This is a genomic window from Vibrio profundi (assembly GCF_043642225.1).
Lineage (GTDB): Bacteria > Pseudomonadota > Gammaproteobacteria > Enterobacterales > Vibrionaceae > Vibrio > Vibrio profundi_A.
This window is the reverse complement of record NZ_JBHZSF010000006.1, coordinates 187,401-242,520: the sequence shown is the minus strand read 5'-3', so window position 1 is coordinate 242,520 and position 55,120 is coordinate 187,401. Positions and strand designations below refer to the sequence as shown.

Below are 55,120 nucleotides of genomic sequence, written 5' to 3'. Positions count from 1 at the left end.
ACTGTGCCAAGACCGAAGTCTTGATTGGTCACTCAGTTCATTGAAACCAAAGTGATTCCTAAGAATCAATTTTGATAGTCATCAACGAGTGCCCACACAGATTGATAGGTTTAAATTGTTAAAGAGCTTTTCTTCATTAGGTCGCTTAGGACTCTTGAAGTGGACGTGCATTCTAGCGAGATAAGCTTCAGTGTCAAACACTTTTTAAAAGTTTATTTCGTTTATCGCTTCGTCTTACTAATCACTGCCGAAGCCTTATTGGCTCTGCCGTGTCAGTGGATGCGCATTATAGGTAGTTCGATTTTTTAGGCAAGCATTAAAACGCATTTTTCTAAAAAAAAACGGCCGAATGAACACTAATCATTCGACCTTATATTTATACGCTTTTAGCCTCAAGTTTCTGACACTTTATTCACAAAACCTTGTGGATAAGTTAGTCATCACTATCGAAGAAGTAAGAGATTCTTGATCTCGGGTTTAGATACTCTCTCACTTTCTCGGGTAACTTCCCTGGATGTATCGCGTTAACAATCTTTATTTCTTTATCACCTAAATCAATAATAGGTGCTTGAGTACGAGGAACGTTTGGATCGTAAATCAGTACGTTTGGGTAAAGAATGTTTTTTGAGTTAACGGATATCACTAGACCTATCGTTTCATTAGATAACTGTACTACTGTCCCGGGAGGAAACACTCCCATAAATTTGATTAAGATGTTTAAGTTATCATTACTATATAGATGCTTGCAGTTCTTATAGAGGTGAGACAGAGCCACGTAAGGGATTTTTTGTTCGGACGGTATATTATGATGACATAAGTTATCAAAGGCATTTGCTACCGCTATGACCTGAGCTAATTCGTCAATTTCTGCCTCTTTTAATCCTTCAGGGTAACCTGAACCATCATTTAACTCATGATGTTGAGCAATCACCCTCTTCGCACTGTCGGGAAAGTCTTGTATTGCATTAGCAAGGTCCAACCCATATTTAGTATGCAGTTTTAGATAATTCATTTCCGGCCCAGTAAGGGGCGTTTGCTTTCTCAAAATTGCGGAAGGAATTTTGATTTTTCCTATGTCGTGAAATAGCGCTGCAAATGACAACTCTTTCAACCGCGCAGCATCATAGCCTTTTGCCTTGCCAACCATCATTGCAATCACAGAAACATTAAGCGCATGGAAGTAGATGTCTTCGAATTCACTTTTGCCATTCATGAGATGTAAGGTGACATTGTCATCACTTAAAAGTTTATCCACTATATCGTCTATTAGTAATGCGGCTTCTTCAACAGCGTCAGCTGGTCGATTACGAATTTTAAGCATGACCGAACGCATTCGAGCAAGTGAGCGCTCAAATTCTTTTTCACAGTTGATAACCCTTCTTCTATATGAGCTGAGCTTCTCTATTCTTTTTTGCTTTTCCTGCCACATACGCTGAGCTTCAAGATCGATCTCACCATCTTCATCTTTATTATCTTTGACTTCTTGATTAGCAGGTAAAGGCTGGGTGTCGCTTTGATTCAAGTTAATGTAGACGTATTTGATCCCAAGATGACGGATCATCTGGATCTGTTCTTCGTTTTTAACTTTAAAGCTATTAAATAGAAAAGGGTGCTCGTTCCACTTCACCGGAAGTCGAATATGTAATCCAGGTTGAATACGATCCACTGTAATTTTAATACTGGCCACGTTTTATATACAAAATAATTAATAAAAGCTGATTTATAATGTTAATAGATCTCAACAACGAAATCATTATGCACTTAAGCACCCAACTAATATTAAAGTATGTCACTATGTAACATCCAACGTATACCGAACTGGTCTTCAACCTTACCGAATCTTGCCCCCCAAAAGGTATCAGCAAGTGGCATCATGACACGTCCGCTGGTTGCCAAGGTATCAAATAGACGACTTTGAATATTGGTATCGTCTAGTACTAAAGAGAGCGCCATATTATTCCCAGACAGCTCTTTTGCATTCATACCATCAGACATCATTAACTTCATGCCAAATGCTTCAAACTCTGCATGCATAATCCAATCAGGATCCACACCCTCAACCGTTTGTGGTGCATCCCTAAAGTATTGCTTGCTAACCACAACACCACCAAAGCATTTCTGGTAGTAATCTAGAGCTTCTTCGCAACGTCCGCCAAAAAATAAGTATGGGGTAAGTTTGAACATAGATTCCTCCTCTTCTATTTATTTAACCATAGTAAAGAGAAGTGAAATTGAAAGGTAAGGCTGTGACTTTATTGAATTTTAATGACCAAATGCACATTCGCCTTTCAGTAAGATGCATCATGACAACTCACAGAAATACTACTCCGTCTCTTTTTGAAATGACGCAAACCGAATTGCTCTAAGAGAAAGGGAAAACTTGCACGACTATTACGTATTGAAAAGGGGACGATTTTGATACTTAATTTCACTATCGATTTACTCATTAATGCCGCTAAACAAATAAACTTGGTGCAAGCAAACTTTCATCTTTTCTATACAACAAAGCCTCGGCATAATTCGAGGCTTTGTTGTTTGAATTGGGTATCGCTAAGTGGTTAGGTTGGGCTTGCATCTAAGGCGACAAGCTGAGTTTCAAATTCACGAACGCCCAAAACGACGAAAGGTCGCTATAAAAGCGACCTTTCTATATATGGTACCGATTAGGCGGACTGATTGGACAGGCATTCCTACCACCACCCCGAAGGCAACACTTTCCACACTCCAGATACAACAAAGCCCCAACTTTCGTTGAGGCTCTGTCTTAAAATATGGTACCGGTAGGCGGACTTGAACCGCCACGCCCGAAGGCAACGGATTTTGAATCCGTCGTGTATACCAATTTCACCATACCGGCATCTTAGGGCTGAACCCTTTTGATGTTTGGCATTATACGTATGCCGAACATCGGTGCAAGTATAAAAGCTTGAAAAGCCAATTGTTTGCCGATAATTTCGCCATTAAGTAGTAAGCTGTGCGTTATGTCTCTTTTCAGATAGCCTTCAAGGCTATATTCTGACGCCAAATTTTAAGAGTAAGCTCAAGTTATGACATCATCACACACACTTCCACCAGCCGGTATGATGCGCCGATTTGGTGCGCTTTTTTATGACGCATTAATCGTACTCGCTATTGAAATGATGGCTGCGGGGGTCATCATTGCCATATTAGAAGCACTAGTCGCTGCCGGGCTTATGACTTACGGTCCATATATTGACGTGAGTGACATGCTCTCTAAGCATCCAATTTGGAGTTACGTTTACACCTTTTATCTTGTTGCTGTATGGGTTTACTTCTTTATATTTTTCTGGACTCGAGCAGGACAGACTCTTGGTATGAGAGCTTGGAAACTGCGTTTACAAAATACTAACGGCACCGCTATTACTGTAACTCAAGCTTTGATTCGTTTAGGGACATCAGGGTTTGGCTTGGCAAACCTAACGGTTCCATTTGACCCGAAAAAGCGTGGCTTCCATGATATGTGGGCAAAAACGGAAGTCGTCGTTTTACCCAAAGCGAATTAGCGTTCAGTAAGGATAAGATACAAAAAAGGAAGGCAAGCGCCTTCCTTTTTCTCTTTATAGTTTTCGCCTTAACAACAACACAGCTATTGCTAAGAACACCACACTGGGCGCAATGGCGCCAAAGGCTGGAGGGACTTGATACACCAAACTCAAAGGGCCAAAAAACTCACTGGATATATAGAAAGTAAAGCCAGCGATTACACCCGAAAGAATTCTCGCTCCCATCGTCACGCTTCTTAGTGGTCCAAAGATAAACGACAACGCCATCAACATCATAACCGCAATGGAAATCGGTTGAGTTATCTTACGCCAGAAAGCGAGTTCATAACGGGACGAGTCTTGTTCAGACTCTTCCAAATAGGACACATAGTCATACAACCCACTCAAAGATAGCTCTTCAGGCTTCACCGTTACTACAGCTAACTTATCTGGGGCAAGAGAAGTCTCCCAGCGATATTCAGGCAGGGATTGTTTAGAAATTTCAACTTCGTTTTCTAGTGTAGTGAACTCAACATCAGACATCATCCAGGTGTTATCACTGATGTAATTCACTTCTTCCGCGAAGATAACATTCTGGAGTTGCTTCTCTTTATCGAATCGCCATATGTTCATGCCATGCAACTGTTCGCCATCTACCTTACCTATAAAGATAAAGTCGTTGGCATCACGAGCCCAAACACCGCTTCTTGTTGAAATGATACTACCGCCAGATATCGACATCGCTCTTAGATCACGAGCCATTTTCTGAGCTTGAGGCGCGCCCCACTGACCCAGCAATGTCACAATGATCATAAGTGGTACTGCTGTTTTAAGAACGGACAACCCGATATCTAATTTAGAAAATCCGGCCGCTTGCATCACGACGAGTTCTGAACTGGCAGCCAACATCCCTAAGCCGATCAAAGCACCTAGCAATGCAGCCATTGGAAAGAACATTTCAATATCACGAGGGATACTCAATATCACAAAGTAAAGTGCTTGAAGTAAGTCGTAAGTACCGCGCCCCACTTTTCTCAGCTGTTCTACGTACTTGATGATCCCAGAAAGACCGACAAACGTCACTAACACAAGCGATGTTGTCGCTATGATGGTTCTGCCTATATAAAGATCGAGAATTTTAAACACGGCTTATGCGAACCTCTTCTTTCTGAATTTTTCTTTAAATCGTCTAACGGGAACACTGTCCATGAAGTTTGCAGCAATTGCGACAACAAGCAGCAGAGCATTAATTGGCCACATCCCCACAACCGCAGGAATACTGCCGTCTTCTATTGCTGACTTTGTCGCACTAATTGCCAAAAAGTAAGTCAAATAAATGAGAATAGCTGGGCCCATTTTAGCAAAGCGACCTTGTCTCGGGTTCACCGCCGATAACGGCACCACCAGCATCGTTAGTAATGGAATACATAGCACCAATGAGATTCGCCACTGAAGTTCAGCTTTCGCGCTCGAATCAGGGTGGTTAATAAGGTCAAGAGTTGGTATCGCCTCCCAATCTCTGTCTTTTCTCTTTACATCACGCTGACCAATCAAGCCTTCATATTCTTCGAAATGAGTCACCATATAATCAACACGAGTTGGGACACCTTCGTAGCGAGTCCCCTCATACATAGTGATCACTTGGCGACCGTCACTTAATTCACTGACATCGCCCGATTTAGAAAACATTACACTTGGTAAAATAGAATCTCGTGGGCGAATTTGAGCAATGAACACATTATTCAACTTGCTGTCTTTAATCGAATCAATAAAGACCACAGATGAGCGGTCTGGTGTCGGCTCAAAGCTCCCAGCCTTTAGTAAATCAACACTGTTTTCCGCCGCTAATTGTTCAATGAGCTGAGCTTCTTTATCTTGTGCCCAAGGCGATAGCCATAATGAGTTAACACCCGCAACGGTGGCGGTGATAATCGCGAGGTACAAAGCGGCTTGAATAAGAAACTTGTTGCCAATCCCTGTCGCATTCATCACTACGATTTCACTTTCAGCGTATAGGCGACCGAAAGTCAGCAAAATACCAATATAGATACTGAGCGGTAGCATCAGTAACCCCATTGCTGGCATGTTTAAACCAACAATTGATAAAATTAAACTCGCCGGGATTTCACCATCGGAAGCTTCAGCCAAAACGCTGATGAACTTTTGACTAAGAAACACAAGAAACAACACGAAAAAGATCGCAAATTGGCTCATGAGTGTCTCGCGGATCAAATATCTAACAATAATCACGCTGAAATTACCTATACAAAACTTGTTTTTTTAATTGAATCACTATAATTTCCCGTTGAACCTTTTATTTTTAAATTTTTGGCTAAATGTTAACACGCTTATTTAAAGGTTAGTTCCATTGTAGGATCCAACAAGCAAGCGTGCATTATCTAACATTTAGTTCTATTTGTCTTCAGGATGTAGGAGTACGCATGGAGTTCAGTGTAAAAAGTGGCAGTCCAGAGAAACAACGTAGCGCATGTATCGTTGTTGGGGTGTTCGAACCACGTCGCCTTTCTCCAGTAGCCGAGCAGCTAGATAAAATCAGCGATGGCTACATTAGTTCACTACTTCGCCGTGGTGACCTAGAAGGAAAACCTGGCCAGATGCTACTACTGCATCAAGTACCTGGTGTTTTATCAGAGCGTGTATTATTGGTTGGTTGCGGTAAAGAGCGTGAGCTTGGCGAGCGTCAATACAAAGAAATCATTCAAAAAACCATCAGTACTCTAAACGAAACAGGTTCTATGGAAGCGGTATGTTTCCTTACAGAACTACACGTTAAAGGCCGTGATACTTACTGGAAAGTTCGTCAAGCAGTTGAAGCAACGAAAGACGGTCTTTACACGTTCGATCAGTTCAAAAGCAATAAACCAGAAACTCGTCGCCCACTTCGTAAATTGGTCTTCAACGTACCAACTCGTCGCGAATTAAACTTAGGTGAAAAAGCGATTGCACACGGCCTTGCTGTTGCATCTGGTGTTAAAGCGTCGAAAGATCTTGGCAACATGCCGCCAAACATTGCAAACCCTGCATACCTTGCTTCTCAAGCTCGTCGTCTGGCTGACGATTACGAAACCGTCACGACTAAAATCATTGGCGAAGAAGAGATGGAAAAGCTGGGCATGACTTCATACCTAGCGGTAGGTCGTGGCTCTAAGAACGAATCTATGATGTCTATCATGGAGTACAAAGGTGCACCAGACGCTGATACAAAACCAATTGTATTAGTCGGTAAAGGCCTAACGTTCGATTCAGGCGGTATTTCACTTAAGCCAGGCGAAGGCATGGATGAGATGAAGTACGACATGTGTGGTGCAGCATCTGTATTCGGTACGATGAAAGCATTGGCTAAGTTGAACCTACCAATCAACGTTGTGGGTATTCTAGCGGGCTGTGAAAACATGCCAGGTAGCAATGCTTACCGTCCAGGTGACATCCTAACAACAATGTCGGGCCAGACTGTTGAAGTATTAAATACTGATGCTGAAGGTCGTCTGGTTCTTTGTGATGCTCTAACTTACGTTGAGCGCTTCGAACCTGATTGTGTTATCGATGTTGCGACACTAACAGGCGCGTGTGTTATCGCTTTAGGTCACCACATCAGTGGCGTTCTATCTAACCACAACCCTCTATCTCATGAGCTAGTGAACGCTTCTGATCAAGCGAGCGACCGTGCCTGGCGTCTACCTATGGCAGATGAATACCACGAGCAAATCGCAAGCCCGTTCGCCGACATGGCAAACATTGGCGGTCGCCCTGGCGGCACTATCACAGCTGGTTGTTTCCTATCGAAGTTCACAAAGAAATACAACTGGGCGCACATTGATAGCGCAGGTACAGCATGGAAATCTGGTAAAGCAAAAGGTTCGACAGGTCGTCCTGTCTCTATGCTTGTCCAATTCTTACTGAACCGCAGCGGCCAAGAGACTGAGGAAAAATCCTCATAATTCAAAAAAGGGCCTACGGGCCCTTTTTTAGTATTACGGTTTGAGATTCTTGCATGCAAACAGCCACCTTCTACATTGTTAATGATGATAGCCCTCAAGCAACAGTCGATGGGTTTAATCGCTACGTGCTATTTCTGGCCAGTCACTTTGCCAAGCAAGGGGCTAAGGTCTACCTAAATTGCAACGATAAACAACACGCTGAAATGCTAGCTGAATATTTTTGGCAGGCTGACGCCGACCAGTTTATCGCGCACAATTTAGTGGGAGAAGGTCCGAAATACGCGACTAATATTGAAATAGGCTATCAAGACGTCAAGCCAAACTGGAACCGCCAATTAGTAATAAATGTGGCGGATAATAATACAACCTTTGCGAACGCCTTTGCTCAAGTGGTAGACTTCGTCCCTTGCGAAGAAAAAGCTAAGCAACTCGCTCGAGAAAGGTATAAAATTTACCGTCAGGCTGGATATCAGCTTCAAACTATCGAGATTCAACATCCATAGTCAAACCTCATAGTTAAAGCTCTCTTTGAGTGCATACTCAAGAAGCTTCACTTATGAAGTTTGACCACGATTAACTATTCACAGTATCCGTTTAAGAGCACTATGGAAAAAACATACAACCCAACATCAATCGAACAAGATCTGTATCAGACTTGGGAAGAGAAAGGCTACTTCAAGCCACACGGTGACACATCAAAAGAAGCGTACAGCATCATGATTCCGCCACCGAACGTCACTGGTAGCCTACACATGGGTCACGCGTTCCAAGACACAATCATGGATACTCTTATCCGTGCAGAGCGTATGAAAGGTAAAAATACGCTTTGGCAAGTGGGTACTGACCACGCTGGTATCGCAACTCAAATGGTTGTTGAGCGTAAGATTGCTGCAGAAGAAGGCAAAACTAAACACGACTACGGCCGTGACGCTTTCATCGACAAAATCTGGGAATGGAAAAACGAATCTGGTGGCACAATCACTAAGCAGCTTCGTCGCCTTGGTGCATCGGTAGACTGGGACCGTGAGCGTTTCACTATGGATGATGGCCTATCAAACGCGGTTCAAGAAGTGTTTGTTCGCTTGTACGAAGATGACCTAATCTACCGTGGTAAGCGTCTAGTAAACTGGGATCCTAAACTGCACACTGCAATTTCTGATCTTGAAGTTGAAAACAAAGACAAAAAAGGCCACATGTGGCACTTCCGCTACCCGCTAGCAAACGGCGTGAAGACAGCAGAAGGTAAAGACTACATTGTTGTTGCAACGACTCGTCCAGAAACCATGCTTGGCGATACTGGTGTTGCAGTAAACCCAGAAGATCCTCGCTACAAAGATCTTATCGGTAAAGAGATCCTACTTCCTATCGTTAACCGTCTGATCCCTATCGTAGGCGATGAGCACGCCGATATGGAAAAAGGCACAGGTTGTGTGAAGATCACTCCTGCTCACGACTTTAACGATTACGAAGTTGGTAAGCGCAACAACCTACCAATGATCAACATCCTAACTTTCAATGCTGATATCCGTGATGCAGCTGAAGTATTCACTACTAACGGTGAAGCTAGCGATGTTTACTCAACAGAACTACCTGCTAAGTACCACGGCATGGAGCGTTTTGCTGCTCGTAAAGCGATCGTTGCTGAATTTGAAGAACTTGGTCTTCTTGATGAAATCAAAGATCACGATCTAACAGTCCCTTACGGCGACCGTGGTGGCGTGGTTATCGAACCAATGCTAACTGACCAATGGTACGTACGTGCTGCGCCTCTTGCTGAGCCTGCTGTTAAAGCGGTTGAAGATGGTGACATTCAGTTCGTTCCTAAACAGTACGAAAACATGTACTTCTCTTGGATGCGTGACATTCAAGACTGGTGTATCTCTCGCCAGCTTTGGTGGGGTCACCGTATCCCGGCATGGTACGACAACGACGGCAACGTATATGTAGGCCGTACTGAAGAAGAAGTACGTGCAAACAACAACCTTGCACCTGTAGTTGTTCTTCGCCAAGACGATGACGTACTCGATACATGGTTCTCTTCTGCACTGTGGACATTCGGCACTCAAGGCTGGCCTGAGCAAACTGAAGATCTGAAAACATTCCACCCTTCAGACGTTCTAGTAACTGGCTTCGACATCATCTTCTTCTGGGTTGCGCGTATGATCATGATGACCATGCACTTCAACAAAGATGAAAACGGTAAGTCGCAAGTACCATTCAAGACAGTTTACGTTACTGGCCTAATCCGTGACGAAAACGGCGACAAGATGTCTAAGTCTAAAGGTAACGTACTTGACCCTATCGACATGATCGATGGTATCGACCTTGAGTCTCTAGTAGAGAAGCGTTGTGGCAACATGATGCAACCTCAGCTAGCGAAGAAGATCGAGAAGAACACTCGTAAGACTTTCGAAAACGGTATCGAACCATACGGTACTGACGCGCTACGTTTCACCCTTGCTGCTATGGCTTCTACTGGCCGTGACATCAACTGGGACATGAAGCGTCTTGAAGGTTACCGTAACTTCTGTAACAAGCTATGGAACGCAAGCCGTTACGTACTAATGAACACAGAAGAGCACGATTGTGGCATGTCACTATCTGCAGAAGACCGTGCAAATATGGAATTCTCTCTAGCAGATAAGTGGATTGAATCTCAGTTTGAACTAGCAGCGAAAGAGTTTAATGCTCACCTAGACAACTACCGTCTAGACATGGCAGCAAACACGCTTTACGAATTCATCTGGAACCAATTCTGTGACTGGTACCTAGAGCTAACTAAGCCAGTTCTATGGAAAGGTACAGAAGCTCAGCAACAAGCTACTCGCTACATGCTGATCACTGTTCTAGAGAAGACACTACGTCTTGCTCACCCAGTGCTTCCTTACATCACTGAATCTATCTGGCAAAGCGTTAAGCCGCTAGTAGACGGTGTTGAAGGCGACACTATCATGACTCAAGCGCTTCCTCAGTTTAACGAAGAGAACTTCGACGCTGAGATCGTAGAAGACATCGAGTGGGTTAAGACATTCATCACTGCTATCCGTAACCTACGTGCGGAATACGACATTGCCCCAAGCAAAGGCTTAGAAGTAATGATTAAAGTTGCGGATGAAAAAGATGCGGCTCGTATCGAAGCAAACAAGGTAGTTCTAAACTCTCTTGCTAAACTAGATAGCCTAACAGTGCTAGCACAAGGTGAAGAAACACCAGCTTGTGCAACGAAACTGGTTGGTAAATCTGAGCTGATGATTCCGATGGCCGGCCTTATCGACAAAGATGCTGAACTTGCTCGTCTTGATAAAGAAGTGAAAAAGACACACGGCGAAATCAAGCGTATCGAAGGTAAGCTAGGTAACGAAGGTTTCGTTGCTAAAGCGCCTGAAGCGGTTATCGCGAAAGAGCGTGAAAAACTTGAAGGTTACCAAGAGACTCTTGTGAAGCTAGAAGAGCAAAAAGCAACAATCGCCGCACTATAATAATTGTATAACCTAAATTAGGTATCGATACACTGAAAAGCCGATGTGAAAACATCGGCTTTTTTATTATCTGTATCAACCACTAATCCAATATTTGTAAATCAGAAAGATAATTCCTTTTGACATAGTTGCGATACGCAATTAAATTATAGTTGTACATCGCAACTATATTGAGAGTAATTATGGATTCGAAGCAACTAAGAGAACAATCACGCCAATTGGTTAGACAGCTAGGTATGTTAGATAAAGAGTGTGGAGAGATTGCTCTACCTCCTGTTCAAGCTCATACTTTAATTGAACTAGCTCAGGCTCCGCTAACCGTCAATCAACTCGCTCACACTCTCAATATCGATAAATCCAATGCAAGTAGAGCCATCAATAATCTCCAAAAAAGTGCCTTGATTGAAACGCTCCCACATCCCGACGACAAACGGAGCTTAATTGCGTCTCTCACTCCTGAGGGTAAGAATACGTTAGAGCAATTGAATCGACAGCAAGACCAATTTTACGACTCCGTGATTGAGCGACTCTCAAATGAAGAGGTCGACCAACTATCGAATGGCGTCGCGTTATACCTTAAAGCGCTAAAACAGAAACAAGCTTCACAATCACTTCAAGTCCGTGTATTAACCCCTGAAGACAACCAAGCAGTTGCGAATGTAATCCGCCAAGTCTCTTATGAAAACGGGCTTACAGAAGACAAAGGCTATGGGGTAGCAGACCCAACGCTAGAAGATATGTATCGCGTCTATAACAATGAAAAGTCCAAATACTGGGTGATAGAGTTAAATGGCAAAGTTGTAGGCGGAGGAGGTTTTGCTCCCCTAAAAGGAAAACCCGAAGTGTGTGAGTTACAAAAGATGTATTTCTTACCGGAAACTCGTGGAAAAGGGCTCGCAACAAAGCTGGTCAATATGTCTCTCAAAGAAGCCAAAGCAATGGGCTATCAGTCAATGTATCTCGAAACTACTGAGTGCTTAGGGGCTGCCATCAAGCTTTATGAAAAGCTGGGATTTGAGCATTTGGCTCAGGCTTGGGGTGAGACAGGCCATGATGCCTGTGAAGTCGTCATGGCAAAAACACTTTAAAGTATTGTACTCGCGCCACTATTCTCTTAGGAAGTTCGTCACGCAAGCTGATGGATGCAATGCGATCATCGTATGTTCGTATTGCCCATCTAATTCGACCTCTAACGAATAAAGATCACGCTCATCTGGGCTATCTAAATTCGCACACTTAGGCGCTTCTATTTGAAACAAAGCGCTGGTGTGCTCACTTCGTACATCAATGGGTAGAACATACTTCATCCCATTAAACTTAACCGATGCCGATACTAAACCTGGAGAATAAGTTTGGTAGATCAAGTCCACCTTGAACTCACACCCCCCACCATGGTGCCAAATTTGCTCGGTCATCACTTGTTCAAGCTTTACGTTACGTACAAATTGGAGATAAGGCACCAACCAAATGCCAATACGTTCATCCATAGGTTCTGGAAGTGCACCTTGCAAAGCGCCTAAATCAGGTTGATCTTCTTCTAGCAGTAGCCCTTCCTCTTCTTCAAGAAAAAGCACTTCAAAACGGTTGCGCCCTAGCTGCATGTAAGGGCGAATGTCTTTTCGATAAATAGCCTGAGTGCCATCGCAATCAAATACGGCAACACCATTTAACCTCACCTCTGCGAAAAAATCGACGCCGCCCATGACAAGCTCTACAGCAGGAAACGCCAACATCGCGTCATCAACTTCGATATCATGCATCAAGTGCCACTCTTGCTCCGAGATCTCCTGTTCAGAAAGAGTATCAGGTAACACTAGGCTCAATGGAGCTGGAAATGTAATGTCATCCTGAGGGATAGATAAATCTGTCAATGGAGAGACCTGCCATAGGCCAGCTAGAGATAACTTCATACCAAAAATTGCGCTAGATCAAATTTGGCAGCATTATAATGAATGCATACACATAAAGACATCGATTTTTCTACGGGTAAAAAAATACCAGCTATAAAAGCTGGTATTTAGAAATCATTTGAGAGCGAGCTCACTACTCGTCATCACCTTCATCTTCATCTGGATAGATAGCATCTTCACCTTCGTAGTAAGTGCCCCAACCATCGTAGATGATGTCGAACTTCTCTGCTAAATTTACAAGCTTCTCTACTTGCTCATCAATTGCTTCAGCATTTAGCGCTGACTGCATAGTCGCATCACAACAAAGAAGTTTGTTGCCATCTTCATCTTCAGTTTCTTCAGCTTCTAGCACTTCGAAACCCATTTTGAATGCTTCAACAACCGCTTTCTCAAGCACTTCGAAATCTTCAGCAAATAGGTGATGCTCAATATCGTATAAAGCATCAGGATCGCTACCATCTTCGATCAATGCTTCAATGATGTCGCGAGTCTCTTCCTTTTGAAATTCAATTAATTCCGCTACTGATAGATATTCATCTTCGTGAGACATGTTTCTGCTCCAGAGTGTTGACTATGAAAGGATCAAATTTAATTGCCACGAAATATGGCATGGATCGCCTTGAAATGCCACCTAGATTAAAGGGAGATCACGATCTTTATTGAGGACTTTGATTAGCATGACTCTGTAAAAAAACAAAACAACAATCACAGAAACAACTTTCTAACAAATAATTAACCAGTGACCAATTTAGAATATCCTTTTTATGCTACAAAAAAGATTAGCGACACGATTATTGCCTTTTTATCTGTTTATATTGCATAGAATAATGCTGCCAAGTTTGAATAAAAGTTCACCTTACCTCCATTTTACCCACTTCAATGAATATTAATTCACTATATTGCTTGATGATGGGACTTCTTAATTCGACCTAAGTCGCATAATCACGCAAATATGAATCAATGACACCAACGCCTGCAAGCAACATATTAGCCTTTATATTTTTAATTATTGGTTTTATAAACCACAAAACAAGGCACATCGCAAAATAAACACCACATTTGATAACTTGCATCTTATCGAGAAGCTTGTCATAAATAGATGCTGGATTAAAAGTAAGGATGCAAAATGAGTAAGCTGTACGTTGGCTCTGAAGTTGGTCAGTTAAGACGAGTATTATTAAACCGACCAGAACGAGCACTCACCCACCTCACCCCATCAAACTGTCACGAACTACTTTTCGATGATGTATTAGCGGTAGAAGCTGCCGGTGAGGAGCATGATGCATTCGCCACAACACTTCGTGATCAAGGCGTAGAGGTATTGCTGCTGCACGATTTGTTAGTTGAAACGCTAGCCGTACCAGAAGCACGTGAATGGCTACTGAACACTCAGATTTCAGATTTTCGCTACGGTCCAACATTTGCGCGCGATTTACGTAACTACCTTGCGCAAATGGACAACGAGCACTTAGCAACGATTCTTTTAGGTGGTTTAGCCTATTCAGAATTGCCAATCCAGTCGTCGTCAATGCTACCGAAAATGCACCGACCACTAGACTTCGTTATCGAGCCGCTACCTAATCACCTATTTACGCGTGATACTTCTTGTTGGGTCTATGGCGGCGTATCACTCAACCCAATGATGAAACCGGCTCGTCAACGCGAGACCAACCATCTTCGCGCGATTTACCGTTGGCACCCTGTTTTTGCAGGCCAAGACTTCATTAAATACTTTGGTGACGAAGATCTTCATTACGATAACGCCAATATCGAAGGTGGCGACGTACTCGTCATCGGTAAAGGTGCTGTTCTTATTGGCATGTCTGAGCGTACCAAACCTCAAGGTGTTGAAAACCTAGCAGCTAGCCTATTTAAATCCGGCCAAGCAAAAGAGGTCATCGCAATCGATCTGCCTAAGCACCGTTCATGCATGCACTTAGATACCGTCATGACACACATGGATATCGATACCTTCTCGGTTTACCCAGAGATCGTACGTAAAGATCTTGATACTTGGCGACTAACACCAAAAGAAAACGGCGAAATGCGCGTTGAGAAAGCGGATAACTATTTGTCTGCTATCGAGGGAGCATTAGGGCTCGATCACCTTAAGATCATCACAACAGGTGGCGATAACTACGAAGCCGAACGTGAGCAGTGGAATGACGCAAACAATGTTCTAACGGTGAAGCCGGGCACGGTAATTGGTTATGAACGTAACGTTTATACCAACGAAAAATACGACAAAGCAGGTATTGAGGTACTAACCATCCCAGGTAATGAGCTTGGCCGAGGACGCGGGGGCGCTCGTTGTATGAGTTGCCCGATTGAACGTGATGGCATTTAATCGAATAAGTTCGACCTAAGCGAAACGATAAAAAGGCTGATGTGTTACGCATCAGCCTTTTTTTACAGTTAAATTGAAATAATTATTCACAAAAGTAGCATTTATATGTTTAACTAAACTCTTATTTGATACTCAAAGCTCAAGGAGCGAGATATGGCGTTTAATCTTCGCAACCGTAACTTTCTAAAACTACTAGACTTTACTCCAAAAGAAATACAGTTTTTGCTCGATTTATCTGCAGACTTGAAAAAAGCAAAGTATGCAGGAACAGAACAAAAAAAGCTTACGGGTAAAAATATCGCTCTGATCTTTGAAAAAGCTTCAACTCGAACTCGCTGCGCATTTGAAGTAGCAGCGTTCGATCAAGGTGCACAAGTGTCTTACATTGGCCCTTCAGGCTCACAGATCGGCCAGAAAGAATCCATGAAAGACACCGCTCGTGTGCTTGGCAGAATGTATGACGGCATCGAGTATCGTGGCTTTGGTCAAGACATCGTAGAAGTGCTTGGCGAACACGCTGGTGTACCAGTGTGGAATGGCTTAACCGACGAATTTCACCCTACGCAAATCTTAGCTGATTTCCTCACCATGCTAGAACACGGTCGCGGTAAGCTTTTACACCAAATCTCATTTGCTTACCTTGGTGATGCTCGCAACAACATGGGTAACTCACTGCTCGTTGGCGCGGCAAAGATGGGTATGGACATTCGCCTTGTTGCCCCACAAGAGTTTTGGCCAGAGCAAGAACTAGTCGACCAGTGCCAAGCAATTGCCCAATCAACGGGAGCCAAAATCACTTTAACTGAAAACGTGGAAGAAGGAGTTAACGGCTGTGACTTTTTGTACACCGATGTTTGGGTTTCAATGGGCGAAGCGCCAGAAGCTTGGGATGAACGTGTCGCAAAAATGAAGCCTTACCAAGTCAACATGGATGTCATCCAGAAAACGGGCAACCCACAAGTTAAGTTCATGCACTGTCTTCCTGCCTTCCATAACGATGAAACTGTCATTGGAAAACAAGTTGCAGAGAAATACGGTATGAATGGCCTAGAGGTAACTGACGAAGTCTTTGAGTCAGATTATTCTATTGTATTTGATGAGGCTGAGAACCGTATGCACACCATCAAAGCGGTTATGGTCGCGACGCTCGGTCAGTAAACACAGAATGACGTGAGCAAAAGCTTGATGTAATCGCTTGCGATCACAAATCTTCAGCGTATAATTCTCGGCAATTTGTCTGAGAGTAGTGAAAATGACACCAATCAATGTTGCCAACACATTCAACGTTGCTAGTAAGCCTAAGTGCTTACTTGATGGTCTTTTCCGCTTTTCAGTACGTTTTTAGAGCCTCCCTTATTGGGGGGCTTTTTTATGGCTATTACATAATTGTAGGGAAGAAGATCATGGCAAATTCGCTCTATCAAAAGCACATCATCTCGATTCCAGAGCTTTCACGTGAAGAGCTAGAATTGATTGTTCAAACTGCGGGTCAACTAAAAGCAGAACCGAACCCAGAGCTAATTAAAAACAAAGTGATTGCGAGCTGTTTCTTCGAACCATCTACCCGTACTCGCTTATCTTTTGAAACCGCCATTCAGCGTATTGGCGGTGATGTCATTGGTTTTGACAGCGGCGGCAACACGTCGCTAGCGAAAAAAGGCGAAACACTGGCAGACTCGGTTCAAGTTATCTCTTCATATGTAGATGCTTATGTCATGCGTCACCCTCAAGAAGGTGCTGCTCGTTTAGCCTCTGAGTTTTCAAACGGTGTTCCTGTGATTAACGCTGGTGATGGTGCGAATCAACACCCAACGCAAACCTTACTTGACCTGTTTACTATCGCCGAAACGCAAGGCCGATTAGATAACTTGAATGTCGCGTTTGTCGGCGACTTAAAGTACGGCCGAACGGTACACTCACTAACGCAAGCGCTTGCTAAATTTAGCAATGTTCGCTTCTACTTTGTCGCGCCAGAAGCGCTCGCAATGCCGGATTATATTTGCGAAGAGTTAGACGAGGCAGGCATTGAATACAGCCTTCATACCGACATGGAAAGTGTGATTCCTGAACTCGATATTCTCTATATGACTCGAGTACAAAAAGAACGCTTTGATGAATCAGAATACGCTCACATCAAATCCGCTTATATTTTAACGGCAGCAATGCTATCTGAAGCCCGAGAGAACCTAAAAGTACTGCACCCATTACCACGTGTGGATGAAATCACGACGGACGTTGATAAAACGCCTCACGCCTACTACTTCGAGCAAGCAGAGAATGGCGTCTACGCGCGCGAAGCATTACTTGCACTTGTGCTAAATGAAACCCTGTAATCAAGGAGACAATCATGACTAAAGAAACTCAATTGCAAGTTGAAGCAATTAAAAACGGTACAGTTATCGATCATATCCCTGCGAACATTGGTATCAAAGTGCTTAAGTTGTTTGATATGCACAATTCAAATCAAAGAGTCACTATCGGTTTGAACCTACCTTCTTCAGCACTAGGTGGTAAGGACTTGCTTAAGATTGAAAATGTCTTCGTTACCGAAGAGCAAGCCAATAAACTTGCTTTATATGCACCACACGCAACGGTAAACCAGATTGAAGATTATGAAGTCGTTAAGAAGCTGGCTCTAGAGCTTCCTGAGCAAATTAACGATGTGTTTGAATGCCCTAATACGAACTGCATCACTCATAATGAGCCGGTCGAAAGTAGCTTTAAAATCTTCGAAAAGAACGAAGATGTGCGCTTAAAATGCAAGTACTGTGAAAAAGTGTTCTCTAGAGAGATCGTCACCGAAAGATAAGATCAATCGGTACATTGTCAAAACTATGAAATACCTCGCCTGTGCGGGGTATTTTGCCCTTTACCTCACTTCAATTTCTAGGCACACTGAATTCCGATTTTTATCTCACATATGATGGAATAACCAATGACTAAAGTACTTCACACAGAATCAGCTCCTTCTGCAATCGGCCCATATGTACAAGGTGTTGACCTAGGTAATATGGTTCTGACTTCAGGTCAAATCCCAGTAAACCCGGCAACAGGTGAAGTATCTGCTGATATCGCAGAGCAGGCTCGCCAATCTCTAGAAAACGTTCAAGCCGTTGTTGAAGCATCAGGCCTGACCGTAAAAGATATCGTTAAACTAACGGTATTTGTAAAAGACCTAAACGACTTCGGTACTGTGAACGAAGTGTATGGCAAGTTCTTTGACGAGCACGGTGTCGCTAACTACCCTGCACGCTCTTGTGTTGAAGTTGCACGTCTACCTAAAGATGTTGGTATCGAGATTGAAGCTATCGCTGTTCGTAAATAAGCGAACTCAAGATACAAAAAAGGTTGCCTATAACGGCAACCTTTTTATTTACTAGTAGAAACTCTTTGCAAGCAATGAGCTTAGTTTGACGCGACTTTCTTTTGATTGAGCATTTCAACTTCGCTGTCCAGCGACGCTAACTTCTCTTTCATTTGCTCACGACACGTATTCGCTAACTCTCGAACATTCGATTTATCGTAGCCTTCGATGCTCACCGGAGGAAGCATCTCAACAATCACGTGTCCATTGTTCCAGCGGTTCAATTTAATGCCATCCGTCGAGCTACATACAATTGGGATAATTGGTAGTTCAGCGCCAATTGCCGCATGGAAAGCACCCGTTTTAAATGGAAGTAAACCACGGCCACGCGAACGCGTTCCTTCAGGGAACATCCACACAGAGACATCACTGCCTTTTAAGCTGTTAACAACTTGGTCAATGGTGCCCACTGCTTTTGAACGATTGGCTCGATCAATAAGAATATTACCCGTTAACCAGTAAAGCTGACCAAACAAAGGCATCCAAGCTAAGCTCTTTTTACCGACCGTCACCACTTTTGGCGTTACCGCTGATGACACAGTAAATAAATCCCAGTTGTTTTGGTGGTTGGCAATATACACGTGCTGACCACGAGAGTACGCATCTTCAGGGATACGCAGTTCTAATGTGATACCAAACACTTTAGCCATACGGCCAAAGTAACGACCGAAAGTAAATACGTGCTTTGGGTTACGAGGGCTAAATAAGCAGTAACCACAACCAAATACAAACATCACTACCGCAAATACTGCGAGTGCTAATACACGTAACAGTGCAATCATTTTTGTTCCCCACGAACATGGCTAGGCGTGCTAACCAATTACTACTTATAAAAAAACCGAAACCTAAGTTTCGGTTTTAGTCTTAACTAATATCCAAACTATCCGCCAGTTTAACCTGACTCGCGAAAACGCTCAATGTTTGCACCTAGTGCAGATAGTTTGTCTTCAATTTTGTCGTAACCACGATCAATGTGATAAATACGATCAACGATAGTTTCACCACTTGCAATACAGCCAGCAATCACAAGGCTTGCAGATGCTCGTAAATCCGTTGCCATCACTTGTGCGCCGCTTAGTTGTTCAGTCTCACCACAAATCGCAGTGTTACCTTCAATCTCAGCTTTTGCGCCCATACGTTGTAGCTCTGGAATATGCATGAAACGGTTTTCAAAAATCGTTTCAGTGATCACACCACTGCCTTTTGCCATCATGTTAAGCAAAGTGAATTGCGCTTGCATGTCGGTCGGGAAACCTGGATGTGGGGCTGTAACAATCTTCACCGCCTTCAATTCGCGGTCGGTCATGTCTAAACTGATCCAGTCTTCACCGGTTTCCACTTTCGCACCCGCTTCTTCAAGCTTCGCTAATGCCGCTTCAAGAAGATGAGCACTGGTGTTACGACAAACCACTTTTCCGCCAGATACCGCTGCAGCAACTAAGAAAGTGCCCGTTTCAATACGGTCAGCCACAACAGCATGCTTACCACCACCAAGACGCTCAACGCCCTCAATAGTAATAGTATCTGTACCTGCACCTGTGATTTTAGCGCCTAGCTGATTTAGAAATTCAGCGGTATCGACAATTTCAGGCTCACGAGCTGCATTATCCAAAACCGTTTTGCCTTCAGCGAGCGTTGCTGCACACATAATGGTAATCGTCGCACCCACGCTAACTTTGTCCATTACGATGTGGGCACCTTTCAGGCGGCCATCAACACTGGCTTTCACATATCCATCTTCTAGAACAATTGTCGCTCCCAACTGCTCTAAGCCATGAATATGCAAATCAACTGGGCGAGCACCGATAGCACAGCCACCAGGCAATGACACTTGGCCTTGACCAAAGCGAGCTACTAGTGGACCTAATGCCCAAATCGATGCACGCATGGTTTTCACTAAGTCATACGGAGCGCAGTATTCGTTAATCTCACTACCATCAACATGCACACTGCCATTGCGGCTTACTTTTGCGCCTAAACGCTTGAGTAGCTCCATGGTTGTGTCGATATCTCGTAGATGAGGAACGTTACTTACTTCAACGGGTTCTTCCGCCAAGATTGAAGCAAATAAAATTGGGAGTGCAGCATTCTTTGCACCAGAGATCGTGACTTCACCAGAAAGTGGCGTTGACGATCCTTTTACTCGAAACTTTTCCATTCTAAACCTTACAGAGACATCAGTTTCTTATCGCGTTCCCACTCTTCTGGCGTGAAGGCCTTAATAGAAAGAGCGTGGATATCATTACGTTGGATGTATTCCATCAACGGGCCGTAAATAAGTTGCTGTTTCTTTACACGGTTCATTCCGTCGAAACATGGATCAACTGCGATCACTTCATAATGGCTACCTTCGCCTTTAACAATAAGCTCTTGAAGGTTTAATGCCTCTGCTAATAATTCTTGTACTTTTGTGCTGTCCACAAATTACCCCTGCCTAATCTTTTATGTGTTCTGCCATCAATGGCTGGATATTGCTCAATTGGAACAACGTTCGTAATTGTTCTGGCACGAAACTGAGCATTATATGACAGTTTTGATTTTTTGCATGCTCTATTAAGTGAATTAGCATCACCATTCCTGCAGAATCGATACGTTTGACACTTTTTAATTCAACCTCGACCTGAGATTGATTAATTTTCCAACACGATAGTGTTTTCCAAAGCGCAGGGACGCTATCTCTATCTAGATCGCCAATGAGCGAGAATTCACATTCGCTGAGCTGTTTCCATTGAGATTGGCTCATTATAGCTTGCTCTCAAAACGTATCGGTTGCTGTGCAAGCTTTTCGAGTTCCTCTGCGACAGCCAAAATACCTTGTTGACGTATTTTGCTATTCCACTCAGATTGCTTGCTCGACAGCAAACTAATGCCTTCAGCCACCATATCAAAGGCTTTCCACTCTCCCGTTTTCTTGTCCTTACGCAGCTTAAATTCAAGCTTAATATTAGGGCGAGGAGAATCGATAATGTCCACTTTGACACTTGTAATTCGGCTATTCGCTTTAACCGTAGGTTCCGGCCCAAACTCAATAGTTTGATCGGTATATTGAGTAAGTACTTGAGCATAAGAGGTAACAAGGTAGCCTCTAAATGACTCAATGAATACTCCGACATCTTCTCGTTCAGCCCCTTTCAAGTTCGGGCCTAAGAGTTTCAGGGCAGCGTATTTAGCATTGATGTAAGGCATCAGTTCTTCTTCAACAATCACCTTGAGCAATTCAGGATCTTGTTTAATATTCACTTGTTCGCTTTTTAAACGTTCAAACGATTCTTCTGCCACTTGCTTCATCATCGCGTACGGCTGAGTCCGGTCAATTTCTTGAGCTGAAACGTAAGATGAAAAAAGAAACGTCATTACCAATAAAAATATTTTTTTCATACTTGCCTCTACTCTTCTGTCTCGTCAGAGCCACCAACGCTATACAGTACTTGCCCAATTAAGTCTTCTAATACTAATGCTGACTTCGTGTCCTCAATGAAATCACCGTCAGCCAACATTTCTTCGTCTTCAAATACAAATCCAGGTACAAGACTAATGTATTGTTCGCCTATCAGTCCTGAAGTCAAAATCTGAGCACTGGAAGTATCTGGAAATTGAGAATACTGACCGTCGATCGACAGCGACACTACAGGTAAGTAGCTTTCGGCATCGAGCTCAATACTGTTCACTCTACCGACCACCACACCGCCTACTTTGACTGGCGATCGCACTTTCAAGCTACCAATATTATCGAACGTTGCTTTCAGTATGTAAGTATTGTTCGAACCTAAGCCTTTTACGTCAGCAACTTGAAAAATCATTACCAAGATTGCGCAAATTCCAGCAAGAACAAAGCTGCCGACCCATAATTCTAATTTTCGTGTTTGCTGCATGATTAATTCCCAAACATCAATGCGGTAAGTACAAAGTCTAGCCCTAATACGGCTAGAGAAGAGTGCACAACAGTACGTGTCGTTGCGCGGCTAATACCTTCCGAGGTTGGTATTGCATCGTAACCATTAAATAACGCGATCCAAGTGACAGTAATAGCGAAAGCCATACACTTAATCATGCTATTACCAATATCTCGCCCTAGTTCGACTGAAGACTGCATCGCTGACCAAAAACTACCGTGGTCGATGCCTTTCCAATCCACGCCGACAAGCTGTCCTCCCCAAATACCAACGGCCATGAATATCATCGCCAGCAGCGGCATTGAGATTAATCCCGCCCATAACCGCGGGGCAATCACTCGCTTTAACGGATCAACGGCCATCATTTCTAAACTGGATAACTGTTCAGTAGCCTTCATCAAACCGATTTCTGCGGTCAACGCCGACCCCGCTCGACCAGCAAAAAGTAATGCAGTAACAACCGGGCCAAGCTCTCGCAATAGTGAAAGAGCTACCATTTGGCCTAAGCTACCCTCGGCGCCATAATCAATTAAGATCACGTAGCCTTGCAGGCTCAATACCATACCAATAAACAGACCCGAAACGATAATGATCGCGAGTGACTGAACGCCAACGCTATACAACTGTTTTACGAGTAATGGGAAGTTCTTCAGTCTTGGGATTCCGGCAAGCGCTCCGAACAACATAAGGCTTGCTCGACCAAATGCTTCACAAATCGAAAGTGCTCGTCTTCCGACACTTGCGACATAATTAGAAATCATATTAGAACAAGTCCTTTTCTAAACTGCGGGCAGGAAAACGGAATGGAACAGGGCCATCGGCTTCTCCTTGCAAAAACTGCTGGACTCTCGGATCTGGATTATCACGTAACTCTTGAGGGGAGCCACTAGCAATTACTTTTCCATCCGCAAGCAAGTACACCCAATCCGCAATGCTCATTACTTCCGGTACATCGTGAGAAACCACCACAGAGGTCAGTCCCAGAGCTTGATTCAGGTTACGGATCAACTCAACCAGAACCCCCATTGTAATCGGGTCTTGTCCGACAAACGGCTCATCGTACATGATAAGGTTTGGATCAAGCGCAATAGCCCGAGCCAGAGCGGCACGTCGCGCCATACCACCTGACAATTCACTTGGCATCAGTTGCGCCGCACCGCGTAAACCAACGGCTTCCAACTTTAACAGTACGATGCTGCGAATTAATTCTTCGGAAAGCTCGGTATGTTCGCGTAATGGGAACGCCACATTGTCAAACACATTCAGATCAGTGAACAGTGCTCCAGATTGAAAAAGCATGCTCATCTTCTTACGTGCACGATACAACTTGCGTCGAGATAAAGATGGGATATTTTCACCATCAAACCAAATCTCTCCGGACTCAGGAAGGATCTGTCCACCAATCAGGCGTAATAATGTCGTTTTTCCTATTCCTGAAGGCCCCATAATCGCGGTAATTTTACCTCGAGGTACCTGCAGTGAGACATTATCAAAAATGGTTCTATTCCCTCGTGAGAAGCTTAAATTATTCACCTTCACGAGTTCAGTAATAGGCATAATGTCGCTCTTATCCTTGCTATAAAGCACTAATGTTGCCGTTATGATAAGCACTATAGTGCAGAATTAAAAGCACTGTTCGATTTCTATGCGTAATCATAAAGCGACATAAAATTTGCCGAACCAATACTGTAAATTCGACGGCTTTCGTTTTTCTTTACAGTTTGGCAATAATTAATTTCATCAGTCACTTCCCTTTTAATCAGCAACACGTCAAAATTAGCGGTTAATTGTCTCTTTTTATATTTTTTTTAGGAATCATCATGCTTGAAGCCGTTGCGTTTCTTATCGTAGGTCTCGTCTTTTTAGTCTGGAGTGCAGACAAACTAGTGTTCGGTGCTGCGGCATTAGCCCGAAACGTTGGTATTTCTCCACTAGTGATCGGTATGACTATTCTTGCGATGGGCTCTTCAGCACCAGAAATGATGGTTTCAGCAACAGCGGCATTAGACGGTAAAACAGATACCGCGGTCGGAAATGTCCTTGGTTCTAACATCGCGAATATCGCATTGATTTTGGGTATTACCGCCCTAATTAAACCTTTATCAATCAGTTCAGAGGTCATCCGCCGCGAATTGCCACTAATGATTGGTGTGACGCTACTCGCGGGCGCACTGTTATGGGATAGCCATTTAGGTTTCTACGAGGGCGTTCTACTGTTTGTTCTGTTCGCTGCTTTCTTATTTACGATGCTACAAATTAGCCGTAAAGAAAAAAGTAAAGGCGATGCCTTCATTGAAGAGCAAGAGTCTGAGATTCCAGAAGGTGTCAGTAACGCGAAAGCCGCAATGTGGGTAGTAATTGGTCTAATTATTCTTCCACTGGCAGCCGATTTGCTGGTTGATAATGCGGTAGTCATTGCAAAATACTTTGGTATGAGTGATCTAGTGATTGGCCTTACCATTATTGCTATCGGTACAAGCCTACCTGAATTGGCTGCGTCTTTAGCAGGTGTCATGAAAGGTGAAGACGATATGGCGGTAGGTAACATCATCGGCTCTAACGTATTCAATATTCTAGCGGTCATGGGCATCCCTGGCATTCTCAACCCTTCGGTTCTGAGTGAATTTGCTATGGGTCGTGATTTCTGGGTAATGCTTGGTGTATCACTATTACTTGTAGTGATGGCATTAGGTAAGTCTCGCAGCGTTAATCGTATCGAAGGGGGCGTTCTAATGGTCTGCTTCTTCGTATACCAAGGCTATTTATTCATGAATATGGCAGCTTAATCGTTCCATTTATTAAGAGATAACGTGAACTAACACTCTGGAGTATTAGATGCCTCAACAGTTTGATTATCGTAGTGTCGCTAAACAGGTCTTGACCACTGAAGTCGCAGGACTCACACAGTTAGAACAATACTTTAATGAGCAGTTCTGCCAAGCTTGTGAACTTATTTTGAACAACCAAGGTAAAGTGGTTGTGATGGGGATGGGTAAATCCGGTCACATTGGCAATAAGATTGCTGCGACATTAGCCAGTACAGGAACCTCTTCATTCTTCGTTCATCCGGGTGAAGCCGCTCATGGTGATTTAGGCATGATAGAACCTGGTGATATCGTTCTCGCGATTTCAAATTCAGGTGAGTCTTCAGAGATTTTGAGCCTATTTCCGGTATTAAAGCGTTTGAGTATCAGCATTATCAGCATGACTGGTAAACCCAATTCGAACATGGCTAAGCTATCTAATCTGCATTTGCAAATTACGGTTCCAGAAGAAGCTTGTCCCCTTGCCCTAGCGCCAACCACGAGTACAACTGCTACATTAGTAATGGGTGATGCGTTAGCTATGGCGCTCCTACAAGCTAGAGGGTTCACCGCCGAAGATTTCGCACTTTCTCACCCGGGAGGTGCACTTGGACGCAAATTATTGTTAAAGCTAGAAGACATCATGCACCAAGGTGAAGCGCTGCCTACCGTCAACCCTAACGCATTAGTGCGCGATGCTCTGCTTGAAATATCCCAGAAAGGTCTCGGGATGACAGCTATCGTCGATGAGCAAAATACCATGATCGGCATTTTTACCGATGGCGACTTACGCCGAATACTAGATAAACGTATCGATATACACACCACTGCGATTGGTGATGTCATGACGGCAAACCCTACCGTAGCAGAGCCAAATACCCTTGCCGTCGACGGTTTAAATATGATGCAAGCAAAAAGCATAAATGGCTTGATGCTTTGCGAAAACGGCAAATTAGTCGGTGCACTGAATATGCATGATTTACTGAAAGCTGGAGTAATGTAATGCTAAAACCTGTAGAAACCCTCTATGGTGAAGTTGAACAAGATATTTTAACTATTGCGAAAAACATCAAACTGTTGATTTGCGATGTGGACGGTGTGTTCTCAGATGGTCGCATTTATATGGGGAACAATGGTGAAGAATTAAAAACCTTCCATACCCGAGATGGTTACGGTGTTAAATCTTTAATGAATGCTGGTATCGAGATTGCCATCATTACAGGCCGTAAGTCTCAAATTGTAGAGAACCGAATGACCGCTTTAGGTATCTCCCTGATCTATCAGGGTCAAGATGATAAGGTAAAAGCATACCAAGATATTTGCCAGAAACTGAATATCTCTCCAGAAGAGACGGGGTACATTGGGGACGATCTCATTGATTGGCCTGTAATGGAAAAAGTAGGCCTAAAGGTATGCGTGGCTGATGGTCACCCTCTTCTCGTGAAGCGAGCGAACTATGTCACTACCATCAAAGGTGGTCATGGCGCAGTGCGCGAAGTTTGCGACTTAATTTTACAGGCTCGTGATGAACTGGACGTGCACAAAGGCTTAAGTATATGAGTCTATCTCGTATCCTTTACTTGGTACTGATTTTTGTTTGTTCGTGGTCAGCTTACTATCTGTTTGATAAAGAAGGCGGTCAAACAGTTCAGGTGGCTCCCAATGTTGAGCTGCCTATGTTTAGCGGAACAAAACTAGACAATATTTCATATAACCAAGAAGGTATTCGAAGCCACCAAATAGAGTCCTCTCATTTAGATCATTACTCAAAGAGTGGTGACACGATTTTTGAAGACCCAATTTTATCGGTTTTCAGAGACGGGCATACCATCGAGTGGCAACTAACGGCCAGAAGGGCCGTGATGAGCGAAGATCAAGTGCTTACGCTTTATGACAACGTTGTAGTAAAAAACCTATTACCAGGCGCCAGTTTTGACACAATGGTAACCGATAAGTTTATCATTGATTTGGTCTCTCGAGATTTCCACACTGAAACTCCGGTCCAAATGAACGGCCCACAATTTAAAACAGAGGGGCAAGCTATGAAAGGAAACTTCGATAGCAATACTGCGACCCTCTTTGATAACGTTCAAGGTAGATATGAAACTCTTACACCTTAGCCTGCTAGCATTTTCGCTTGCTGCACCAAACGCTCTTGCTCTGTCATCAGACACTGAACAACCAGTGTACATTGACTCAGACAGCCAGCAGCTTGATATGAAAAGCAGCAAAGTTACGTTCATCGGAAACGTTAAGCTAAAGCAAGGCAGTATCAATATTAACGCTGACAAAGTAATAGTGTCTCAGGACAGTAAAACTAGCGAGATTCAGTCGATTGAAGCATTTGGTAACCCAGCCACTTTTTCTCAGTTAACTGATGACGGGAAAACACTAAACGGGCAAGCGGATGATCTGCACTACGAGCTATTATCTGATAAATTGACGATGACGAATAAAGCTCAGCTCTCCCAAGATGGTAATACCATCAGGGGCACAACAATCACGTATGAAATCACCTCGCAGAAGTTGACTGCTGATGGTGATAGCAAACAACGCGTTTCTACTGTGCTTCAACCTACTCAAGTGAATAAATAATTATGGCAGTATTGAAAGCAACGAATCTGGCGAAGACTTACAGCAAACGTAAAGTAGTGACTGACGTTAGCTTGCAAGTTGAATCTGGACAAATTGTTGGCTTGCTTGGCCCAAACGGAGCGGGTAAAACAACGTCGTTTTATATGATAGTCGGGCTCGTTGCCCGTGATGAAGGTACAATTAGCATTGATGATAAAGACATCAGTATCTTACCAATGCACAATCGTTCACGTTTAGGTATTGGGTACCTGCCGCAAGAAGCTTCCATCTTTCGTAAGCTTTCTGTAGAAGATAATATTATGGCCGTTCTACAAACTCGTGAAGAGCTCACCAATGAACAGCGCCAAGATAAACTAGAAGATCTGCTAGAAGAATTTCATATTCAGCACATTCGAAAGAGTGCGGGTATGGCATTGTCTGGTGGTGAACGTAGACGTGTCGAAATTGCGCGCGCACTCGCGGCCAACCCTCAATTCATTCTGCTTGATGAACCATTCGCTGGCGTTGACCCAATCTCTGTCATTGATATCAAGAAAATCATAGAACACTTGCGCGATCGTGGCCTTGGCGTGTTAATCACTGACCACAACGTTCGTGAAACATTAGACGTATGTGAGAAGGCCTATATTGTAAGCCAAGGGCACTTAATTGCTGAAGGAACACCGGAAGACGTTCTCAATAACGAACAAGTAAAACAAGTTTATCTAGGTGAACAATTCCGTCTATGATTAGATAGAGAGCATCGCTAAGTCTAAAAATAATAATAAGGTAAGTAATACTGAATGAAACCCTCATTACAACTTAAGCTAGGCCAACAGTTAGCAATGACACCTCAATTACAGCAAGCAATTCGCTTGTTGCAATTGTCGACATTGGATTTACAGCAAGAAATTCAAGAAGCGCTCGAATCTAACCCTTTACTTGATGTCGAAGAAGGCAGCGAAGACTCTCCAGCTACTGACGATAAGCAACGTAACGAGGAAAAAGAAGCCACCGCTGAAGCGAACTCCGAAACTGTGGCTGAATCTGACTTACCTGATAGCTCCGATCTCATAGAGAAATCTGAAATCAGTAACGACCTAGAAATAGACACCACGTGGGAAGACGTCTACAGCGCCAATACTGGTAGCACCGGTATTGCGGTAGACGATGACATGCCAGTCTACCAAGGTGAAACCACGCAAAGCCTTCAAGACTACTTATTGTGGCAACTCGACCTTACCCCATTTAGCGAAACCGACCGAACGATCGCTTTTGCGATTATCGACGCGATTGATGATTATGGCTATCTCACCATCAGCATCGAAGATATTTTAGAAAGTTTCGACAATGAAGACATCGAACTCGATGAAATTGAAGCCGTTCGAAAACGTGTCCAACAATTCGATCCCCTGGGCGTCGCATCTAACAACCTACAAGACTGCTTATTGTTGCAACTAGCGACGTTCCCAGAAGATACGCCTTGGCTCAGCGAAGCGAAGCTAGTTCTGACCAATCACATCGACCAATTAGGTAACCGTGATTACAAACTTGTGATCAAAGAGACCAAGTTAAAAGAGGCAGAACTACGCGAAGTTCTTCAATTAATCCAACAGCTTGATCCAAGACCCGGCAGCAAGATCACCCCAGACGAAACGGAATACGTGGTTCCGGATGTGTCGGTGTTCAAAGAGCGTGGGAAGTGGCTAGTCACCATCAACCCAGACAGCGTTCCTAAACTCAAAGTTAATCAACAGTATGCTCAACTTGGCAAAGGTAACAGTGCTGATAGCCAGTACATCCGTTCGAATTTGCAAGAGGCAAAGTGGTTAATTAAAAGCCTAGAAAGTCGAAACGAGACGCTGCTCAAAGTTGCACGATGTATTGTTGAACATCAGCACGATTTCTTCGAACATGGCGAAGAAGCAATGAAACCTATGGTGCTAAATGATGTAGCACTGGATGTAGACATGCATGAATCGACGATTTCTCGTGTCACTACGCAGAAATTCATGCATACCCCTCGTGGGATATTTGAATTGAAATACTTCTTCTCTAGTCACGTCAATACTGACAATGGTGGAGAGTGTTCATCAACAGCAATACGCGCACTGATCAAGAAACTGGTTGCGGCAGAAAACATCGCCAAACCACTCAGTGATAGCAAGATTGCTGCCTTACTGGCTGACCAAGGAATTCAGGTTGCTAGACGGACAATAGCAAAATACCGTGAATCTCTAGGCATCGCGCCATCGAGTCAGCGTAAACGCCTGCTATAAGGCCAATAAACTGAAAAGGAAAGTCTATGCAAATCAATATTCAAGGCCATCACGTTGATCTTACCGATTCAATGCAAGACTATGTTCACTCAAAATTTGGAAAGCTTGAACGCTTTTTCGACCATATTAACAACGTTCAAGTTGTATTACGCGTTGAGAAAGTTCATCAAATTGCAGAAGCAACCCTGCATGTTAATCAAGGCGATATCCACGCGACGGCTGATGATGAAAACATGTATGCAGCAATAGATTCCCTCGTAGATAAACTTGTTCGTCAACTCAACAAGCATAAAGAAAAGTTAAGTAGTCACTAAAATGCAACTAAGCGAAGTACTTTCATTGGACTGCACCAGAAGTGCAGTCCAATGCACAAGCAAAAAAAGAGCCCTAGAAATGATCAGCCAAATTGTGGCTGAAAGCACAGGGCAAGATTCGACCGAACTTTTCGAATGCATGCTCAGCCGTGAAAAAATGGGCAGTACTGGCATCGGAAATGGAATCGCCATTCCCCATGCGCGTATGAACTCAAGTGACAAAGCCATCGCTGTACTTCTGCAATGCCAAGATCCAATTGAATTTGATGCGATTGATAACCGCCCTGTCGACCTACTGTTTGCCTTACTTGTTCCAAGCGAACAATGTAAAGAGCACCTCAAAACCCTTTCTTGTATGGCAGAGCGTTTAAACGACAAGCAAATCTTGAAGCAACTACGCAATGCGGGTAGCGATCAAGAACTGTATGAAATCATGACTAACGTACAGACCTGCGAGCAATAACATGCGCTTAATTGTTGTGAGTGGCCAATCTGGAGCAGGAAAAAGTGTTGCGCTCCGCGTTTTGGAAGATCTTGGCTACTACTGTGTCGACAACCTTCCCGTCAGTCTGCTCGATGCATTTGTCGACTCTGTTAAAGACAGTAAGCAAAACGTCGCAGTCAGCATTGATATTCGCAATTTGCCGAAAGAGCCATCACTCGTATCAGAAACTCTGGACAAACTGAAAGCGTCGAGTGAAGTAGAAGTTGATGTTCTCTTTTTAGACGCAGACAAAGCCACGCTACTCAAACGCTACAGTGAAACTAGACGGATTCACCCGCTTTCACTTAATGAAGAAAAGCTTTCTTTAGATCAAGCGATTGAACTCGAAAAAACACTACTCACCCCTTTAAGCAGTCAAGCCGACCTCATTTTAGATAGCAGTAACCAAACCCTTTATGAATTAAGTGAAATGGTTAGGCTAAAAATTGAAGGTCGTGAGAAGCAAGACTTAATCATTGTATTTCAGTCGTTTGGGTTCAAATTTGGCTTACCAAGTGATGCTGATTATGTGTTTGATGTTCGTTTCTTACCCAATCCACACTGGGAGCCCGATCTTCGTCCAATGACAGGGCTTGATGCTCCAATCCACTCCTTTTTGGAAAAGCATCAAGAAGTCATTGAACTCAAACTACAAATTCAAGGCTTTGTAGAACAGTGGCTACCTATGCTTGAAAAAAACAACCGAAGCTACTTAACCGTTGCGATTGGTTGTACAGGCGGTAAACATCGTTCTGTCTATCTCACCCAAAAAATTGGTGAATACTTTTCTAAGCTTGGCCATCAAGTTCAAATTCGTCACGCCTCACTCGAGAAAAATCAAAAGGATTGATTTTGGAATTGAATAGAACTGTCCTAATTCAAAATAAGTTAGGGTTACATGCTCGTGCCGCTGTGAAACTCGTCGAGCTGGCGCAAAGCTATGAATCAACCATCACTATCCAAAGTGAAGAAGATAAGCAAGCCACAGCAGATAGCGTCATGGGACTTTTGATGCTTGAATCGGCCCAAGGCCAACACATCACCATTCAGACAAATGGATCCGATGCTGAAGAAGCTTTGGATGCCGTATGCAGCTTAATTGAAGACAAATTCGATGAGGGCGAGTAGCCCTCTTTTCTTTCCTCATTGGTACTACCATCTAATTAAATCTTGCTCCTCCCCAAGTTATTATTAAATAAGGCCTAGAATTAAGTTACTATTCAAAGCATTGTGAGAATAACGAGGTAGGGGGAAACATGGCAGAGCAATTAGAATTCGACCAAGCTCACCAAACCCTCCAAGAAGTCAGCGAAGCGCTAGAAAATGGCCGCTTTGTTCATGTGCGCCGTCAACTCCAAGATATGGAGCCGGAAGACATTGCACACCTACTGGAAGCATCCCCACGCAAGAGTCGTGAAGTGCTTTGGCAGCTTACCGATCCCGAAGATTACGGTGAGATTCTTGATGAACTAAACGAAGACGTCAAAGATGCACTCGTGTCCAAAATGGCACCTGAGACTTTGGCAGAAGCAACCGAAGGTATGGAAACCGATGATGTTGCTTACGTACTTCGTAGCTTACCCGACGACGTATCTCGAGAAGTCCTTTCTCAAATGGACTCCGCAGATCGTGTCTTAGTTGAAACTGCTCTATCTTACCCAGAAGATTCCGCTGGCGCATTGATGAACACCGACGTGGTGACCATTCGAGGAGATGTCGACATCGATGTTGTCCTGCGTTATATGCGTATGCGTGGCGAACTCCCTGAAGCCACAGATACACTATATGTTATCGATGAAGAAAGCCGACTAATAGGTAATCTTTCGCTTACCGCCTTAATCACTACGCAGCCTGACGTACCCGTTACCGAAGTGATGGATAACGCAGACGAAGCGATTGCGGTTGAAACCAGCGCATCTGATATTGCGAGCTTGTTTGAACGTAGAAACTGGGTCTCGGCTCCAGTTGTCGATGAAAACCAACATCTCGTTGGCCGTATCACCATCGATGACGTGGTTGACGTCATTCGTGAAGATGCTGAACACTCAATGATGAGTATGGCAGGTATGGATGACGACGAAGATACTTTCGCGCCAGTCGTAAAATCAGCTCGTCGCCGAAGTGTCTGGCTAGGCGCTAACGTACTTGCAGCATTAGCCGCTGCGTCAGTGTCTAACATGTTTGAAGCTACACTCGATCAAATGGCGGCCATCGCTGTGTTGATGACCATCGTTCCATCGATGGGTGGAGTCGCGGGCAACCAAACTGTTGCGCTTGTGATCCGTGGCTTAGCACTCGGCCATATTGGTGACAGTAACAAACGTGAATTGTTACTCAAAGAAGCCGCGATCGGTTTCCTAAACGGTATCCTGTGGGCATGCATCATTGGCGGTATCGTGGTCGCTTGGAAAGGAAACTGGATTCTAGGAGGCATCATCTCAGCAGCGATGATGACCAACTTAATCGTTGCTGGCATTGCCGGTGTGACCATTCCTGTCATGCTTAAGAAAATGAATATTGACCCAGCTCTTGCTGGTGGGATGGCATTAACAACCATTACTGATGTTATTGGCTTATCCGTCTTCCTTGGATTGGCAACGATACTCATCTAATTGACACCAATGTCTGTATTGAACGCATTAAAAAAGGCTTGATAATCATCAAGCCTTTTTTACATCAAGTCGCAGGGATTATTCTCCAGCCACTTTCATCGATTCAACGAGAATAGAACCCGTTTGGATTTGTGAGCGGGTCTCAACATCATCGCCCACTGCAACAATCTGATTAAACATATCTTTCAAGTTACCCGCGATGGTAACTTCAGATACCGGGTATTGAATTTCACCATTCTCAACCCAGAATCCTGCCGCACCACGTGAGTAATCACCCGTGACAGTATTCACGCCTTGGCCCATCACCTCAGTCACTAAAAAGCCTGTGCCTAAGTCTTTTAGCATTTGATTGAAGTTTTGACCGGTCGATTTCACAAACCAGTTATGGATACCACCAGCATGGCCCGTCGGCGTCATGTCCATCTTACGAGCAGAGTAGCTAGTTAGCAGATAAGTCGCCAATACACCATCTGTAATGATCTCACGGTCTTGAGTAAAGACACCCTCACTATCAAATGGGCTAGATGCCAAGCCACGCAAAATATGAGGACGCTCTGAAATATTGAACCATTCAGGAAGAATCTGTTTGCCTAGATGATCTAATAGAAACGAAGACTTACGGTATAGATTCCCGCCGCTAATCGCCATCACTAAGTGGCCAATCAAGCCAGTCGCCACATCAGCCGCAAACATGATTGGGTACTGCCCCGTTGCAAGTTTGCGAGCATCTAGTCGGCTCACCGTTTTTTCTGCCGCTTCTTGGCCAACTCGCTCAGGCGTCCAGAGATCATCACGATGACGTGCTAGCGTGTAGCTATAGTCACGCTCCATTTCACCATTCTTACCCTCACCAATCACGCAACAGCTCGTGCTATGACGGCTAGAAGCATAACTTGCCAGTAACCCGTGGCTATTACCGTAAACCTTCACGCCATAGTGGCTGTCATAGCTTGCGCCATCACTTTGTTTGATTTTGTCACTGTAAGCCAAAGCTTGTCTTTCTGCTGCAATCGCAATTTCTGCGGCAACATCTGGGTTTGGCTCGTCTGGGTGGAATAAATCTAAATCGGGAATATCTTGAACCATAAGTTCTTTCGGCGCGGGACCGGCAAACTTATCTTCAGAGGTGTACTGAGCGATATCAAGTGCGGCTGCAACAGTTTGTGCGATCGCTTGTTCACTTAAATCAGAAGTAGACGCACTGCCTTTCTTCTGACCACGATATACTGTGATACCCAGCGCGCCATCACTATTGAATTCAACGTTCTCTACTTCGCACATGCGGGTCGAAACACTTAATCCAGTAGACTTAGTAATTGCTACTTCTGCCGCGTCGGATCCTGCTGCCGCGATATCTAACGCTTTGGCTACGGCGGCTTCTAGCTCAACACGCTGCTGAGCGACTTGCTGTTTCACATCCATATCTAATCTAATTTTTAATATCAATATTACGTAGGATAACAAGAATTTCGCATTCTCCCCACGATTCTTGCTAAAATAGCCATATATTCGTATGAGATAGTGATATAGGCAGAAAAGATGGCCCGCAAAAATCAGAAAGCCCCTTGGGAACCTGAAGAAGAAATCATTTGGGTAAGTCGCACCGAAATGAAAGAAGACATGGAAGCGCTTCAAGAATTAGGTGAAGAGTTAGTCACACTTAAGCCTTCTGTGTTGGAAAAATTTCCACTATCAGAAGACTTAGCTGATGCAATCAAAGACGCGCAACGCTTTAAAAATGAAGCAAAACGTCGCCAGCTACAATACATTGGCAAGTTGATGCGTAACATTGACCCAGAGCCAATTCAACTGGCTCTAGACAAGGTTCGTAACAAACACTCTCAAGCAACCGCAGAACTGCACAAGCTTGAACAAATGCGAGATCGCATTGTTGAAAAAGGCGACAGCGCGATAGCTGAAGTGGTAGATGCACACCCAAGTGTCGATCGCCAACGTCTGCGTCAGCTTGCTCGCCAAGCTAACAAAGAAAAGAAAGCGAACAAACCAGCAAAAGCATTCCGCGAAATCTTCCAACTGCTTAAAGAGCTAAATGAAGATTAATAAGCCGATCAAATAAAAACCTAGCACTTGCTAGGTTTTTTCTTTTCTAACTTCGCGTTAATTACCCGCTCTAACAAAGTCACTCAAAATTGGTTCCGAATGTTCAACCGTCAGTTGATCAATGGTATCGGCCACCAGCACTTTACCTTGCGCGACAAAGGCAAATTTATTCGCAATACTCCGAGCATCTCCGATATGGTGGGTGACCATGAGTACGGTAATATTCCTTTCCATCGCAAGCTTGTGTACTAACGCCAGCATCTCCTCTCTGAGGATCGGGTCTAAGGCGGAAAAAGGCTCATCTAACAACCAAATTTGATGAGGCTGAACAAAGCACCTTGCTAGCGCCACCCGTTGTCTCTGACCGCCTGACAATTGCTCGGGCAACCTATCAAGGTAATCCCCCACTCCAACCTGCTGAGCCGCTTCTGTCACTAACCGTTTCTGTTCCGCAGTTAGCTTCAATCCCGGATGCAACCCTAAACCAATATTCTCTCGAACGGTCAGGTGTGCAAATAAGTTGTGTTCTTGAAACAGCATTGCCAAAGGCCGCTGATGCGCTTCAAGGCCGACAAGCGATTGGTCACTAGCAACAATATCGCCATCGGTCGGCTCAATAAACCCAGCCACCAATGCCAATAACGTCGATTTGCCAGCACCACTCGGTCCCATCAAGGCAACGATATCTCCTTGTTTCGCCTCGAAGTCGAAGGTGAACAGCTCTTTTTGATAATGATAATGCACGTTGCGTAACGTTAGCATGTCGCTTTCCTCCGTTGGGATGAAGCAAAGATTCTCTCAGTGACACTGAAGGCCCCAACACTGAGCAGTAATAAGGTCACCGATACCACCGCAGCGGCTTCCATCTGATAGCTACCGAGCAGTTGAAATAGGTAGAGAGGTAAAGTTCTAAAGTCTTGGCTACCAAATAAGGCTATCGCACTTAAGTCGCCAATCGACAACATGAAGCTGATCGAAAACGCTTGTGCCATGGGTTTTCGCAATGCCCGCCACTCAACTAACTTAAAGCGATTCCAACCGGTCATCCCCAAACTTGGGCATAGGTATTGATACTGTTGTGCAAGGTGCAACAGTGGTTGAGCAAGGGTTTTAATCACATAAGGCAATGCCATCAAACTGTTGACAGCTACGACAACAAAAAAAGCTAAGCTGAAGACATCCGTGATAGCGCGCAACAGTAAAAACAAGCCCGTACTTATCACCAATCCCGGTGTGACCAAAATAATGGTGCCAATCAATTCAATTTTATCGGCTTTAAGATGTTGAGATTTTAAGCGCAACGTTCGGCTCGTTAACAAGATTGCAATTCCTGCCCCAAGCGCAAAAACACTGGCGAGTACCGCGACTTTAAAAGACGTCCACAGTGCAGTCCAAAACGCATCACTCGTCAAAACTTGAAAGGCTTGATGGTTAACCCCACTCACCAGCACCATCAACAACGGTGGTAGCACTAGCAATAGTACTCCCATGATCCAAAAGCTATCCCAAGCTTTTGACCACAAGTTATCTTTCACTATAAATTTGTCTTGAGATAGCTGACCTGACGCCACCGAAAGTGGCTTCGATAATTTCTGGATACTGATCGTCAGGATTCCGCAAAGCAGCATCTGCCAAATACCAAGCAGAGCGCCAGCTTGCAGATCGAAATCAAATTTGATCGCTTGGTAGATAGCCAGTTCAATAGTGGTCGATTTCGGCCCTCCGCCCAATGCCATTACTGCGGCAAAACTTGTAAAACAGAGCATAAAAACCAAGCCACAAACATGAGGCAATTGTTGGCGAAGTCGAGGCCATTCAATCCATTTAAATTTATTCCAATAGCTCATGCCTAAATGCGCACAAAGTTTATGCTGTTCTGCAGGGACGGTATCGAGCGCTTGCAGTAACAAGCGGCTTGCGTATGGCAAATTGAAAAATACGTGAGCCAATAAGATGCCGTTTAGCCCGTAGATGGAAAAAGGCAATTTAGAGTCAAACCATTGAAACCCTTTGGCTAACCAGCCACTGTTTCCATAAATCGCCAGTAAACCAAATACCCCCACTAAAACGGGTAGCACGAGAGTGGAAGCGAATAATTTCAGAAGCAGCTCTCGCCCGAAAAAACGACGACGCGACAGGGCATGAGCAACAGGGATAGCGAACCCAACACTCAGGAGTGTCGAAAGGAATGCTTGATAAAAGCTGAACTTGGTGACATGCCAATAATAAGGGTCAGACCATACTTGGCTAATATCAAGAGAAGGGGCATTGCTTAGCAATGCCCCAACCGAAGAAATAACAAAGGCCGAAATAATAAACGCAACCGCGTAGCCGACCTTAGGCGTGTTATTTTGCATAGTTACCTAAGCGAAGTTAGAAAGTTAACGCGTTCTGCCATTCACGAATCCATGGCTTACGCTTTTCTGCAATTTCATCAGAAGAGAAACTCAATGCCTGTTTAGGTACCGTCAAAGTTTCAAAACCTTTTGGCAGCTCTACGTTCGTTACTGGGTACATCCAGTTACCTGTTGGCATCGCTGATTGGAATTCATTGCTAAGAATAAAGCTCATAAATTCATCCGCTAATTTTTCGTTTTTTGAACCTTTGACTTTAGCTGCTACTTCCACTTGCGTGTAATGACCTTCAGAAAAAGCGGCTGACGAAAATTTAGCATCATTTTCAGCGATCAAGTGGTACGCCGGAGAAGTTGTATAAGAAAGTACTAAGTCCGACTCACCTTCTAGGAACATGGAGTACGCTTCCGACCAACCTTTCGTCACCGTGACGGTTTTTTCTGCTAGCTGTTTCCATGCTTGCGTCACGTCATCACCGTATACCGACTTCATCCATAGCATCAAGCCTTGGCCTGGAGTAGACGTTCGAGGATCCTGATAAATGACTTTCAGATCATCGCGTTGCTCTACAAGCTCTTTAAGACTCTTTGGCGGATTGGCCAGCTTTTCTTTGTTGTAAACAAAAGCAAAGTATCCATAGTCGTATGGAACGAACGTATCGTCAGACCAGCCATTAGGTAAAATCACAGAAGATGTGTCGACACTGTGTGTTTCAAGGAAACCGGTTTTTTTCGCTTCCGCCATTAGGTTGTTATCCAAACCTAAAATTACGTCAGCTTTGCTGTTACCTCCTTCTAAACGAAGGCGGTTTAAAATAGATACTCCATCCTCAAGCGCGACAAAATTCACGTCACAGCCACACTTTTCTTCAAATGCTTTCTCGACTGTTGGGCCAGGGCCCCAATCAGCAGCAAAAGAATCGTAGGTGTAGACAGTTAAAGTATTGTCAGCAGCAACAGCTGAAAATGAAGTAGCCGTAGCCAAAGCTAAAGTAGTTAATGCGAATTTCACTGGACGCTCTCCTTGGTCTGAGCGGCACAGGGTTGAGGGAGGAAATATGTGAATGGTTCCTAACTCAATTCCTACGCCAGCATTATCTGGTTCAGGTTTACGGGTCCCAAGTCATGACTTGATCTCAGCGCGCATTCAGTCTGTGAATGCTTAGCTCCCCGATGAGTGGTTTGGATTGTAATGGGATTTCACTCAATTAGCCAACTAGATCGCTGTCTATGAGCGTTGGTCATATCCCCAGCGTGGGACTAAGCCCTGCTCAACTCCTAAGTGATCCAAAATTCGTGCGACCATAAAGTCCACTAAATCTTCTATTGATGTTGGTTGATGATAAAAGCCTGGAGACGCCGGCATAATCGTGACGCCCATCGTCGACAGCTTATGCATATTCTCCAAATGCAGAGTTGAAAATGGCGTCTCACGCACGACGAGAAGCAATTGACCACGCTCTTTCATGACGACATCGGCCGCACGCTCTATTAGGTTGTCAGACATGCCATGTGTAATGGACGCCACACTTCCTGCAGAACAAGGACACACCACCATTTGTTTCGGCGCCGCAGATCCTGATGCCACTGGAGAGAACCAATCTTCTTTTCCGCAAACCGTTAAGTTGTCTGGGTTGCATTGTAAATGTTCAACTAACGCCGCTTTTGCCGCTTCAGGGCCACTTGGTAACTTTAAGTCGTGCTCAGTCGCCATTACGACGCGAGCTGCCGATGAAATCAGTAAATACACGTGGTAGTCGGCCGCTAATAGGCACTCTAGTAGCCTTAAACCATAAGGCGCCCCTGAGGCGCCCGTAAAAGCTAAAGTGATCGCTTTATTTTTGTTATTCATCTTATCTAATCATTGAATGGCGCAGAGCCCGTTCTGTTATTTAAATTTAATCGCTAATTGTTCAAGCAGCTTTTGGTGAATCCCTTCAAAGCCACCATTACTCATCACGAGGATTTGATCGCTCGGTTGCGCTTCATCGACAATTTTAGCGACAAAAGCATCCATATCACTATCAACATGGGCAGGTTGATGACATTGTTCAGCAATACCCTGCACTGACCATTCAATATTAGCGGGCTGGTACAAATAGGTCGAGTCCGCTTGCTTCAAGGAATCAGCTAACGTTTCTTTGTGCACACCACGCTTCATGGTTGCCGAGCGAGGTTCAAGAACCGCAATAATTTTCTGTTCTCCGACTTTATTACGTAAACCACCCAGAGTAAGTTCAATCGCCGTTGGGTGATGGGCAAAATCATCATAAACCTGAACTCCCCCCACTTCCCCTTTTAACTCAAGGCGCCTTTTCGTATTAATAAACTTAGCCAAAGACTCACAAGCTAAATCTGGGGTAACGCCAACATGACGCGCGGCCGCGATGGCCATCAGCGCATTATCGACATTGTGGTCCCCGACTAAATCCCAATTGACGGTGCCTACGGCTTCACCTTGGAAGATCACGTCAAACCTCGAGCCATCTTTAATCAGTTTCTCAGCCTTCCAGGCTGCGTTTTCACCCGTAAATTCGGTTTCGCTCCAGCATCCTCGGGATAAAACATCTTCTATTGCCTGATCTTTTTGTGGCGAAAAGATGCGTCCGTTACTTGGTACTGTTCGCACCAAATGATGAAATTGACGCTTAATCGCCTCTAAATCATCGAAGATGTCAGCATGATCAAACTCTAGATTATTCATCACTAAGGTTCTTGGGTGATAATGAACAAACTTAGAACGCTTGTCGAAAAAAGCACTGTCATATTCATCAGCTTCCACGACAAAAAACATACTTTCGCCAAGGCGCGCTGAAATACCAAAGTTCCCCAACACCCCACCAACGAGGAAACCCGGGGCATAACCGCAGTCTTCAAGTATCCACGCCAGCATGCTCGACGTCGTCGTTTTTCCGTGCGTCCCTGACACCGCTAATACCCAACGGTCATGCAGCAAGAACTCTTGCAGCCATTGTGGGCCAGATGTGTATTTTAAGTTGTTATCTAGCACATATTCGACACACGGATTACCACGGCTCATGGCGTTACCAATGACCACCAGGTCTGGCTTTGGCTCTAATTGAGAAGGGTCAAAACCTTCGATAATTTCGATGCCTTGAGATTCCAAAAGGGTACTCATTGGAGGGTAAACATTGGCGTCACTGCCCGTCACTTTATGGCCTAATTGGCGAGCCAGAACCGCCGCTCCGCCCATAAAAGTGCCACAAATCCCTAAGATGTGAATATGCATAAATCGCTTCCAAATAAACGCTAAATCAAACTATTGCAATTCTTACCATGAATCCGCGATTAAAAGCGAGCAGCAATGCAAAACAAATTCAGTCGACAAGCTAAGTGAGATCTATGTCGCTTAGTTCATTACCATTAAAAAGATCTAACCCTTACACTTTATTTAGGTGCCTTGATGAATAACGCCCACTAAGAGGCTGAATCCCTTCGGTACCCAAATCCCCTAATTATTCAGAGAAGTTTAAGGAAATAACATGTCTGAGATGCGCACCCTTGGCGAGTTCATTGTTGAAAAACAAAGTGACTTCCCCCACGCAAGCGGTGATCTATCATCCCTATTGTCATCAATTCGTCTTGCTGCAAAAATTGTTAACCGTGAGATCAACAAAGCTGGCCTTGCTGATATCACTGGCGCAAGTGGCGTCGACAATATTCAGGGTGAAGAACAGCAAAAGCTAGACCTATACGCTAACGAAAAGTTTAAAGCGGCACTCGAAGCACGCGATCAAGTTTGTGGCGTGGCGAGTGAAGAAGAAGATGAAGCTGTAGCATTCAATAAAGAACTGAACAAGAACGCTAAGTACGTAGTACTTATGGATCCTCTTGATGGTTCTTCAAACATTGATGTGAACGTTTCTGTTGGTACTATTTTCTCTATCTACCGTCGAGTCTCTCCGATTGGTACACCTCCAACAGAAGAAGATTTCTTACAGCCAGGCAATAAGCAAGTGGCTGCGGGCTATGTGATTTACGGTTCTTCTACCATGTTGGTTTACACCACAGGTAAAGGGGTAAATGGTTTCACATACGATCCATCTCTGGGTACGTTCTGCTTATCGCATGAAAACATGATGATCCCTCAAGACGGTAAGATTTACTCGATCAACGAAGGGAACTACATCCGATTCCCAACTGGTGTTAAGAAGTACATTAAGTACTGTCAGGAAAGTGAGCCAAGTGACAATCGTCCATACACGTCTCGCTACATCGGTTCACTAGTTGCAGATTTCCACCGTAACCTACTCAAAGGCGGCATTTACCTGTACCCAAGTACTGAAAGCCACCCAACCGGCAAACTGCGTTTACTTTACGAATGCAACCCAATGGCTTACATCGTCGAGCAAGCGGGTGGCGTAGCCTCTGACGGTGTGAATCGTATTATGGATTTGAAACCAACCGAGCTACACCAACGTGTACCGTTCTTTGTTGGTTCAACCAACATGGTGAAGAAAGTTGAAGAGTTTCTTGAGCTGAATCGAGACGACTAACTCCATTTCATCTTGATTACATAATTCACGAGCAAGCTATTGATTAATCACATTAGCTTGCTCGCTTCTTTTTATATTCACAAGATAATCGTGGATCTCATGCACGCCTTCTTTTGTGAGGGGTTTCACCAAAAAGCAGTTCATTCCAGCGTCGTAACACCTCTGTTCCGTTTCTTTCAGCGCACTCGCCGTTAACGCAAAAATGTAACTCTGCCTAGATGATTGCAGCAAACGGATCTGGCGCGTCGTTTCATAACCGTCCATTGAAGGCATCAAGCAGTCCATGATAATCACATCGTAAAAGCGCTTACGGCACTTGTTGATAGCTTCGATGCCGCTCAAGGCAATATCAATATCCAGCCTATCGTGCTTTAACATTTTACTGGCCACGACCGTATTCACCTTAGTGTCATCAACAATCAACATGGTCAAGTCGCGTTCAAATATTTGTGGCTCTTCGAACGGCTCAGCTAATACCTGAGCGTTTTGGTTATAAGTCACCACATCGAACTCAAAGAAGAATTTAGAGCCTAAGTCCGGATCGGAGACAACGTGTAGTTTCCCGCCCATTAACTCTATTAATTGGGAGGTAATATTTAACCCGAGCCCTGTTCCACCATATTTGCGCGTTGTACTCGAATCGGCCTGAGAGAATTTATCAAAGATGTTTTCAATCTGATCCTTAGTCAAACCGATCCCAGTATCTTTCACTGCTAGCTTTAACCGCAGCCCTTGCCCATCAATCGGCTTCGCTGTTAAAGCTATTTCCACCTGCCCCCTTTCGGTAAACTTAAAGGCGTTATCGACCAGATTAATCAAGACCTGCTTTAAGCGAGTACTATCAATACCCACATACAATCGATTCTGCGTTTGATTGACGAAGGAGAAAGCAATGTCTTTGTCTTGGATTCTAAATTGGAAGAGCGCCACGATTTCTTCGAGAAGCTCAATAATATTGACGGGTCTCAGTTCCAGTTGAAGCTTACTGGCTTCTATTTTTGATAAGTCCAAAATATCATTCACAATGGTCAGAAGCTGTTCACCAGAGTGGGTAATTAACTTTACGTACTGCTGCTGTTCTTCATCGAGTTCTGTGGCTTTCATTAGTTCACCACAGCCAATAATGCCGTTCAGTGGCGTGCGGATCTCGTGAGTCATTACAGCAAGAAATTCATTTTTCGCAATCACCGCCGCTTCACTTTTCTTTTTCTCTTCTGAAAGCGTTTCATTTTCAATCGCTAGGCGACGCATCAAAGAGTCATAAGCAAAAGCGAGTCGACCAAATTCATCATTAGGGTCGAGTGACTCCTGAGAGGATTGCGGTAACGGTACAGACAGAGACACTGCGTTCACAAGCAGCTTAATCGGTTTCAGAACAACCTTTGCAACTGAAATGTAAAGTCCAATGCCCACTATGGTTAAGCCTATAAGTAAACCAACCATAAGAATCGTCATGAAATAAGTTAGCTTAGTTTGTTCAGTCGTCGGGTCTAACAGCAACACCATAGTTAGCGGCTGAGGAGGGATATTGGGGTCAAAGAAGAGCGAGAATTTATAAATGAATCGATAATACTCTCCAGCCTTAGAAAACTGACCACTTTTGCCTTCGACTAAAGCGTTAAACAATGCGTCTTTTACGTCAGGCTCTAAGATGTTATCAATCGCTCGATTGGTAAATCGATTACGGTTAGACGCAAGTATAATCGCTTCTTGATCTTTCAATAGCGCCACAAACTTAACGTCTTGAAAGCTCCCCGTAGAATTAGTCACCCGAATCAGATTAGCGCTAGTCACTTTGGTTTCAGCCGCAATGACATAGGACTCCGCTAATTCTAACGCCCGCCCTCTTAGCTGCTGTTTCAGCACCATCTCATAGCTAAATAACATAATCGCCGCGATAATGGCGCACAGTAGTAATAAGCTCCCGACTAAAGGAGTCACCAGTTTCCGAGCGATTCTTTTTTGAGGGAAGTTCATCGTGTAGGCACCCTCACTTTGTCTTCAATCGCTCCACATTCAAAGCTTATTGATCGATTTTCGGAAAGTACCGAGCAGACCTCTTTGGCATTGTTAATGAGGGAACGATCCGAAAGAACCGAAGTCTGCATATTTTCACCAACAAGCTGCAGTCCTAGCAAAGCTTGCTCAAACTCTTCAACAGTGATCCCTTCTCGCTCCGCCATGATCGCATAGGCTTCTTCAGAATGGTTACGAGAAAATGCTAACGCTTTCCCCCACGCTTGGTGGAACCGAGTCACCCACTCTGGATCTTGTTCAATGACTGACGATTTGATTGACACCACGTCGATCACTTGTTGAGGCACTTCAGAGCTATCAAACAATACATGGTAATTAGGGTCTCTCAGAATTTGCGTTGAGAATGGAGGGTAAGTGACTGCTGCATCAATTCTATTACTCGAGAGTAAACCCTGGATTTCCAGCTGCTCAGAGTTATCAAGCTTGACATCCTCCAAGCCAAGATCCACTTTCTGCAACCCTAAATGGAGCATAAACATCCCTAAAGATCCTAACTCTGCTGAGACGGTTTTCCCCTTTAGTTCAGTCAAACTGCCCAGATCTTTTCTGGTCACAATAACATCGCCACCATTTGAGTAATCCGGTAGCAACACGAGCGTTAGAGGCTCAGGAGACTCTCCAACGGCGTGGACGACCTCGATCATGGTACTTGCCATACCATCAACGCGCCCTTGAAGATACGTCCGTTGAACGTCGGCAAGTGAGGCTAACTCAACCAATTCAATATCAAGCCCAACCTCTTCAAAAATCCCTTTCTGATCGGCTAGATATAAAAACTCATAGCCAGGCCAAGGATTGATCGCAATTCTTACTGTTTTTTGATCTTGCCTCCCACATGAAACTACAAGCATACAGCTCAATAGTAAGATCCATTTCATTTTATCGCTGATCCTTGTCTATTGGTTCTTTCTTAAATATAGACAAATTGCCACATGATGCTGATAGTTATATTGAATACTAATCGTGGAATGAATCATTGAATCCAATCTAAGGAGATACGAATGAGTTTAAACAACGTTCCAGCTGGGCTCTCTCTACCCGATGATCTATACGTTGTCATCGAGATCCCCGCCAATGCAGATCCGATCAAATACGAAGTCGATAAAGACTCCGGCGCAGTTTTCGTTGATCGTTTTATGTCAGCCCCTATGTTTTATCCGTGTAACTATGGTTACGTTAATGACACGCTATCTCTAGATGGAGATCCGGTCGATGTTCTAGTACCGACTCCCTACCCGTTAATGCCAGGCTCTGTTATTCGTTGTCGACCGGTGGGGGTGCTGAAGATGACTGATGAATCAGGGGAAGATGCGAAGGTCTTTGCCGTTCCACACTCAAAACTCTCTAAAGAGTATGATCACATACAAAATGTCGATGACATTTCCGCTCTCTTAAAAGCTCAAATCACACAGTTTTTTGAAAGATACAAAGAACTCGAAGCTGGAAAGTGGGTGAAAGTAGATGGATGGGATGATGTCGATGCGGCTAGAAAAGAGATCCTCACATCCTTCGAAAGAGCTAAAAAATAAATGCCTAACAAAAAAAAAGAGCCAACGATGTTGGCTCTCTATATTCAGAAAATCCCACCCGCCATTGAATGCCGTCCAGCGTTATAATCGTCTCTGAACCAAATACTAATTTGGTCGCAAATACCCAAATACTGCTTACCTTTGACACCCAAAATATAGGCATTTTGAGTGCAATACTCAGCTCTCCCCACTTCATAACCTTGTGAGTAAGCGGCATAAAGCTTTTCGTCTAGAATAGAGCCATTGGACATTTTGACGAGCGATGCTTCTGATAATTTAATACTTCCGTTGAGCGCACGCTCAGTACCAAAGGCTTGCCACGCTTCCTCCGTAGAAGCCACTGGCAGTGACGTTTGAACACAGCCAATCAGTAATAGCGATACAAGTAACCCAAGATATCTCATAATTTCCTCCACTTGAAATAATGACTACTCTACGACTCATATTCAGCTGACTGACTCACTTAAGCGAATATCACTACCAATATAATTTAAGCTCTTTTACACCAGTCGCCTGTCGTAATCTCATCACTTAAACTATACGTGTTTTGATATAAATAGATCCAAGCACAACCAAATGGTGTTTCTAGCGTTTCTCTGCGATACTCCACTGGCACATCTTCTAATTCATCAAGCCGACTCAATATGGAGTCATCGATTAAATAGACCTCACCTAGAACACTTTTCTTTCCTTCAATGACAGCAGGGTACGCACCAAGGTCATACAAAGCATACTGAGGTGGCGTTAAAAAATCCCCTAGTCGCTTAGCGTTTACTAAATAATGATGGTTAGACTCACCTTTTCGTAACGTCCCATAGACAAATACCAAATGCTGCATAGCTAACCCCTCATTATTTCTCATTTAGTTAAACTCAAATTGATAAAGAAGATCGACCGCACTGTCTACCCCAGAAACCGCTTCCATATAAAGATCTTGCATCAATCGATAACGAACCGTGAATTCACCTAACGACGTAAAGATCCCCACACCATATTTCACCTGTAACCCAGGTAATACATAGCCACTCACAGTCACTTGAGAATCATCACCAGAACCAGCGGTATCCAACTGAAGATCTTGCACGCCAAAGGCTTCTCCAATTTCTCCAACCACTTCACCACTTTTCGCCAAACTTAAGCCAATTAACGTGGTAGTCATTGAGTTACCACCAGACTCACCATCAATATCTTGCCCACGTAATAAGTAGGACAAGGCATTGGCTTGCGGCATTGCCGGATCAGAATAAATCTCGATGGCCGGTTCAGATGCAGGCCCAGTCACCCTAACCCCAGCTGTGACATCATCTTGAGTATTATCTGGGTTTCTTATCGCGCTAATAGCAACATAAGGCTGATCAGCTGGCCCATTCATTAAGATTTTGCCTTCGTTAATCAGCAAGTCTTGCCCAAATGAACGATACGTACCATTTTCGATATTCACTTCACCCGTAATAAATGGCCCTTTATCTTTCTGCGAGACATTAAGACGGCCGACTAAGCCCCCTTCTAAACCAAATGCGGACAACAGGAAGTCATCACCAATTGAAATATTGATATTGGTTTCAACATCAAACGGAATTTGATTCGCCCCGTCAATTGGCTCCAAGTTAGCGTCTAATAACACTTGGTCTTTGGACACCGCGACAGCACTAGGAGGTAACTCTTCTACAACAATTCGCCCCCACGGCAAGGCAATGTTGCCATCAATTTTGGCCAGCTTAGGCGTTACTTTGATGGTCATATCAGGCTTAAGTTTGATCTTAACCATAGGAGGCAGATCCACTTTAAGCTCTTCAGCAAAGACACGCACTTTTGAGCGCCAATGTTTTAGATCTTGCCAATCACCATCCCCTTCCACTGTAAGTTCGCCATCCGGTGTGTGAATCCCAGCATTTAAGTTGGCACTGTAGCCTGTGAAATTCAGTTCAACCTTGCCCTCTTCAACATCAATCGGAGTAACGTCGCCTTTTAGTTTCATCTTATCGATGGTGAACTGACCAAAGACTTGTGGATGCTTCATGGGGCCTTTTACTTGTAAATCCGTTTGCAGCAGCGCTTCTAACAAGCTGTAATCACCCACAATCGGCTTAAGGAAATCTAAGTTAAATGTCGTCAACGACACTTTTGCATCAATCTCCTTATCTGCAGCTAGCAAGTCTGGCAAGGTCACTTTACCCGATAGATCACCATTCTCAGTCACATCAATGAGCCAATCAGCTTTCAACTGATTGTTGATCACGTGGGCGTTAAGCGACGCGCTTTCCCAACCAATCTGCAAAGGGTTTTCCAGTTTTTGCACCACGTTACCTTTCAGTAGCGAAACTTCGAGTTTCACCTCCGGAGGAGCATCTTCTTGCCATTTCGCATAAGCGGTCGCATCGACATTGCCTTGTAATTGCGTCGCTTCTGGAATGTATTGCTTAACTTGATCGAAGTTGAACTGGCTAATCGCTAACTTGGCTTCACCGGATTTCCCAGCCAGAATATCTTCTGTTAAACACACACTCGAATCAGCCTGTAACCAACAGTGAGCTTGGACATTCGCGGTTTGCTTATCCACATCTACTTTAATGTCTGCCGGAGCCTGTAACTGCCATGGACCTTGTTCAGACGTCACCTTAACTCGCTCTAACTTACCATCCCAAATCATTGTCGGAGATTGGCTTAAGCTTCCTGAAATGGCCAAGCTCGTTGAGACAATATCAGAGAGCACATCAAGGGTAAGTCGGTGTTCTTTTTCTCCACCAGCCACTTTCAGCATTACGCTATCAATCTGATTATTTTGATATGAGGCTTGTGTAACCGACAAAGTCACATCCGCTTTAGGATGTGGCAATGGGCTGACTTCACCTTGCAACGCAATATTCTTAACGGTGGCTTCATCATTCCAGTTTACGTTATCGACATTGAGAGAAAGCTGAATATCCGGCTCTAACATCGCGCCTTTTAAATGAATGTCTCCCAATACCGAGCCTTCCAACTCTGGTACACTTTTGGCCAAATCAGGAAAGTTAACTGACACATCCATCTGCCACTCTTTATCAAGCAACCCTTTAGCACGCAAAGAGTTCGGGCCATGAGATAAAGCTAAGCCTTCGGTATTCACTCGAACATTCCCATCAGCTTCCACATCAGATGCGGTTAACTGACCTTCAATGTTAAGTGGGTATTCACGTAAAATGCCGTCAATATCGAGCGTGGGTAAATTCACTTTCCAGCCACCAGCTTTGGTTAGCTCTCCCGACGTTTTTAGCTCACCACTGATGTTTCCTTCAGCTTCTGGCCATTGCAGCCCCGGCTGTATATCTTTTAATGCTAATTCCGCTTGCCAGTTAATCGGCGCTTTCCAATTCGCCATCACTTTACCAGCTACTTCTCCGCCCAAAGTCACCACTTTTATGGCATCCAAGTCGATTTGCTCTAAAGTCCCGTGACCATTCAAATCGATTAATAACGGAGGAATGGTTTTACCGACTACTTTGGTTTCTAAATCAAGCAGGTAACCGTCTAATGAGCCATTCGTATTTAGGTGAGCGATATCCACTTGATAGTCACTTTTCCCTGTCAACGGCCACTGAGCGACACCATCACTTAACGATAAGTCAAAAGGCAATGTGGGGTCTAATGGCTTAATCGAGCCAGCTAACGCCGCTTCAATTACGCCGGAAAACTCGGAGTCAAAACGTAAGTCGGCGACACTACCATCAGCGGAAAGAGATAACTTTTGACCTGCAAGTTCGGTTTCTTTGACGAGTGCACTCAGTGAAAGAGTTAGCGGATAACCGCCTTTTAGCTCCACACTAGTTGAGAGTTCAGCGTTAGCCTGAGGGACATCAAGCTCTAACGTTTTCACATTAACATGATGGCCATTCGCATTAACTTCTAAGCCTAAATGATTCACCACAATTGGCGTGTCTTGCTTCAGGGTAAAGTTATTAAGATCAAAACGACGCCAATCGATACTCAGCGGGATCCACACCTCTGGTAGCACAATCGCCGTTTTTTCTTCATTAGGCTGTTGAGGTGCATTCTCAGGTTCCGTTTTCGCCTCTGTTTTTGCAAGCTCGACATTGAGATCATTAAAGACAGTCGGCGCGATCTTCAGTCGATCACCGTTCATGTTGAGCGCAGTACTCAACAATGACCAATCCACTTTATTCCCTAACACATCTAGCTTGATATCTGATAGAGACAGTTTCCTAATCGAAATGGGTAATGGTGTCGCAATAGAAGTCGCGGCGGGAGTGTCCTCTTTTGGAGCATTCGGATCGGAAGGAGGCAGCTCTGGCATTGCGAATTCAAGCCCATGGATCCCGACTTCTTCGACACAAATCATTGGATCGGCAAAACACCTTGCGTTAACGGCTAACGTAAGACTCTCGACGCGCGTATCGATTTGAAGATTGTCATCATGAAACTGGACGCCATGTAAACTAAATTTAGGAAAGATTGCGCCATCACTGCTTTCAACCTTAAGCTGAGGCAGGGCTTTTTCAGCGCCCCATAGAACTAGGTTAAGTCCTGGATTTGTGAACAAAACACTGGCAATCGCGACACTGATCAGAAGCAACAACAGCAGCAAAGAAATAGACAGCCACTTCGTCCATTTTAAAACCACTTTAATCATAGTTCAGGCCCTAAAGTGAAGTGCACTTGAAACTCGTCTCCTTTGTTGGCATCCAGCCCCCAAGCAAAATCGAGTTTTATTGGCCCTACCGGCGAAGCCCAGCGAACACCTACACCTGTACCGCGCTTCCATTCTGGAGTCTCATTAAAGGCATCACCAACGTCCATGAACGCTGCCGCCCACCAATTTCCTACAACTCGATATTGATATTCAACGGTACTGGTTGCAATAAACTTCGCACCCGATAGCGCCCCTGATTCATCCTCAGGAGAGATGGATTCATACCCGTAACCACGCAGATTATTGTCACCACCAGCAAAGAATCTTAAAGACGGCGATAGCGCGTCAAAATCATCCGCGATGTTGGCACCTACTTCTAAACGGGTTAAACCACGGTGGTTTTCACCTAAGCTTCGAATCCAAGATGTTCGGCCAATCACTCGTACAACCTTAGTTTCCGACAATAAGCTATCGTCACCCGCTTCGACCATAATGCTTTGTTTGTCACCCCAAGTAGGCATTGCTCCACCTTTAGTGCGACTACGAGAAAAAGAGAGACCAGGAAGAACAAACTGACCAACATCGTCTTGAATACCTTGTTCATAGTTTTCAATCAGGTAACGAACAAACGCAGTTCGATGCCAACCGCTGTCTAAACGCCAGTGCCTTTCAAGCGAAAGGTTGGATTCCAAACTTTTCGTATCTCGGTTATCAACATTCTTCATTCCATATTGCACTTGATAATAATCGTTAAGAACATCTTCTAAAGGGATTTTGTACGATGCAGTAATAGTTTGTTCTGGCTTCGAAATCGATAAGCTGCTCTTAAAACTGTGCCCTTGCTCGTTCACCCATGGCTTCTTCCATTTGAGTGTGCCTTTTACCCCCACATCCGTGGAGAAACCAATACCCGTTTCAATTTGGTTTTTCGCTTGCGGTGCCAATGATACTTTCATTGGGATTTCACGGCCCTTCCCTAGATGTTCCAAATCAGGCTCGACAAAGACCGATGAAAACCAATCGGTATTTGATAGATTTTGATTGTATTCCCCGACCTTGGCGACTTCATAAGGTTGGTTAAATTCGTAAGGACGTAACGACTCAACTTTCGCCGTTTCAATCTGGCTGCCGTTAATATCCGTTTTGCCAAAGTGATAACGCATGCCACTGTTGTAGTGCAATCTCACATACGCTCTATTTAATTCAGGCACCACTTCCAAGCGGTTCACTTCGTATGCGCCATCAAAGTAGCCTTTGCTAAGCGCCAAATTTCGCAATGATGACTTGAGAGAATCGTAACGATTGTGATTGAGGATAACTCCCGTTTCCAATTGAGCCTTGTCGATCAAAGCTAAAAAGTCAGGGTCATTTTTCGCTTCGCCGGAAAGCTGAATATCCGACTGATAAATACGCACAGGTTCTCCTTGCTCCACCACTATTTTCAGCTCTGTTTCATCGTCTGACGGATAAAAAGACACGGTTGGATGGTAATAACCGAGCGCATTCAAGGCTTCTAAGATCAGCTTCTCCATTCGAGCTTGGAAACGAAGTGAGGTCGAGTATTCCTCTTCAGGAACACCTAGCATGTATGCATCAACATTGTCTTGTAATGCTCCACTTAAGCCTTCCAGCTCTAATGACACATCCGCTAAAGCAACGTTCGTCGCGAGTAAAGTGCTAATCAGCACTGGCAATGTTTTTCTGATCATGCTTAATTGGGCGAGTAAGTTATCAATACGTTAAGAATTACAAGAAATAATACCGCTAAAAAGATCCTAAGTCTGTAAGAAATAAGGCATTAGAAAGGTCTCATTTAACAACTTAGTGAACTTACTCGAACATCAATCGAGTAAGTCAGGTATGTGATAGAGGAATTGTAAAATGCTCAACAAACAGCAAATGGTAACCGCAGATACCGCCTTACCACATCGCCCCAATAAAATTGAAATCACTGACACTCACTTCGTCAATCAATCTGACCTCAATTCACCGCTAGCTGCAGGGCAACAAGAAGTCCTATTTGGTATGGGCTGCTTTTGGGGTGCGGAACGACTGTTCTGGCAACTTGATGGCGTACTATCCACTTCCGTCGGTTATTCGGGAGGCTTCACCGTCAACCCTAGCTATGAAGATGTTTGTACTGGCCAAACCGGTCACACCGAAGTGGTTCGAGTTGTGTTTGATCCACAAACCTTACCCTTTAAGAAGCTACTAGAAACCTTCTGGGAGCGTCATGACCCGACTCAGGGCATGAGACAAGGAAATGACTTGGGTACCCAATATCGTTCAGCTATTTATACCTTCAGTGAAGAACAATTAGGTCAAGCACTCGCATCCAAGCAGGAATACCAGCAAGCGATTACCGACTCTTTAGCACAAGAGCTCACAACCGAAGTGTTACCCGCTGGAAAATATTATTTTGCCGAGACTTACCACCAGCAATATCTTGCAAAGAACCCTAACGGTTACTGTGGGCTTGGCGGTACAGGTGTTTGCTTCCCTCCTGAAAACTAGGAAAGCAAACTGATTTGAATATTACAGAGGTAGAGCGGCGATAGTGCCGTTCACTTCTTTAAAAATTGAAAGTTTTTGTTTATTCGCAACTTCAGGAAGAAGCACTTTGCCTTGATCGAATTGGAACTGGCCAACGCCGGCAATAGAAAACTGACCTTTGAAAAGGATTTTTACGAAACGCGCAACTTGGCGTGGTCGGTAGGTAGAAAATTCACGTAGCATATACAAACCTCAATATCCATTTGGGGTACAACAGCATTAAGCACTAACTTATTCAATTTTGCTTGCTCTATTAGCCAAGTCCTATGGCTAAACCAATACAATTCAACACTGTATTAGCGAATGCAATACATTATACTTTCCAGAAACAAGACTGCAACATATTTCTACGCCGTACGTTAAACTAACAATTCTGTATTTTATTTAATCCGTATTATACTTCGTTAGCAAATCAACAAACGGAAGTTAAAATAATGAAAAAAAAGAACCTTATCGCTCTCCTACTCGCTACAACTCCATTGCTTGCAAACGCGCATAATTTGACAGTTGGGCAACCCGTCCCTGCCGTTGCAGTTAGCAGTCATGGGGAGATTACACTACAAAACAAAGAAACCAACTATCAAGCTTGGGAAACCAAGCAGCTTTTGGGTAAAGTGCGAGTAATCCAAGCCATCGCTGGTCGTAGCAGCTCAAAAGAATTAAACGCCCCCTTAATGGCAGCTATCACTGCATCTAAGTTTGACGAAGCCAATTATCAAACGACAACTGTGATCAACCAAGACGATGCGATTTGGGGAACCGGCTCTTTCGTTAAATCCTCTGCAGAAAGCAGTAAGCAAGAGTTCCCTTGGTCTTCAATGGTTGTTGATGAAGATGGCAAAGTAGCACAAGCTTGGGAACTTCAAGAAGAAAGCTCTGCCATTATTGTTCAAGACAAACAAGGCACGGTACTTTTCGTTAAAGAAGGCGCGCTTTCTGAAGATGAAGTGAACACAGTCATTAAGCTGATTGCTGCAAACATCTAATAAGTTATTACGAATTTTAGAAGATATTGCTAACGGATATTGTTATATTATAACAATATCCGTTTTTTATATCTCTAAGACCAATTGGTAATGTGGCATTATTCTTCAACTAAGATAAAAATCCTGTCTTGTACGGCATTAGTTTTTATACTGATGCTGAATTTTGCCGTGGTTTCACATTCACTTGATATCGACCCCGATCATCATCTACATCACCAATGTGAGCTTTACTCACTGTCCAAACAAGGTCTATCACATTCTCCTGCTATTTTGCCTTTGCAAAATACATTTCTCTATATATTAGAAAGGCTTGAGATCAGAGATACTGAACGGCTCTATTTTGCCTTTTTGGCTCGTTCTCCACCTAACTATGTCAATTAAGAATCTATACTCATTAATTACATATTTAGGAATACATAAATGAAACACACTTCAATTGCTTTACTGGTTGGTTTCGCCCTTTCAGCTCCTTCTATGGCTGAAGATTCATACCGTTCTCACGATGCGCATGTTCATGGCCACGTAGAAGTAAACATCGCCCAAGATGGTGCGGAATTATTGCTTGAAATCACCGCTCCAGGCGCTGATATCGTTGGTTTTGAACACGCTCCGACAAATAAGCAGGAGCAAGACGCGATCAAGCAAGCGACCGCTCTACTTAACCAGCCGAGTGAAATCTTCCAGTTTGCAAGCAGTGCACAGTGTCAACTCACCTTCAAGTCCGTGACCAATACGCTTGAGTCTGGTCAAAAAGATGAACATGAACATCACGACCACGATGAACACGATCATGACAAACATGAGCATCACGACCATGATGAACACGATCATGACAAGCATGAGCATCACGACCATGATGAACACGATCATGACAAGCATGAGCACGATCATGACAAGCATGAACATCACGACCACGATGAGCACGATCATGACA

At 44.1% G+C, this 55,120-nt stretch carries 56 protein-coding genes, 1 tRNA gene and 1 riboswitch; of the genes, 29 read left to right on the top strand and 28 right to left on the bottom strand.

Annotated features, from left to right (window positions below; genetic code table 11):
- Positions 1 to 433 precede the first annotated feature (433 nt).
- The 3 genes from ACHUFI_RS12235 to ACHUFI_RS12225 form a co-directional block, all read right to left on the bottom strand.
- Complete coding sequence (locus ACHUFI_RS12235) at positions 434 to 1,687, bottom strand: HD-GYP domain-containing protein (protein WP_394249470.1); 1,254 nt, start codon at positions 1,685 to 1,687, stop codon at positions 434 to 436.
- Positions 1,688 to 1,779: 92 nt separating this feature from the next.
- Positions 1,780 to 2,184 (bottom strand): VOC family protein, encoded by a 405-nt coding sequence (locus tag ACHUFI_RS12230; RefSeq protein WP_394249468.1) that lies wholly within the window; start codon positions 2,182 to 2,184, stop codon positions 1,780 to 1,782.
- 588 nt (positions 2,185 to 2,772) lie between these two features.
- Positions 2,773 to 2,857 (bottom strand) — tRNA-Leu (locus ACHUFI_RS12225).
- Between the two features lie 190 nt (positions 2,858 to 3,047).
- On the opposite strand from ACHUFI_RS12225, the gene ACHUFI_RS12220 reads away from it, so the two are divergent.
- Complete coding sequence (locus tag ACHUFI_RS12220; RefSeq protein WP_394249466.1) at positions 3,048 to 3,524, top strand: RDD family protein; 477 nt, start codon at positions 3,048 to 3,050, stop codon at positions 3,522 to 3,524.
- Between the two features lie 54 nt (positions 3,525 to 3,578).
- Here ACHUFI_RS12220 and lptG read toward each other — a convergent pair whose 3' ends face one another.
- Both lptG and lptF read right to left on the bottom strand, forming a co-directional pair.
- Positions 3,579 to 4,649: an LPS export ABC transporter permease LptG gene (lptG, locus tag ACHUFI_RS12215; RefSeq protein ID WP_394249464.1), complete on the bottom strand. Its 1,071-nt coding sequence runs from the start codon at positions 4,647 to 4,649 to the stop codon at positions 3,579 to 3,581.
- 3 nt (positions 4,650 to 4,652) lie between these two features.
- Complete coding sequence (gene lptF / locus ACHUFI_RS12210; protein WP_394249462.1) at positions 4,653 to 5,753, bottom strand: LPS export ABC transporter permease LptF; 1,101 nt, start codon at positions 5,751 to 5,753, stop codon at positions 4,653 to 4,655.
- A gap of 191 nt (positions 5,754 to 5,944) precedes the next feature.
- On the opposite strand from lptF, the gene pepA reads away from it, so the two are divergent.
- The 4 genes from pepA (at position 5,945) to ACHUFI_RS12190 (ending at position 12,029) form a co-directional block, all read left to right on the top strand.
- Positions 5,945 to 7,462 carry a leucyl aminopeptidase gene (pepA, locus tag ACHUFI_RS12205; RefSeq protein WP_394249460.1) on the top strand — a complete coding sequence of 506 codons (1,518 nt, stop codon included), beginning with the start codon at positions 5,945 to 5,947 and terminating at the stop codon, positions 7,460 to 7,462.
- Between the two features lie 53 nt (positions 7,463 to 7,515).
- A complete protein-coding gene (locus ACHUFI_RS12200) occupies positions 7,516 to 7,965 on the top strand; it encodes a DNA polymerase III subunit chi (RefSeq protein WP_394249458.1) in 450 nt (149 codons plus the stop codon).
- A gap of 102 nt (positions 7,966 to 8,067) precedes the next feature.
- Positions 8,068 to 10,941: a valine--tRNA ligase gene (locus ACHUFI_RS12195; protein ID WP_394249456.1), complete on the top strand. Its 2,874-nt coding sequence runs from the start codon at positions 8,068 to 8,070 to the stop codon at positions 10,939 to 10,941.
- 182 nt (positions 10,942 to 11,123) lie between these two features.
- A complete protein-coding gene (locus tag ACHUFI_RS12190) occupies positions 11,124 to 12,029 on the top strand; it encodes a bifunctional helix-turn-helix transcriptional regulator/GNAT family N-acetyltransferase (protein ID WP_394249454.1) in 906 nt (301 codons plus the stop codon).
- An 18-nt stretch (positions 12,030 to 12,047) separates the two neighbouring features.
- Here ACHUFI_RS12190 and ACHUFI_RS12185 read toward each other — a convergent pair whose 3' ends face one another.
- Positions 12,048 to 12,851: a glycosyl hydrolase 2 galactose-binding domain-containing protein gene (locus ACHUFI_RS12185; protein WP_394249452.1), complete on the bottom strand. Its 804-nt coding sequence runs from the start codon at positions 12,849 to 12,851 to the stop codon at positions 12,048 to 12,050.
- A gap of 133 nt (positions 12,852 to 12,984) precedes the next feature.
- A complete protein-coding gene (gene rraB / locus ACHUFI_RS12180) occupies positions 12,985 to 13,401 on the bottom strand; it encodes a ribonuclease E inhibitor RraB (RefSeq protein ID WP_394249450.1) in 417 nt (138 codons plus the stop codon).
- A gap of 576 nt (positions 13,402 to 13,977) precedes the next feature.
- Between rraB and arcA the strand changes: the two genes are divergently transcribed.
- From arcA to ACHUFI_RS12155, 5 genes are all read left to right on the top strand, one after another.
- Positions 13,978 to 15,198, top strand: coding sequence for an arginine deiminase (arcA, locus tag ACHUFI_RS12175; RefSeq protein WP_394249448.1), 1,221 nt, complete (start codon positions 13,978 to 13,980; stop codon positions 15,196 to 15,198).
- Between the two features lie 153 nt (positions 15,199 to 15,351).
- Complete coding sequence (gene argF, locus ACHUFI_RS12170; protein ID WP_394249445.1) at positions 15,352 to 16,356, top strand: ornithine carbamoyltransferase; 1,005 nt, start codon at positions 15,352 to 15,354, stop codon at positions 16,354 to 16,356.
- A 245-nt stretch (positions 16,357 to 16,601) separates the two neighbouring features.
- Positions 16,602 to 17,531, top strand: coding sequence for an aspartate carbamoyltransferase (gene pyrB, locus ACHUFI_RS12165; RefSeq protein WP_394249443.1), 930 nt, complete (start codon positions 16,602 to 16,604; stop codon positions 17,529 to 17,531).
- Between the two features lie 14 nt (positions 17,532 to 17,545).
- The gene (gene pyrI / locus ACHUFI_RS12160) at positions 17,546 to 18,007 is read left to right on the top strand and encodes an aspartate carbamoyltransferase regulatory subunit (protein WP_394249441.1); all 462 of its coding nucleotides are present in this window, start codon (positions 17,546 to 17,548) and stop codon (positions 18,005 to 18,007) included.
- Between the two features lie 126 nt (positions 18,008 to 18,133).
- A complete protein-coding gene (locus ACHUFI_RS12155) occupies positions 18,134 to 18,523 on the top strand; it encodes a RidA family protein (protein ID WP_394249439.1) in 390 nt (129 codons plus the stop codon).
- Positions 18,524 to 18,603: 80 nt separating this feature from the next.
- On the opposite strand, the gene ACHUFI_RS12150 is transcribed toward ACHUFI_RS12155, so the two are convergent.
- From ACHUFI_RS12150 to mlaF, 8 genes are all read right to left on the bottom strand, one after another.
- Positions 18,604 to 19,344, bottom strand: a complete 741-nt coding sequence (locus ACHUFI_RS12150; RefSeq protein ID WP_394249437.1) for a 1-acylglycerol-3-phosphate O-acyltransferase — start codon at positions 19,342 to 19,344, stop codon at positions 18,604 to 18,606.
- Positions 19,345 to 19,454: 110 nt separating this feature from the next.
- Positions 19,455 to 20,720: a UDP-N-acetylglucosamine 1-carboxyvinyltransferase gene (gene murA, locus ACHUFI_RS12145; protein ID WP_394249435.1), complete on the bottom strand. Its 1,266-nt coding sequence runs from the start codon at positions 20,718 to 20,720 to the stop codon at positions 19,455 to 19,457.
- Positions 20,721 to 20,728: 8 nt separating this feature from the next.
- Entirely contained in the window at positions 20,729 to 20,983 is a 255-nt protein-coding gene (gene ibaG, locus ACHUFI_RS12140) for a BolA family iron metabolism protein IbaG (protein WP_137358671.1), read from the bottom strand.
- A 13-nt stretch (positions 20,984 to 20,996) separates the two neighbouring features.
- Positions 20,997 to 21,305: an STAS domain-containing protein gene (locus tag ACHUFI_RS12135; protein ID WP_394249433.1), complete on the bottom strand. Its 309-nt coding sequence runs from the start codon at positions 21,303 to 21,305 to the stop codon at positions 20,997 to 20,999.
- A complete protein-coding gene (locus ACHUFI_RS12130; RefSeq protein WP_394249431.1) occupies positions 21,305 to 21,940 on the bottom strand; it encodes an ABC transporter substrate-binding protein in 636 nt (211 codons plus the stop codon). Before ACHUFI_RS12130 ends, ACHUFI_RS12135 begins: the two co-directional genes overlap by 1 nt.
- An 8-nt stretch (positions 21,941 to 21,948) precedes the next feature.
- Positions 21,949 to 22,434, bottom strand: a complete 486-nt coding sequence (gene mlaD / locus ACHUFI_RS12125; RefSeq protein WP_394249429.1) for an outer membrane lipid asymmetry maintenance protein MlaD — start codon at positions 22,432 to 22,434, stop codon at positions 21,949 to 21,951.
- Positions 22,435 to 22,436: 2 nt separating this feature from the next.
- Entirely contained in the window at positions 22,437 to 23,216 is a 780-nt protein-coding gene (gene mlaE, locus ACHUFI_RS12120) for a lipid asymmetry maintenance ABC transporter permease subunit MlaE (protein ID WP_394249427.1), read from the bottom strand.
- 1 nt (position 23,217) lies between these two features.
- A complete protein-coding gene (mlaF, locus tag ACHUFI_RS12115; RefSeq protein ID WP_394249425.1) occupies positions 23,218 to 24,012 on the bottom strand; it encodes a phospholipid ABC transporter ATP-binding protein MlaF in 795 nt (264 codons plus the stop codon).
- 263 nt (positions 24,013 to 24,275) lie between these two features.
- Between mlaF and ACHUFI_RS12110 the strand changes: the two genes are divergently transcribed.
- The 12 genes from ACHUFI_RS12110 (at position 24,276) to mgtE (ending at position 33,522) form a co-directional block, all read left to right on the top strand.
- Positions 24,276 to 25,241: a calcium/sodium antiporter gene (locus ACHUFI_RS12110; protein WP_394249423.1), complete on the top strand. Its 966-nt coding sequence runs from the start codon at positions 24,276 to 24,278 to the stop codon at positions 25,239 to 25,241.
- A 49-nt stretch (positions 25,242 to 25,290) separates the two neighbouring features.
- Entirely contained in the window at positions 25,291 to 26,262 is a 972-nt protein-coding gene (gene kdsD / locus ACHUFI_RS12105) for an arabinose-5-phosphate isomerase KdsD (RefSeq protein ID WP_394249421.1), read from the top strand.
- Positions 26,262 to 26,819, top strand: coding sequence for a 3-deoxy-manno-octulosonate-8-phosphatase KdsC (kdsC, locus tag ACHUFI_RS12100; protein ID WP_394249419.1), 558 nt, complete (start codon positions 26,262 to 26,264; stop codon positions 26,817 to 26,819). The genes kdsD and kdsC overlap by 1 nt, the downstream gene beginning before the upstream one ends.
- The gene (lptC, locus tag ACHUFI_RS12095) at positions 26,816 to 27,379 is read left to right on the top strand and encodes an LPS export ABC transporter periplasmic protein LptC (protein ID WP_394249417.1); all 564 of its coding nucleotides are present in this window, start codon (positions 26,816 to 26,818) and stop codon (positions 27,377 to 27,379) included. Before kdsC ends, lptC begins: the two co-directional genes overlap by 4 nt.
- Entirely contained in the window at positions 27,360 to 27,854 is a 495-nt protein-coding gene (lptA, locus tag ACHUFI_RS12090; protein ID WP_394249415.1) for a lipopolysaccharide transport periplasmic protein LptA, read from the top strand. The genes lptC and lptA overlap by 20 nt, the downstream gene beginning before the upstream one ends.
- A gap of 2 nt (positions 27,855 to 27,856) precedes the next feature.
- Positions 27,857 to 28,582: an LPS export ABC transporter ATP-binding protein gene (gene lptB / locus ACHUFI_RS12085; protein ID WP_394249413.1), complete on the top strand. Its 726-nt coding sequence runs from the start codon at positions 27,857 to 27,859 to the stop codon at positions 28,580 to 28,582.
- A gap of 54 nt (positions 28,583 to 28,636) precedes the next feature.
- Positions 28,637 to 30,112 (top strand): RNA polymerase factor sigma-54, encoded by a 1,476-nt coding sequence (locus ACHUFI_RS12080; protein WP_394249411.1) that lies wholly within the window; start codon positions 28,637 to 28,639, stop codon positions 30,110 to 30,112.
- A 26-nt stretch (positions 30,113 to 30,138) separates the two neighbouring features.
- Positions 30,139 to 30,426 carry a ribosome hibernation promoting factor gene (hpf, locus tag ACHUFI_RS12075; RefSeq protein ID WP_394249409.1) on the top strand — a complete coding sequence of 96 codons (288 nt, stop codon included), beginning with the start codon at positions 30,139 to 30,141 and terminating at the stop codon, positions 30,424 to 30,426.
- A 1-nt stretch (position 30,427) separates the two neighbouring features.
- Positions 30,428 to 30,889, top strand: coding sequence for a PTS IIA-like nitrogen regulatory protein PtsN (gene ptsN, locus ACHUFI_RS12070; RefSeq protein WP_394249407.1), 462 nt, complete (start codon positions 30,428 to 30,430; stop codon positions 30,887 to 30,889).
- Position 30,890: 1 nt separating this feature from the next.
- Positions 30,891 to 31,760, top strand: a complete 870-nt coding sequence (gene rapZ / locus ACHUFI_RS12065) for an RNase adapter RapZ (protein WP_394249405.1) — start codon at positions 30,891 to 30,893, stop codon at positions 31,758 to 31,760.
- Positions 31,761 to 31,762: 2 nt separating this feature from the next.
- Positions 31,763 to 32,038 carry an HPr family phosphocarrier protein gene (locus tag ACHUFI_RS12060; protein ID WP_394249403.1) on the top strand — a complete coding sequence of 92 codons (276 nt, stop codon included), beginning with the start codon at positions 31,763 to 31,765 and terminating at the stop codon, positions 32,036 to 32,038.
- Between the two features lie 128 nt (positions 32,039 to 32,166).
- Positions 32,167 to 33,522, top strand: coding sequence for a magnesium transporter (gene mgtE, locus ACHUFI_RS12055; RefSeq protein WP_394249401.1), 1,356 nt, complete (start codon positions 32,167 to 32,169; stop codon positions 33,520 to 33,522).
- A 78-nt stretch (positions 33,523 to 33,600) separates the two neighbouring features.
- Here the strand turns inward: mgtE and pmbA are convergent, their stop codons facing one another.
- Positions 33,601 to 34,944: a metalloprotease PmbA gene (gene pmbA, locus ACHUFI_RS12050; protein WP_394249399.1), complete on the bottom strand. Its 1,344-nt coding sequence runs from the start codon at positions 34,942 to 34,944 to the stop codon at positions 33,601 to 33,603.
- Between the two features lie 117 nt (positions 34,945 to 35,061).
- On the opposite strand from pmbA, the gene yjgA reads away from it, so the two are divergent.
- The gene (yjgA, locus tag ACHUFI_RS12045; protein ID WP_394249397.1) at positions 35,062 to 35,583 is read left to right on the top strand and encodes a ribosome biogenesis factor YjgA; all 522 of its coding nucleotides are present in this window, start codon (positions 35,062 to 35,064) and stop codon (positions 35,581 to 35,583) included.
- A gap of 57 nt (positions 35,584 to 35,640) precedes the next feature.
- On the opposite strand, the gene thiQ is transcribed toward yjgA, so the two are convergent.
- From thiQ to mpl, 5 genes are all read right to left on the bottom strand, one after another.
- On the bottom strand, positions 35,641 to 36,345 hold the full coding sequence (gene thiQ / locus ACHUFI_RS12040; protein ID WP_394249395.1) for a thiamine ABC transporter ATP-binding protein: 705 nt from the start codon (positions 36,343 to 36,345) through the stop codon (positions 35,641 to 35,643).
- On the bottom strand, positions 36,339 to 37,940 hold the full coding sequence (thiP, locus tag ACHUFI_RS12035; protein ID WP_394249393.1) for a thiamine/thiamine pyrophosphate ABC transporter permease ThiP: 1,602 nt from the start codon (positions 37,938 to 37,940) through the stop codon (positions 36,339 to 36,341). Before thiP ends, thiQ begins: the two co-directional genes overlap by 7 nt.
- 16 nt (positions 37,941 to 37,956) lie before the next feature.
- Positions 37,957 to 38,949, bottom strand: a complete 993-nt coding sequence (thiB, locus tag ACHUFI_RS12030; protein ID WP_394249391.1) for a thiamine ABC transporter substrate binding subunit — start codon at positions 38,947 to 38,949, stop codon at positions 37,957 to 37,959.
- A gap of 51 nt (positions 38,950 to 39,000) precedes the next feature.
- Positions 39,001 to 39,120, bottom strand: a riboswitch (TPP riboswitch).
- Between the two features lie 45 nt (positions 39,121 to 39,165).
- A complete protein-coding gene (locus tag ACHUFI_RS12025) occupies positions 39,166 to 39,789 on the bottom strand; it encodes a flavin prenyltransferase UbiX (protein ID WP_394249389.1) in 624 nt (207 codons plus the stop codon).
- 36 nt (positions 39,790 to 39,825) lie between these two features.
- Positions 39,826 to 41,187: a UDP-N-acetylmuramate:L-alanyl-gamma-D-glutamyl-meso-diaminopimelate ligase gene (gene mpl, locus ACHUFI_RS12020; RefSeq protein ID WP_394249387.1), complete on the bottom strand. Its 1,362-nt coding sequence runs from the start codon at positions 41,185 to 41,187 to the stop codon at positions 39,826 to 39,828.
- Between the two features lie 253 nt (positions 41,188 to 41,440).
- Here mpl and fbp point away from each other — a divergent pair, with 253 nt between their 5' ends.
- Positions 41,441 to 42,454 carry a class 1 fructose-bisphosphatase gene (gene fbp, locus ACHUFI_RS12015; RefSeq protein WP_394249385.1) on the top strand — a complete coding sequence of 338 codons (1,014 nt, stop codon included), beginning with the start codon at positions 41,441 to 41,443 and terminating at the stop codon, positions 42,452 to 42,454.
- Between the two features lie 36 nt (positions 42,455 to 42,490).
- Here fbp and ACHUFI_RS12010 read toward each other — a convergent pair whose 3' ends face one another.
- Positions 42,491 to 44,431, bottom strand: coding sequence for a HAMP domain-containing hybrid sensor histidine kinase/response regulator (locus ACHUFI_RS12010; protein WP_394249383.1), 1,941 nt, complete (start codon positions 44,429 to 44,431; stop codon positions 42,491 to 42,493).
- The gene (locus tag ACHUFI_RS12005; RefSeq protein WP_394249381.1) at positions 44,428 to 45,369 is read right to left on the bottom strand and encodes an ABC transporter substrate-binding protein; all 942 of its coding nucleotides are present in this window, start codon (positions 45,367 to 45,369) and stop codon (positions 44,428 to 44,430) included. Before ACHUFI_RS12005 ends, ACHUFI_RS12010 begins: the two co-directional genes overlap by 4 nt.
- A 123-nt stretch (positions 45,370 to 45,492) precedes the next feature.
- Here ACHUFI_RS12005 and ppa point away from each other — a divergent pair, with 123 nt between their 5' ends.
- Positions 45,493 to 46,020, top strand: a complete 528-nt coding sequence (ppa, locus tag ACHUFI_RS12000) for an inorganic diphosphatase (protein ID WP_394249379.1) — start codon at positions 45,493 to 45,495, stop codon at positions 46,018 to 46,020.
- Positions 46,021 to 46,064: 44 nt separating this feature from the next.
- Here the strand turns inward: ppa and ACHUFI_RS11995 are convergent, their stop codons facing one another.
- From ACHUFI_RS11995 to tamA, 4 genes are all read right to left on the bottom strand, one after another.
- Positions 46,065 to 46,424, bottom strand: coding sequence for a DUF2799 domain-containing protein (locus ACHUFI_RS11995; RefSeq protein ID WP_394249377.1), 360 nt, complete (start codon positions 46,422 to 46,424; stop codon positions 46,065 to 46,067).
- A gap of 86 nt (positions 46,425 to 46,510) precedes the next feature.
- Entirely contained in the window at positions 46,511 to 46,858 is a 348-nt protein-coding gene (locus ACHUFI_RS11990) for a gamma-glutamylcyclotransferase family protein (RefSeq protein ID WP_394249375.1), read from the bottom strand.
- Positions 46,859 to 46,882: 24 nt separating this feature from the next.
- Positions 46,883 to 50,647, bottom strand: coding sequence for an autotransporter assembly complex protein TamB (gene tamB, locus ACHUFI_RS11985; RefSeq protein WP_394249373.1), 3,765 nt, complete (start codon positions 50,645 to 50,647; stop codon positions 46,883 to 46,885).
- Positions 50,644 to 52,356, bottom strand: coding sequence for an autotransporter assembly complex protein TamA (tamA, locus tag ACHUFI_RS11980; RefSeq protein ID WP_394249371.1), 1,713 nt, complete (start codon positions 52,354 to 52,356; stop codon positions 50,644 to 50,646). Before tamA ends, tamB begins: the two co-directional genes overlap by 4 nt.
- 172 nt (positions 52,357 to 52,528) lie before the next feature.
- Here tamA and msrA point away from each other — a divergent pair, with 172 nt between their 5' ends.
- A complete protein-coding gene (msrA, locus tag ACHUFI_RS11975) occupies positions 52,529 to 53,161 on the top strand; it encodes a peptide-methionine (S)-S-oxide reductase MsrA (protein ID WP_394249369.1) in 633 nt (210 codons plus the stop codon).
- Positions 53,162 to 53,182: 21 nt separating this feature from the next.
- On the opposite strand, the gene ACHUFI_RS11970 is transcribed toward msrA, so the two are convergent.
- Positions 53,183 to 53,383 (bottom strand): DUF1107 family protein, encoded by a 201-nt coding sequence (locus tag ACHUFI_RS11970; RefSeq protein ID WP_394249367.1) that lies wholly within the window; start codon positions 53,381 to 53,383, stop codon positions 53,183 to 53,185.
- 251 nt (positions 53,384 to 53,634) lie between these two features.
- On the opposite strand from ACHUFI_RS11970, the gene ACHUFI_RS11965 reads away from it, so the two are divergent.
- From ACHUFI_RS11965 to ACHUFI_RS11955, 3 genes are all read left to right on the top strand, one after another.
- Complete coding sequence (locus tag ACHUFI_RS11965) at positions 53,635 to 54,186, top strand: YtfJ family protein (RefSeq protein WP_394249365.1); 552 nt, start codon at positions 53,635 to 53,637, stop codon at positions 54,184 to 54,186.
- Between the two features lie 90 nt (positions 54,187 to 54,276).
- A complete protein-coding gene (locus tag ACHUFI_RS11960) occupies positions 54,277 to 54,567 on the top strand; it encodes a DUF2607 family protein (protein ID WP_394249363.1) in 291 nt (96 codons plus the stop codon).
- 39 nt (positions 54,568 to 54,606) lie between these two features.
- Positions 54,607 to 55,120, top strand: a 514-nt coding sequence (locus ACHUFI_RS11955) for a ZrgA family zinc uptake protein (RefSeq protein WP_394249361.1), incomplete at its 3' end; no start/stop codon positions are given.

What these genes read in the sequence shown, in the direction of transcription:
- ACHUFI_RS12230 (WP_394249468.1), bottom strand. Translation starts at nt 2,184, where the DNA reads ATGTTCAAACTTACCCCATACTTATTTTTTGGCGGACGTTGCGAAGAA.
- ACHUFI_RS12220 (WP_394249466.1), top strand. Translation starts at nt 3,048, where the DNA reads ATGACATCATCACACACACTTCCACCAGCCGGTATGATGCGCCGATTT.
- pepA (WP_394249460.1), top strand. Translation starts at nt 5,945, where the DNA reads ATGGAGTTCAGTGTAAAAAGTGGCAGTCCAGAGAAACAACGTAGCGCA.
- ACHUFI_RS12200 (WP_394249458.1), top strand. Translation starts at nt 7,516, where the DNA reads ATGCAAACAGCCACCTTCTACATTGTTAATGATGATAGCCCTCAAGCA.
- ACHUFI_RS12195 (WP_394249456.1), top strand. Translation starts at nt 8,068, where the DNA reads ATGGAAAAAACATACAACCCAACATCAATCGAACAAGATCTGTATCAG.
- ACHUFI_RS12190 (WP_394249454.1), top strand. Translation starts at nt 11,124, where the DNA reads ATGGATTCGAAGCAACTAAGAGAACAATCACGCCAATTGGTTAGACAG.
- ACHUFI_RS12185 (WP_394249452.1), bottom strand. Translation starts at nt 12,851, where the DNA reads ATGAAGTTATCTCTAGCTGGCCTATGGCAGGTCTCTCCATTGACAGAT.
- rraB (WP_394249450.1), bottom strand. Translation starts at nt 13,401, where the DNA reads ATGTCTCACGAAGATGAATATCTATCAGTAGCGGAATTAATTGAATTT.
- arcA (WP_394249448.1), top strand. Translation starts at nt 13,978, where the DNA reads ATGAGTAAGCTGTACGTTGGCTCTGAAGTTGGTCAGTTAAGACGAGTA.
- argF (WP_394249445.1), top strand. Translation starts at nt 15,352, where the DNA reads ATGGCGTTTAATCTTCGCAACCGTAACTTTCTAAAACTACTAGACTTT.
- pyrB (WP_394249443.1), top strand. Translation starts at nt 16,602, where the DNA reads ATGGCAAATTCGCTCTATCAAAAGCACATCATCTCGATTCCAGAGCTT.
- pyrI (WP_394249441.1), top strand. Translation starts at nt 17,546, where the DNA reads ATGACTAAAGAAACTCAATTGCAAGTTGAAGCAATTAAAAACGGTACA.
- ACHUFI_RS12155 (WP_394249439.1), top strand. Translation starts at nt 18,134, where the DNA reads ATGACTAAAGTACTTCACACAGAATCAGCTCCTTCTGCAATCGGCCCA.
- ACHUFI_RS12150 (WP_394249437.1), bottom strand. Translation starts at nt 19,344, where the DNA reads ATGATTGCACTGTTACGTGTATTAGCACTCGCAGTATTTGCGGTAGTG.
- murA (WP_394249435.1), bottom strand. Translation starts at nt 20,720, where the DNA reads ATGGAAAAGTTTCGAGTAAAAGGATCGTCAACGCCACTTTCTGGTGAA.
- ACHUFI_RS12135 (WP_394249433.1), bottom strand. Translation starts at nt 21,305, where the DNA reads ATGAGCCAATCTCAATGGAAACAGCTCAGCGAATGTGAATTCTCGCTC.
- ACHUFI_RS12130 (WP_394249431.1), bottom strand. Translation starts at nt 21,940, where the DNA reads ATGAAAAAAATATTTTTATTGGTAATGACGTTTCTTTTTTCATCTTAC.
- mlaD (WP_394249429.1), bottom strand. Translation starts at nt 22,434, where the DNA reads ATGCAGCAAACACGAAAATTAGAATTATGGGTCGGCAGCTTTGTTCTT.
- mlaE (WP_394249427.1), bottom strand. Translation starts at nt 23,216, where the DNA reads ATGATTTCTAATTATGTCGCAAGTGTCGGAAGACGAGCACTTTCGATT.
- mlaF (WP_394249425.1), bottom strand. Translation starts at nt 24,012, where the DNA reads ATGCCTATTACTGAACTCGTGAAGGTGAATAATTTAAGCTTCTCACGA.
- ACHUFI_RS12110 (WP_394249423.1), top strand. Translation starts at nt 24,276, where the DNA reads ATGCTTGAAGCCGTTGCGTTTCTTATCGTAGGTCTCGTCTTTTTAGTC.
- kdsD (WP_394249421.1), top strand. Translation starts at nt 25,291, where the DNA reads ATGCCTCAACAGTTTGATTATCGTAGTGTCGCTAAACAGGTCTTGACC.
- kdsC (WP_394249419.1), top strand. Translation starts at nt 26,262, where the DNA reads ATGCTAAAACCTGTAGAAACCCTCTATGGTGAAGTTGAACAAGATATT.
- lptC (WP_394249417.1), top strand. Translation starts at nt 26,816, where the DNA reads ATGAGTCTATCTCGTATCCTTTACTTGGTACTGATTTTTGTTTGTTCG.
- lptA (WP_394249415.1), top strand. Translation starts at nt 27,360, where the DNA reads ATGAAACTCTTACACCTTAGCCTGCTAGCATTTTCGCTTGCTGCACCA.
- lptB (WP_394249413.1), top strand. Translation starts at nt 27,857, where the DNA reads ATGGCAGTATTGAAAGCAACGAATCTGGCGAAGACTTACAGCAAACGT.
- ACHUFI_RS12080 (WP_394249411.1), top strand. Translation starts at nt 28,637, where the DNA reads ATGAAACCCTCATTACAACTTAAGCTAGGCCAACAGTTAGCAATGACA.
- hpf (WP_394249409.1), top strand. Translation starts at nt 30,139, where the DNA reads ATGCAAATCAATATTCAAGGCCATCACGTTGATCTTACCGATTCAATG.
- ptsN (WP_394249407.1), top strand. Translation starts at nt 30,428, where the DNA reads ATGCAACTAAGCGAAGTACTTTCATTGGACTGCACCAGAAGTGCAGTC.
- rapZ (WP_394249405.1), top strand. Translation starts at nt 30,891, where the DNA reads ATGCGCTTAATTGTTGTGAGTGGCCAATCTGGAGCAGGAAAAAGTGTT.
- mgtE (WP_394249401.1), top strand. Translation starts at nt 32,167, where the DNA reads ATGGCAGAGCAATTAGAATTCGACCAAGCTCACCAAACCCTCCAAGAA.
- pmbA (WP_394249399.1), bottom strand. Translation starts at nt 34,944, where the DNA reads ATGGATGTGAAACAGCAAGTCGCTCAGCAGCGTGTTGAGCTAGAAGCC.
- yjgA (WP_394249397.1), top strand. Translation starts at nt 35,062, where the DNA reads ATGGCCCGCAAAAATCAGAAAGCCCCTTGGGAACCTGAAGAAGAAATC.
- thiQ (WP_394249395.1), bottom strand. Translation starts at nt 36,345, where the DNA reads ATGCTAACGTTACGCAACGTGCATTATCATTATCAAAAAGAGCTGTTC.
- thiP (WP_394249393.1), bottom strand. Translation starts at nt 37,940, where the DNA reads ATGCAAAATAACACGCCTAAGGTCGGCTACGCGGTTGCGTTTATTATT.
- ACHUFI_RS12025 (WP_394249389.1), bottom strand. Translation starts at nt 39,789, where the DNA reads ATGAATAACAAAAATAAAGCGATCACTTTAGCTTTTACGGGCGCCTCA.
- mpl (WP_394249387.1), bottom strand. Translation starts at nt 41,187, where the DNA reads ATGCATATTCACATCTTAGGGATTTGTGGCACTTTTATGGGCGGAGCG.
- fbp (WP_394249385.1), top strand. Translation starts at nt 41,441, where the DNA reads ATGTCTGAGATGCGCACCCTTGGCGAGTTCATTGTTGAAAAACAAAGT.
- ACHUFI_RS12010 (WP_394249383.1), bottom strand. Translation starts at nt 44,431, where the DNA reads ATGAACTTCCCTCAAAAAAGAATCGCTCGGAAACTGGTGACTCCTTTA.
- ACHUFI_RS12005 (WP_394249381.1), bottom strand. Translation starts at nt 45,369, where the DNA reads ATGAAATGGATCTTACTATTGAGCTGTATGCTTGTAGTTTCATGTGGG.
- ppa (WP_394249379.1), top strand. Translation starts at nt 45,493, where the DNA reads ATGAGTTTAAACAACGTTCCAGCTGGGCTCTCTCTACCCGATGATCTA.
- ACHUFI_RS11995 (WP_394249377.1), bottom strand. Translation starts at nt 46,424, where the DNA reads ATGAGATATCTTGGGTTACTTGTATCGCTATTACTGATTGGCTGTGTT.
- ACHUFI_RS11990 (WP_394249375.1), bottom strand. Translation starts at nt 46,858, where the DNA reads ATGCAGCATTTGGTATTTGTCTATGGGACGTTACGAAAAGGTGAGTCT.
- tamB (WP_394249373.1), bottom strand. Translation starts at nt 50,647, where the DNA reads ATGATTAAAGTGGTTTTAAAATGGACGAAGTGGCTGTCTATTTCTTTG.
- tamA (WP_394249371.1), bottom strand. Translation starts at nt 52,356, where the DNA reads ATGATCAGAAAAACATTGCCAGTGCTGATTAGCACTTTACTCGCGACG.
- msrA (WP_394249369.1), top strand. Translation starts at nt 52,529, where the DNA reads ATGCTCAACAAACAGCAAATGGTAACCGCAGATACCGCCTTACCACAT.
- ACHUFI_RS11970 (WP_394249367.1), bottom strand. Translation starts at nt 53,383, where the DNA reads ATGCTACGTGAATTTTCTACCTACCGACCACGCCAAGTTGCGCGTTTC.
- ACHUFI_RS11965 (WP_394249365.1), top strand. Translation starts at nt 53,635, where the DNA reads ATGAAAAAAAAGAACCTTATCGCTCTCCTACTCGCTACAACTCCATTG.
- ACHUFI_RS11960 (WP_394249363.1), top strand. Translation starts at nt 54,277, where the DNA reads ATGTGGCATTATTCTTCAACTAAGATAAAAATCCTGTCTTGTACGGCA.